Here is a 55149-nt window from a genome sequence, read left to right as displayed (position 1 = left end):
ACCCGCAGCCTTGCTCGCAGATCAGCGGCGACCAACGACCGACGCGCGGGACGCATGCCTCACATGGGCTTTATAGGACACACGTCAACCTTGATCAGATAACGAATCTCCATCCGAGCTGCCATAGAGTGAGTCGATCTGGAAAAATCCTCCCTTACGACCCTAAGAAAGGCATTTCATGATCCCCCCGGTCAGGTCTCTCGCGGCCGCCGCCCTCGGCGCGCTGCTGATGGTGCCTGCCCTGACAGGGATCGCGAACGCCGCGCCGAGCAAGGTGATGACGGTCCCGCTGGCCAAGACCGACGCGGACATGAAGAAGGTCGCGGAGTACTGGCAGCCCGACCGGCTCAAGAAGGCCGACAGCTACTCGCCGGCCACGCCCGCGGGCAACGCCCCCGCCGCCTCCTCGACCGCCGCCGGGTCATCGGCCGGCGCCGCCGTACCGGCTGCTTCCACCACCGCGAAGAAGGCGAAGACGGGCCCGCGCGACGTCGCGCCCGCGCTGCCCAAGAGCGGCTCGGCCGCCAAGACCATGGGCAAGGTCTTCTTCCGGTTCGGCAGCAAGGAGTTCTGGTGCTCGGCCAGCGCGGTGGCGTCCAAGAGCAAGAGCGTCGTCGCCACGGCCGGTCACTGCGCCTACGACCCGCGCCAGCCCGGCGAGGCGCACAACTGGATCTTCGTCCCCAACCCGCAGCCCGACGGCACCACCCCTGACGGCATCTACGTCGGCGCCTCGCTCAGCCTGCACGAGGACTGGGTCAAGGGCGACTACGACTTCGACTACGCCTTCGTCACCGTCCACCGCGGCTTCGTCTGGGAGAAGCAGAAGGACGGCAGCTACTCCATGAAGGACGTCGGCAAGCTGCAGGACAACGTCGGCGGCCAGGGCCTGGCGATCTCCAAGGGGTACGGCAACCGCGTCAACGCCTTCGGTTACCCGGCGGGCGCCCAGCCCGACGGCACCCGCCCCTTCAACGGCAAGACGCTCGAGACCTGCGCCGGCGGCACCAGCAAGACGACCGCGCCGAGCCGGGAACTGCAGTACGGCGTCCTGCTCCAGCCCTGCAACCTCACCGCGGGCGCGAGCGGCGGCCCCTGGCTGTGGAAGTTCCAGAGTTCGACCAAGCTCGGCTACCTCAACGGGGTCAACAGCCTGACCTGGAACCGCGACGCCCGCGGGGCGTACGACGCGGTGTCCGCGCCGCCCTTCATCGCCACCACCGCCGACGTCTACCGGCAGGCCGACGCGCAGGGCAGCAGCGAAAAGTGAGGCAAGTCACATCGGCCCCATAGGTCGGCTCTGTGATCAGGCACTCCTTCTGTCTCGGAACGATCACACCGCGTGTTGGAGCGGTTGACATGATCTACCGAAAATTCACATGACACGAGTCAGCGCTGTAAGTTCCGGGCTGTCCGTTTTTGCTGAGTTCGGCGCGCTTGGAGCGCCCATACCAGCGCAACCTGGAGTTACCTTGAAGCGAATCCTTCTCCCGGCCGGTGGCGCTCTGCTGGCGACCGGTCTCGTGGCAGCCGGCCTGTCCGGCACCGCCCAGGCCGCCGACGACATCGCCAAGGACCCGATGGCCACCAACACCAAGGCGGCCTACTCCGTCGCCGCGTTCTGGATGCGGTCCAACTTCGCAGCCCTGCGCAACGCGACGGCCTACACCTGGGACGCCGCCGACGTGAAGAAGGTCGTCCAGAAGGGCGGCTACAGCCCCGACGGCCGTCCCGGCCAGACCGCGCCGCAGTCCGCCGGCTCCGGCAAGTCCCAGAACGTGAACCTGCCGAAGACCATCGGCAAGGTCTTCTTCGTGGACGCGTCCGGCAAGTACCGCTGGTGCTCGGCCACCTCGATCCAGTCGAACTACCGCAACGTGGTCTCCACCGCCGCGCACTGCGTGTACGACACCGACGGCAACCGCGACGTCATGGACCGCTGGGTCTTCGTCCCCGGCTACTACCAGGGCAAGGCTCCGTGGGGCATCTACGTGGGCAAGCAGGCGTTCACCCACTACGACTTCACGACGTACGAGGACTACGACCGCGACTACGCGTTCGTCACCGTGTACAACGGCATCGGCCACAACGGCAAGAAGTTCGTGGACGCCGGTCGCCTCGGTGACAACGTCGGCGGCCAGGGCATCTCCTGGAACCAGCCGAGCGGCAAGCCGGTGCGCGCCTTCGGTTACCCGTACGCGCCGCACCCGGACGGCAACAAGGTCTACTCGGGCGTGACCCCGAAGACCTGCTACGGCCCGACCACCGGCAAGAAGGTCGGCGCCTCCTGGCTGAAGATCGAGGAGCACGTGGGCCTCAAGTGCGCCGTGACCCCCGGTTACGACGGCGGCCCCTGGCTGAAGAACTACAGCAACGCCAAGCGTCTCGGTTACGTGAACGGTGTCACCAGCACCTTCGCCGACCAGGACGGCAACGACCGCATCGACTGGATCACCTCCCCGTACTTCGACGGCGAGACGGCTGACGTCTACAACGCCGCGAAGAACGTGTGGTCCGGCAAGGTCGTCGGCCCGAACGGCGAGCTCTACAAGTAAGACCACCGTGTGAAGGGGGCCCGGCTCGATGCCGGGCCCCCTTCCGCGTTTCTGGGCATATCTCCCAGCATGACCGGCCACTTTCACGCCTACCGGTGGACCGGGATCGGCGAGGAGCTGAGCCTGGAGGAGGAGCGCCGGACCGGCACACCCGAGTTCCCCAGTTCGCCGCTGCCGCCGCTGCGCACCGCCGACTGGCTCGCGCGCCCACGCCGCCAGGTGGCCGCCACCTTCGAGTCGGCCGCCGGCGCGGTGGACTGGCTGGGCCGGGAGTACACGCCGGCGAGCCGCAAGCTGCTCCTGCCCGCCGGCGAAGAGCGCATCGGGCGTGCCGTACGGCTGGCCAACGCGACCGAATCCCTCACGGGCGGCGCCGACGTCCAGTGGGGTTTCTGGCTCACGGGCGGCCGGTTCGTGTCCCTGGCGGTCGTCTGCTGCCCGAATCGGACCGCCGCGCACCCGTGCCCGCTCATGATCGGAGCGATTTAGACGGGGTGAGAGCCCCATCTGGTTCCTGTGATCTGCGTCACATTCACCGGATCACGGGGAGTGCCGAGGCACTTACCGCTCATTTGCACCATTCGCCACATGCCCCCGATTGGCCAGTGAAAACATGCCCAAACGATCACCGCGGGTAATTGTCTCTGACAGATAACAGCACGGTCACGGCGGTAAGGGTGACTACCAGACCGGGCGAAACGGCTTCCACCTGCAAAGATCACACGGGTATGTTCCTTGCTATCCCTTTACTGACGCATGGGACGCATGTTGCGACCCACGACAGACCAAGGAGCAGTTCCCTTGAAGCGCATCCTCATCCCCGCCGGTGGAGCCGTTCTGGCAACCGGCCTGCTGGCTGCCGGCCTGGCCGGCACCGCCTCGGCCGCCAACGACGTCGACACCGACGCGATGGCGAAGAGCGCAGCCACCGCTAAGGCCATCGCCGCTTTCTGGGCGGACAACAACGGCGCCGCCCTCAAGGGCGCCAAGGAGTCCAACGTCTGGGACGGCAAAGACGTCGAGAAGCTGAAGCAGAAGGGCGGCTACTCCGCCGACAGCCGGCCCGGCACCACGCCCCCGATCGGCGCCGAGAAGAAGACCACCGCCAAGGTTCAGAACGTGAACCTGCCGAAGACCATCGGCAAGGTGTTCTTCGTGAACGGCAAGGGCGAGAAGAAGTGGTGCTCGGCCACCTCGATCCAGTCGCAGTACCGCAACCTGGTCGCCACGGCCGGCCACTGTGTGTACGACGTCAAGAACAACCAGGACGTCATGTCCAAGTGGGTCTTCGTCCCCGGTTACTACCAGGGCAAGACTCCGTGGGGCATCTACGTGGGTAAGCAGGCCTTCACCCACTACGACTTCTCCACCTACGAGGACTACGACCGCGACTACGCGTTCGTCACGGTCTACAACGGCGTCCAGCTCGGCAACGGCACCGCCAAGAAGGTCTCCAAGGCCGAGTTCGACAAGTACCAGGGCGTCAAGGACGCCAAGGACGTCGAGATCACTCGCGCGGAGTTCCGCAAGTGCAAGCTCGACCCCACCTCGATCGAGGCCTGCTGGGTCAAGAAGGGCTCGGACGCTGAGCCGTCCGGTCCCGACTACCCCGGCGCCGAGGTCGCCAAGGTCGAGGTCAACGCGGACAAGTACAAGGCCGCGAAGGTCGGCAAGGGCAACGGCTTCAAGTTCGGCGAGCCGGTCACCGAGATCGTGACCGACCCGGCTGCCAAGGCCTACGTCGAGAACCAGAAGAAGGACCCGGTCAAGTACCCGGCCACGGTCAAGCAGGACGCGCGCGGCAACTGGACCATCACGCACTACTACGTGCAGCAGTGGTACAGGCCGGGCCAGGCGACCAAGTTCTACAAGACCGAGTTCTACATCATCGAGGGCTTCGCCAAGGACGCCGGTCGCCTCGGTGACAACGTCGGTGGCCAGGGCTTCGCCTGGAACCAGCCCACGGGCAAGTACGTCCGCGTGTTCGGCTACCCGGCCGCCCCGCACCCCGACGGCAACAAGAACTACACCGGCATCACCCCGAAGTGGTGCTACGGCAAGACCTCTTCGAAGCTGGCCGCCTCGGCAGCCAAGAAGATCGAGGAGCACGTCGCGCTCAAGTGCGCGATGACCGAGGGCGCCGACGGTGGCCCCTGGCTCCTCAAGTACAGCAACGCCAAGCGCATCGGTTACGTGAACGGTGTCACGAGCACGTTCGCCGACCAGAACGGCAACGACCGCGTCGACACCATCACCTCGCCGTACTTCGACGGCGAGACCGCGGCTGTCTACAAGGCCGCCGCCAAGGTGTGGTCCGGCAAGGCGTTCTAAGTAACGCAACGCGAGCGGCACTAGCTGTTCGTAGATCGTGAATAACCCGTAGGGCCCGGCAACCGCCGGGCCCTACGGCTGTCCCGCCGAAAGTTGAAGCCGTTTTGACGCATGGGGCCCGCAGACGGTGCCATCAACTTGATGTGATCTGCATCACATTGGTGGCGGACCACCCATCAGGGCAACACCCCAACCTCACACATCACACCAGCAACAAGCATCTGTTGATCTGCGAAAACATCACAGGTCTGGCCTCTCGCCCGGTCAGCCCCATCGGCTGCATAAACATCACGAAGCGATCACGGCCGACTTGTCCCATCTTTTCCGCCCGAAGCGGGTTCCTGTTTTCAAGATCGGCGCTGTATGTTCCTGGCTATCCCTTTACTGACGCATGGGACGCAAGAGGCGTTCCACGACAGCGCAAGGAGTTACCTTGAAGCGCATCCTCCTCCCGGCCGGTGGCGCCATCCTGGCCACTGGTCTGCTGGCCGCCGGCCTCGCCGGTGCCGCCCAGGCCGAGCCGAACATTGACGCCGACGCCCTCGCTGCGTCGAACGCCAAGGCGGCCGAGGTTCTCAACTTCTGGACCAAGTCCAACAACGCTGCCCTGCGGCAGGCCACGGCCTACTACTGGGACAACAAGGACGTCAAGAAGATCGTCGAGAAGGGCGGCTACGTCGGCAACACCAAGCCCGGCGAGCTCCCCCCCATCGGTGCCGAGAAGAAGGTCACCGTCAAGTCCCACAACGTGAACCTGCCGAAGTCCATCGGTAAGGTCTTCTTCGAGGGTCGCGACGGCAACCTCTACTGGTGCTCCGGTACCTCGATCCAGGCCAAGTACCGCAACCTGGTCTCGACCGCTGGTCACTGCGCGTACGACTACAAGAACAACGGCGAAGTCGTCTCCAAGTGGGTCTTCGTTCCCGGTTACTACCAGGGCAAGACTCCGTGGGGCATCTACGTGGGTAAGCAGGCCTTCACCCACTACGACTTCTCGAACTACGAGGACTTCGACCGCGACTACGCCTTCGTCACCGTTTACAACGGTATCGGCGGCGTGCAGGCGGACGCGAAGAAGGTCACCAAGAAGGAGTACGACGCCTACCAGGGGTCCAAGGACACCAAGGTCGTCGAGGTGACTGCCGAGGAGTACAAGAAGGGCAAGCTCGACCCCGCCACGACCGACGACTACGACGTCGAAGAGGGCTCCGCTGACGAGGCCTCCGGCCCCGACTACCCCGGTGCCGTCGTCGGCAAGGTCGAGGTTCTTAAGGGTGAGTACGACCTCGCCAAGGTCGGCAAGGGCAACGGCTTCAAGTACGGCGAGCCCGTGGTCGAGCACGTGACCTACGACGAGGCTGTCGCTTACATCAAGAAGCAGAAGCCGAGCTGGAAGCCGGGTCAGGCGCTGCCCGCGCCCACCAAGGACTACCCGGGCGTTGTCGCGGTCGACGGCAACACCAACGCCACCATCACGCACTACTTCGTGCAGCAGTGGTACAAGGCGGGCAAGGCCACCAAGTACACCCGCACCGACTACTACATCTTCAGCTCCGCGCTGAAGGACGTCGGTCGTCTGGGTGACAACGTCGGCGGCCAGGGCTTCTCCTGGAACCAGGGCACCGGCAAGGTCGTTCGTACCTTCGGCTACCCGTACTCGAAGCACCCCGACGGCTCGAAGCCCTACTCCGGCGTCACGCCGAAGTGGTGCTACGGCAAGACCGGCCCCAAGGCCACCAAGGTCGCGAGCCTGAAGATCGAGGAGCACGTGTCGCTGAAGTGCGCCGTCACCGGCGGCTACAACGGCGCCCCGTGGCTGCTCAAGTACAGCAACGCCAAGCGCATGGGCTACGTCAACGGCGTGACCAGCGTTCTGTACGACACGGACGGCAACGACCGTTGGGACTACATGTCCTCGCCGTACTTCGACGAGGAGACGCACTCGGTGTACTCCGCCGCTGCGAACGTGTGGTCCGGCCCGATCACCGCGGTTGCCAAGTAACCTCGTGATCACCTGAGTCGGAGGTCCAAACTCTGACTCGCCCTAGCATCACCCGAAGGGCCCGGCTTCTAGCCGGGCCCTTCGGCATTCTTCAGGAAATTTCCGCGAAGATCCCTTATCAGAGGGGCGCAAGGGTCGATAGGGTCCTGACATCCCCTTTGTTACTCCTGTGGAGCCCCCCTGTGAAGCGCCTGTTCGTCCCCCTCGCCGTCGCCGGTTTGAGTGCTGCCGCCGTCGCCTTCCCCGCCGCCGCCGAGCCCAGCTGGGTCCAGGACCCGCTCGCTCCGAAGCCGGCCGACGCCTACAGCAACGCCTTCTTCTGGCTGGACGGCAACGCCGCCGCGCTGAAGAAGGCCACCCAGTACCACTGGGACGCCAAGGATGTCCCGAAGCTGGTGACCACCCAGGCCAAGAAGTTCGACGGCAAGCCCGGCATGACCGCCCCCATCACCTCGTCCAAGCCCGGCGCCAAGGTGAAGAACGTCAACCTGCCCCGCAGCATCGGCAAGGTCTTCTTCCTCGACCGCAAGGGCAACTACCGCTGGTGCTCGGCCACCTCGATCCAGTCGCGCCACCGCAACCTGGTCGCGACCGCCGGCCACTGCGTGTACGAGGACGGCAAGGACGTCTACCGCAAGTGGGTCTTCGTACCCGGCTACTACCAGGGCAACGCTCCCTGGGGCGTCTACGCGGGCGCGTACGCCTTCACGACGTATGACCTCGACGTGTACGACGACTACGACGGCGACTACGCCTTCGTGGCCGTGCACAACGGCTTCACGCTGACCGAGGAGAAGAAGGTCACCGCCCAGCAGTACAAGGCCTGGGCCGGCGACAAGTGGATCAAGCCCCGCGAGATCACCGCCGAAGAGTTCGCCAAGTGCAAGCTGAACCTCGGCGACTGCTGGTCCGAGGGCGAGGACAAGCCCGCCGACCTGGTCGGTCCCGACTTCCCCGGCGCGGTGCTGGAGAAGGTCGAGGTCAACGAGAAGACCTACACCGACGCCAAGATCGGCAAGGGTCAGGGCTTCAAGTTCGGCGAGCCCGTGGTGGAGCAGGTCACCAAGGCGGCGCACGACGCCTACAAGGGTCCCGGCAAGCCCGGCACCGACAAGTACGGCAACTACACCATCACCCACTTCTACACGCAGAAGTGGGTGAAGCCCGGCACCAGCCGCAAGTACTTCGTGGCCGAGTACATCATCGGTCTCGCCAAGGACACCGGGAAGCTCGGGGACGTCGTGGGCGGGCAGGGGTTCGCGTGGAACCAGCCCAAGGGCCAGCCGGTCTACGCCTTCGGCTACCCCGCTGACCCGCACCCCGACGGCGACAAGCCGTACTCCGGCGTCACCCCCAAGTTCTGCTACGGCAAGACGGGCACCAAGACCTACCAGGTCAACAGCTTCAGGGTGGAAGAGCACCAGGTGCTCAAGTGCTCGCTGACCGGCGGCGCCGACGGCGGTCCCTGGCTGCTCAGGTACAACAACGCCAAGCGCACCGGCTACCTGAACGGCGTGACCAGCATCTTCCACGACCAGGACGGCAACCAGCGGATCGACTTCATCAGCTCCGCCTACTTCGACAGCGAGACCGCCGACGTCTACAACAAGGCGACCTACGCGGAGACGAAGTCCGTCGTGGGCCCGAACGGCGAGATCCTGCACTAAGAACGGCATCACGAAAGCCCGCGGTCCCGCCGCGGGCTTTCGCGCGTTCAGGGGTGGCCGTCCATGCGGCGGCGGGCGTCGGCGACGAGCCGCCGCGTCGCCGCCGGTGAACGGTTCAGAACGGCCGCGACCTCCTGGTACGGCAGGCCGAACAGAACATGCAGCACGAAGGCGAGCCGTTCGGCCGGTGACAGGGTCTTCAGCACGTCCAGCAGGGCCAGCCGCACTACGTCGGCCACCAGCTTGTCCTCGTCATCACTGCTGTTCATACCGCAGTGACGGTTGGCGGGGCGCCGGATGTGACGTCAGACGGAGGCCAGGTCGCGGGTGCGTTCCGCGAGTTCCTGTACGGCACGCTCCTGCTTGTGCGGTTCGAGGCGGCGGCGTAGGTCGGCGGCGTAGGAGCGGGAGCGGGCCGACTGGAGTTCGGCGCCCAGGACCAGCGCGTCGGTCGCGGCGGCGCAGGCTTCCTCCAGTTCGCCGTGCTGCAGGAGCCCGGCCGACAGCAGGGAGAGGTTGAACATGCGGCCGCGCACGAAACGGCCGTCCATCTGCAGCGAGCGGCGCGCGTGGCGGACGGCGCGCTCGCCGTCGCCGAGGTCGCGGAAGCAGTGGGCGAACTTGGCCGCCAGGTACGCCTCGTCGAAGTACCCGAGCCACGCAGGCTCCTCCTCGGTACGGCGGGCGGCGAAGGCCTGCTCGGATTCGTTGAGCGAGACGCCGCAGGCGCGGGCGTCGCCGAGTCCGGCGTGGGCGTGGGCCTCCAGGACGTGGGCGGAGGCCAGGAGCGTCCGTACGCCCGCCCGCCCGGCCGACAACTGCGCGGCACGGGCCAGGTCGAGCGCGTGGCCGTGCTGGCCCATGTAGATCGCCTGATGGGCCATGCCGGCCAGGATCTCGCCGCCCAGGGCGTGGTCGGCGGCGCCGCGGGCCAGGCGCAGCGCCTGGATCAGGTAGCGCTGGGCGAGGCCGTGCTGTTCGAGGTCGTAGGCCATCCAGCCGGCCAGGCGGGTCAGTTCGGCGGCGGCCGAGGCCAGCTGGCGGCCGGTGGCTTCGCCGTACGAGCCGTCCTTGAGGAGCGGCGAGACTGCGGTGTCCAGATATTTCACGACCGAGGAGCGCACGCGGCCGCTGCCGAAACGGTTGTCCAGTTCCCCGAACGAACGGGTCACCTCGTGAATCGCGGCGATGTCCGCGTTGCCGACCCTGCGCCCTCCCCCGCCGGTCGGCCGTCCCTCCGCCGGCGCCGCCAGCCAGCGCAGGGCCCCCACCGAGCCCGCCCCGATCGCGAACGTCGAGTCGAGCAGGAACCTCCGCCTCTCCACATCCGCGCGCCACAGTGCTGTCACGGTAGCGACCCCCTCCTGCCAGGTGTGCGTGAACTCCTGCCCGAGATCGAGGGGTGTGGTCATGGCCGGCATGCCGAGTTCTTCCGCGGTCACCGGCCTGCCGAGCCGGAGCGCGAAGATCTCCGCGAGAAGGCATGGAACCGGTTCCCTCGGCCGCTGACCACCGATCCAGCGCAGAACGGAGCTGTGGTCGTACTTGAGGCCGGGGGTGCCGCGCGCTGCTCCCAGATCGTTCAGCCGCCGGGCAAGGCCCTTGTGTGAGAAGCCCGCCTCCGCGATGACTCGCTGGAGCAGTCGGTTGGGCTCGCGTTCCATAGCTCTCCTCGCCCAGGAGCCGGCGCCCGCCATCCTTACAGAGCGCTCCCTTTATAGCACGAAGAGTAAAGAGGTTTTCTGCAGTTCCTAAAGACGAGGCGGGCTAGGGCAGGTTCAGCTCCCAGACGCGTACGGCCATCGGGCGCTTGGTGTTGTCGAAGACCACGCGCACCGCCATGCGGCCCTTCTTGAGCCGCTGCCAGAGGTGGATCGGGTCGCACTTGGTCTTGCCGTAGGCCTTCTTGGTGGCACTGTCATGGGGGTATCCGGCGGCCCGCTTGCCGCACTTCTTGTTGACCTGGCGGTAGTCCAGCCCTTCCGTGTACGCGATCCGGATCGGCTTTCCTGTCTTCTTGTCCAGTGACCAGCCGAGCAGGCCGCTCTCCCCGATCTCGCCCAGCGACGCCTTGTGCGGGGTCAGGATCAGGTGGGAGTTGCCGGAGATCTTCGCCCAGCCGTACACGGTCTTGAGGCCCGCGGCGGTTTCCGCGGAGGCCGGGGTGGTCGCGACGAGCAGCATCGCGGCGGCCGCCGCGCTGACCAGAACCGCTTTCATGTGTCCTCCAAGATCGACGTTTCCGCGAGCCTCTCAGACGCCGCTTAAGAACGGCTTGCAGAAAGCGCCCGGCCGGATTGCTCCGGCCGGGCGCTGCGATCGTGCGGGTCTAGAGGCGGCTGACCCCGTCGATCTGGGCCTGGGCGGCGACGGCGGCCGTCACCGCGGGCGCCACCCGGGCGTCGAACGGGCTCGGGATGATGTAGTCGGGGGTCAGGTCGTCGGCGACCACGTCGGCCAGGGCGTCGGCGGCGGCCACCTTCATGTTCTCGGTGATCGTGCGGGCGCGCACGTCGAGGGCGCCGCGGAAGACGCCGGGGAAGGCCAGCACGTTGTTGATCTGGTTGGGGTAGTCGGAACGGCCCGTGGCCACGACGCTCGCGTGGCGGCGGGCGACGGCCGGGTCGATCTCGGGGGTCGGGTTCGACAGGGCGAACACGATCGCGTCGGGTGACATGGAGGCGATGGCCTCCTCGGCGACGGTCGAGCCCGACAGTCCGATGAAGACGTCGGCGCCGGCCAGCGCCGACTCGGTCGAGCCGGTGTGACCCCCCTTGTTGGTGTCGCGGGCCAGCGCGGCCTTGACCGGGTTGAGGTCGGTGCGTCCCAGGTGGAGCAGGCCCTTGGAGTCGGCTACGGCGATGTCACCGATGCCGGCCTCCAGCAGGATGCGGCTCACCGCGACGCCGGAGGCGCCCGCTCCGGCCACCACGGCGCGCAACTCGGACAGGGAGCGTCCGGTGACCCGTGCGGCGTTCTTGAGCGCGGCCAGGGCCACGATGGCGGTGCCGTGCTGGTCGTCGTGGAAGACCGGGATGTCGAGCAGGTCGCGCAGCCGGTCCTCGACCTCGAAGCACCGGGGGGCGCTGATGTCCTCCAGGTTGATGCCGCCGAAGGAGGGCGCGAGCCGTACCACCGTCTCGACGAGTGCGTCGACGTCGGTGCAGGCGAGGCAGATGGGGACCGCGTCGACGCCCCCGAACTCCTTGAACAGGAGGGCCTTGCCCTCCATGACGGGCATCGCGGCGGCCGGGCCGATGTCGCCGAGCCCTAGCACAGCGGTGCCGTCGGAGACGACGGCGACCACATTCGAGACCCAGGTGTAATCGTTGACCAGCTCCGGGGAGTCGGCGATGGCCGAGCAGACGCGGGCCACTCCGGGGGTGTAGGCGAGGGAGAGGTCGTCCTTGTCGCGGACGGGGATGGTCGAGCGGACCTCAAGCTTGCCGCCGCGGTGCAGCGCGAAAGCGGGATCCAGGTCGAAGGAATCGAGCGAGGTGGAAGCGGGCGTGACAGCCACAGAGACCCCTGTAGGTTCATCGGACGGAAGGACAGACGCCACAAGGAGGCCTGGCTTCGGTAGCTGCCAGGTTCCCCTCGTCGATGGGTCGTCTCGTGAGGGGTACGGGGGTCACCCGTTTCATGATTGTGCCACATGGTGAGATAGATCAGGTGTCGGAGCTGACGCCGTTCTGTTGACGCATCGTTAAATCAGAACGCACGGACTGCTACTAACCGCCATCTAAACTTCACAAAACCTAACTTTCGTGGCATACCTCATGAGGAGGCCGAACATGGCCCTCTGGTCCTCGCGACGCCGTGGCTACGCCGTAGGCACGCTCGCTATCACCGCCGCCCTGACGCTGTCCGCCTGCGGCGGCCAGCAGGCGGGCACCGACACCGCGCAGCCGACGGGCGGCACCGCCGCGGGCGGCGCCAAGCTGGTGAAACCCGGCAAACTCACGACATGCACGAACATTCCCTATGAACCTTTCCAGTTCAAGGAAGGCGACAAGGTCGTGGGGTTCGACGTCGACATCGTCGACCTGGCCGCCAAGAAGCTCGGCGTGACCCAGGAGATCGTCGACATCGACTTCGCCCAGATCAAGAGCGGCGCGGCCATGGCCTCCGGCAAGTGCGACGTCGCCGCCGCGGGCATGACGATCACGGACGAGCGCAAGAAGAACATCGACTTCTCCGTGCCGTACTTCGACGCCACCCAGGCCCTGCTGGCCAAGAAGGGCACCGGCGCCACGTCCCTGGAAGACGTCAAGGCCAAGGGGCTCAAGCTCGGCGCGCAGGCCAGCACCACCGGCCTGGAGTTCGTGAAGGGCAAGGGCTTCGACCCGGTCGAGTACGCCGACTCGGCCAAGGAACTGCTCGCGCTGCAGTCCGGCCAGGCCGACGTCATCGTCCAGGACCTGCCCGTCGTCCTCACCTGGCTGAAGAAGCCGGACGTGGCCGCCAAGTTCGAGGTGATCGCCAGCCTCGACACCGGCGAGCAGTACGGCATCGGCCTCAAGAAGAACGCCGACCCGGTCCTGCTCAAGGCCATCAACGAGTCCATCGAAGCCGCCCAGAAGGACGGCACGTACGAGCAGATCTTCGTGAAGTGGTTCGACAAGAAGCCTGGTGAGCTGGGCTGATGAAGCCGTCCACGGCGGCTGAACCGGGCCGGGCCCGGTTCAGCCCTCGCCAGAAGCAGCGGGTCACGCGGATCGTCCAGTACGTCGTGCTGGCGCTCGCCGCCATCGCGCTGGTCCTCTATGTGGACTGGCCGAACCTGGCCCAGAACTTCGCCAAGCCCGAGGTCGCCCAGGAGACACTGCCCGAGCTGTTTACGATCGCGTTGAAGAACACGGTCATCTACACCGTGGGCGGTTTCATCCTCGCGTTCTTCTTCGGGCTCCTGTTCGCGCTCATGCGCATGTCCCAGGTGGCCGTCTACCGGTGGATCGCGACGATCTACATCGAGATCTTCCGCGGCCTGCCCGCGGTCCTGATCTTCATCATGATCACCTTCCTCCCGGTGGCGCTGCCCGGCTTCGTGGTGCCCGGCGACATCTACGGCCAGGTCTTCCTCGGCCTCGGCGTGATCGGCGCGGCCTACCAGGCCGAGGTCTTCCGCGCGGGACTGCAGGCGGTGCCCAAGGGCCAGACCGAGGCGGCCAGGTCCCTCGGCATGTCGGCGTCCAGGGCGCTGTTCACCGTGGTCGTCCCGCAGGCCGTCAGGATCGTCATCCCGCCGACGACCAACCAGTTCGTGATGCTGCTGAAGGACTCCTCGCTGGTGTTGTTCCTGGGGGTGTCCAGCCAGTACGTGGAGCTGGCCAAGTTCGGCAACGACCTGGCATCGGAACACTCCAACGCCACTCCGATCATGGTGGCGGGCATCACCTACCTCCTGGTCACGATCCCGCTCGGCTACCTCGCGCGCAGGCTGGAGAAGCGATGACGACGCCACACGCCATCGACGTCAGAGACCTGCACAAGAGCTTCGGCGACAACCACGTGCTCAAGGGCATCGACTTCACCGTCGATCCCGGCCAGGTCGTCTGCGTCATCGGGCCGTCGGGTTCCGGCAAGTCCACGCTGCTCCGCTGCGTGAACCTGCTGGAGCAGCCGTCCAAGGGCACGGTGTACGTGGAGGGCGTCGAGCTGACCGACCCCGACGTGGACATCGACGCCGTACGCCGCCGCATCGGCATGGTCTTCCAGCAGTTCAACCTGTTCCCGCACATGACGGCCCTGCAGAACGTCATGATCTCCCAGCAGCGGGTGCTCAAGCGCAGCAAGAAGGAAGCGGAGATCATCGCCAGGGAGAACCTGGACAAGGTCGGCGTGGGCGCCAAGTGCGCCGCCTACCCGGCCCAGCTCTCCGGCGGCCAGCAGCAGCGCGTGGCCATCGCCAGGGCGCTGGCGATGAACCCCGACCTGATGCTGTTCGACGAGCCCACCAGCGCCCTCGACCCCGAACTCGTCGGCGACGTGCTCACGGTCATGCGCAAGCTGGCCGAGGAGGGCATGACGATGATGGTGGTCACCCACGAGATGGGCTTCGCCCGCGAGGTGGCCGACCGGGTCGTGTTCATGGACGGCGGCGTGATCGTCGAGGAGGGCACCCCCGCCCAGCTCATCGGCGACCCGCAGCACGAGCGGACCAGGGCGTTCCTGCGGCGCGTCCTGCACCCCGAGGGCTGATGAGCACCGCACGCGGCAGGACGTCTCACGCGGGCTCCCCGGCCCGCGTGAGGCGTCGCGCGGTGATCTCGGCCGGGCTCGCGCTGCTCGCGCTCGCCGCCTGCGGAACCGAGCGCGTACGGCACGGCGATCCCTCCGGCGCCCTCACCATGTGCACCAACACGCCCTACGAGCCGTTCGAGTTCGAGCAGGAGGGCGTCATCGTCGGCTTCGACGTGGACCTGGTCTCCCTGGTGGCCCAGGAACTGCGCCGGCCGCTCAAGGTCGTCAGCGTCGAGTTCGACAGCATCCAGAACGGCAGCGCGCTCAACGACGGCACCTGCGCCCTGGCCGCCGCCGGAATCACGATCACCGCGGAACGCAAGAGGAACCTCGACTTCTCCACGCCCTACTTCGAGGCCTCGCAGGCCGTCCTGGTGCGCAGGGACAGCAAGCTGAAGAAGCTGACCGGCGCCAAGATCAAGGTCGGCGTCCAGACCGGCACCACGGGCGCCGACTACGCGCGGGAGAAGGGCCTGACCGTCGTCGAGTACGACGACTCGCTGCAGCAGCTGATCGGGCTGCAGGCCGGGCACGTGGACGCGCTGATCCAGGACCGGCCGGTGATCGCGCTCTGGCTGACCAAGCTCAAGCTCGGCAAGGAGCTGAAGCTGCTGGAGAGCCTGGAGACCGGTGAGGAGTACGGCATCGCCGTACGCAAGGGAAACACCGAGCTGCTCCGCACGGTGGACACGGTCCTGGAACGTGCCAGAAAAGACGGAACCTACGCGCGGTTGCGTGACAAATGGCTGGGCAACCTGAGCAACGGCCAGTAGCGCAGCACGACACGGCCCACGATGTCGTCGACCGGGCCGAAGTCCCAGCTGTCGCGCCTGCCTGAGGCGCGCTGGTTGTCGCTCTCCAGCCACCATCCCTCCTCGCCGTGCCACTGGGCCCGCTTGACGATGAGGCGCGCGGGATCGCCGGGCAGGCGGGCGACGACCAGGTCTCCCGGGTGGACCGTGGCGCCCCGCCGTACCAGCAGCCAGTCGCCCGGACGGAGCGCGGGCCGCATGGAGTCCCCTTCGACACGCACTCTCATGTGCTGTGACCCCCTCATCCATGGGCGTTTGCAGCCGAGTAAGGTCGGTAACCGGACCAAGCTGACTCAGCATCAAGGAAGGACTTTCTGATGCTCGCACGACTGCTACGACCCAAGCATGTCGCTTCCGCTCACTGCGACCTGCCCTGCGGCGTCTACGACCCCGCTCAGGCCCGGATCGAGGCGGAGTCGGTCAAGGCGATCATGGAGAAGTACGCCGGCAACGAGGACCCGGTCTTCCGCTCGCGCGCCCTCACGATCAAGGAGGAGCGCAGCGAGCTCGTCAAGCACCACCTGTGGGTGCTCTGGACCGACTACTTCAAGCCCCCGCACCTGGAGCAGTACCCGCAACTGCACCAGCTGTTCTGGGAGGCCACGAAGCTGGCCGGCGCGGCGGGCGGCAAGGGCACGGTAGACGTGGCCAAGGCGGACGACCTTCTCGGCAAGATCGACGAAATCTCCAAGATCTTCTGGGCGACTAAGGCCGCATAAATCGGGAGATAAGGCTCTGTGTGGTACCAGCCACGCAGAGCCTTTTCGTTCGTTGGCGAGTCTGAATCCGCCAAGCACCTCTCCGGGGCGGTAAGTTGCAGTCAGCGTCGAAACCGTACGGGGTCGCTGACCCGAGGGAGGAACGTGACCGAGGAAACCGAGACGCGCGCCGAGGGCGTGGCGGGCATCCGCGACGTGGTGAGCATCAGGCTCCCCGCAGCGAGCGCCTACCTGTCCGTGCTGCGTACGGCAACCGCCGGGCTGGCCGCGCGGCTGGACTTCACGCTCGACGAGATCGAAGATCTGCGGATCGCCGTCGACGAGGCGTGCGCCATGCTGCTGACCGAGGCGGTGCCAGGCACCGACCTGACGGCCGAGTTCGAGCTGACCGGGCAGGAGATGCAGGTCAGCGTGGAGGTCGCGACCGTCGGCAACTCCGCGCCCAAACGCGATGACTTCGCGTGGATGGTGCTGACGGCCCTTGCGGATGACGTGGACGCCGTGACCGACTCCCCCGACCGCATGGCGATCGTCCTGCGTAAGCGCCGAGGCGCGGCGAGGCCGGCGTGACGGAAAGGACTGGAGCCATGGCCACCAGCGAACACGCCGTCCCCGACCGGGTGCGCGCCCGCATGCTCTTCGCCGAGCTGGCCGAGCTGGGTCCCGACGAGCCGCGCCGTCAGCGCATCCGGGACGAGCTGGTCGAGCTTCACCTTCCCCTTGTCGAGTACCTGGCCCGCCGCTTCCGCAACCGCGGCGAATGGCTGGACGACCTCACCCAGGTCGCCACCATCGGCCTGATCAAGTCCATCGACCGCTTCGACCTCGCCCGCGGCGTGGAGTTCTCCACATACGCCACGCCGACGATCGTCGGCGAGATCAAGCGTCACTTCCGCGACAAGGGCTGGGCGGTCCGCGTACCACGCCGCCTGCAGGAGCTGAAGCTGTCGCTGACGAAGGCGATAAGCGAACTGTCGCAGCGCGAGGGCCGCGCGCCGACCGTGGCCGAACTGGCCGCCTTCCTCAAGATGACCGAGGAAGAGGTCCTGGAGGGCCTGGAGTCGGCCAATGCCTACTCGACCGTCTCGCTCGACGCGCCCGACTCCGGCGACGACGACGCGCCCGCCGTGTCCGACTCGCTCGGCATCGTGGACGAGTCACTCGAAGGCGTCGAGTACCGCGAATCGCTCAAACCGCTGCTCGAACGGCTGCCGCCGCGCGAGAAGCGCATCCTGCTGCTGCGGTTCTTCGGGAACATGACGCAGTCGCAGATCGCCACCGAGCTCGGGATCTCGCAGATGCACGTATCGCGCCTGCTGGCCCGCACGCTCGCGCAGCTACGCGAGGGACTGACCGCCGAGGACTAGCCGTCCTCCCCGTAGAGCGCCTTCGTGGTGGGGGGCGCCAGCAGTACGCCGAGGCCGACCAGGGCGACCGCCATCAGCGGAAACCCCAGGGCCGGCCGGTCCGCCTGGATCAGCGTGACAGCCACCGGGATCATGAAGATCTGGGTGAGCACGCTCGGCGCCCTCCCCCACCGCTCCACCTTGAACAACCCGCCCCACGCGACCCACAGCAGCCCGGCCCCGACCAGTAGCCCGAACCCGGCCTCCGCGACGGCGCTCGTCATGCTCTCCGGCCTGCCCACGATGGCCTCGACGGCGACGTAAACCCCCAGGCCCAGAGCCACCAGCCCCTCCAGAGCCACCAGCACCGCCGCCACCAACAAAGTCCCAGGACGCGTCACCCCCTCACCCTAATGGGCGCCCTCTGCTGCTGCCGCTCTCAACCCCCGTTGCTCTGTTGCTGCTGCCCTCAACCCCCGTTGCTCTGTTGCTGCTGCCCTCAACCCCCATTGCTCTGTTGCCGCCGCTCTCAAGCCCATTGCTCTGTTACGGCAAGCCCACCCACCCCCACCCGCCGTCGTGGGCGGGCGCCGATCGGGGGGATCGCTTCTCACGTCGGACGTGGTCCCCGCCGCAACGGCCCACGTTGACCAGCCACCATGCCCCAGGTCGGCCGCCTGCCGAGAGCGCCGAGCCCCACCGTCCAACGCCCCGCCGTCTCGGCGCTGGGAAGAGCGCGGGCTGACGCCGCGCCAGCCCCGAGCTCCCGCCACCACCCCGAGCTCGCCCCGGCGCACGCCGCCACCCCCGGTCAAACCACCACCCCCGGCCACACCGCCACCCCAAGCCTGCCTCCCGGCTCACGCCGCCACCCCAAGCTCGCCTCGCCGCTCCCGGGTCCCGGCAGTCCGGGGGTCGAGTCCAGGTGGCTGGTCTCGGTGGTCGAGTCCTGCCCTATCGGTGTGGGCGGGTTGTTCTGGTTTGGGGTGGGGATTTGGGTGGGTGTGGGAGGAGTGGGGCGATCGGGTAGCGGTTACGGTGGAGGCATGCGTGCGATGTTGCTGGTCAACCCCAAGGCGACCACCACGAACTCGCGGACCCGCGACGTCCTCATCCGCGCCCTGGGCGCCGCCGTTGATCTGACCGTCGAGGAGACCGGCTACCGCGGGCACGCGGCGGCGCTGGCCGGGAAGGCGACGGCGAAGGGGTTCGACGCGGTAGCCGTACTCGGTGGGGACGGGACCGTCAACGAAACGGTGAACGGCCTGCTCAACACGCCCGCCACCAGCGCGACCGAGCGGCCCGCGCTCATCGTCATCCCCGGCGGCAGCGCGAACGTCTTCGCCCGTGCGCTCGGCCTGCCCAACGACCCCGTCGAGGCCACGGGGGCGGTGCTGGAGGCGTTGCGGGAGGACCGGCGGCGGGTCGTGAGTTTGGGACATGCCCAATGGGAGGATGAGGGCAGGTACTTCACCTTCTGCTCGGGCATGGGCTATGACGCCGAGGTGATCAGGGCCGTCGAGGGGCTGCGCGGGAGCGGCAGAAAGGCCACTCCGGCACGTTATGTGAACACCGCGCTACGCCACTATGTCGCCACCGACAAGCGGACTCCGGCCATGACGCTCACCGGGCCCGGCATCCCGAGCGCGCACGGGATCTTCATGGCGATCATCTCGAACACCTCGCCCTGGACCTACGTGGGCACGCATCCGGTCACCCCGACTCCGTGGGCGAGTTTCGAGACCGGACTGGACCTGCTGGGGCTCCAGCGCCTGGGGCTCCCGACCATGTTGCCGCTGATCCGGAAGATCCTCACGGAGAGTGATCGCCTTCCGTCCGGACGCCACCTGGTTCAGCTGCACGACGAGGCCGAGTTCACGCTGACCGCCGAACGCCCCGTCGCCTTCCAGCTCGACGGTGACTACCTCGGCGAGCGAGAATCCATCACATTCCGGGCTACACCGAACGCGTTACAAGTTCTGGTCTAGATGGTTACATTCGGTCATTGTGTGACGCATCCGACATCCATCTCCGCCAAAACTTCCCACCAACCCTCTTGCGTGCACTCTGCGTGGCTGAAAAGCTCGTGAATGACATCGGAACGTAGGACCTTTAATCAGCCCCTTAGAGGTCTGCCGATGTTCAGCGGGCATCCCCGGGTCCACAGGATTCGGGAAAGGTTCGCGCGAGTTAGTGAATCTCTTCACAAAGTACTAGCCGCACGGAGTCAACCACCGGCTCCATCCACTAAGGAGTGACGCATGGACTGGCGCCACCGAGCTGCCTGCCGTGACGTGGACCCCGAGCTGTTCTTCCCGATCGGCAACACCGGCCCCGCGCTCATGCAGATCGAGGAGGCCAAGCAGGTCTGTCGTTCCTGCTCGGCCGTCGAGAAGTGCCTGAAGTGGGCGCTGGAGTCCGGTCAGGACGCCGGCGTGTGGGGTGGCCTGAGCGAAGACGAGCGCCGCGCACTCAAGCGCCGCCGCGCCCGCACTCGCGCCGCCGCCCTCTGAATCATCATAAGGTCCTTGAAGATCATCATAAGGTACGGCACAGCCGACCTGACACCACCCGCCGCCTTTGGCGGGCGCCGATCGTGGGGATCGCTTCTCACGTCGGACGTGGTACCCGCCGTCACGGCGCATCCTTGGCCGCCCAAGTGGTCCGACCCCTTGGACGACCAAGAGCGCGCCGTGGCGGCTTCCGCGTGCCACTCCCACAACACCTGACCGGCCCAGCCCAAGCCCTCGGCACCAGGTCCCGCCCGTCAGGACACCGGAAACCCGGGCCAACACCACTCGCCTGAACACCGGAACCGCAGGCCAACGCTGGCCGCCGCCCGCCTGTCCCGGCGCTGGAAGCCGGGGCCGTCGCCGCGTGTCTCCGCGCCGCGAGCGGGACCGACGTCCCGCCGCCCTGATGCTGGAAGCACGGGCCAACGCCACGCGTCTCGGCTCGGGAGACGCATGGTGACGCCGCGACATCCAAGCTCAAGCAGCCAACCGGGCTCGCGCCGTCAGCCCTGCCTCCGGCTCAGGAACACGCTCGCCGTACCCTCGAAACGCTCTTTTGCGGCGCGCGGCCTAGGGGCGGGACGCGTCGGGAGGGGCGGTGGGGAGGGGGATCGAGAGGGAGGCCTCTGTGCCGCCGCCGTCGCGTGGGGCCAGGGCGAGTTTGCCGGAGAGTTCCCCGACCACCAGGGTGCGGACGATCTGGAGGCCGAGGCTGGTGGAGTTCTCCAGGTCGAAGTCCTCGGGCAGGCCCAGGCCGTCGTCCCAGACGAGGATGTTCAGGCGCTCGGGCTCGGCCTTCACCACCACCTGGAGGCGCTTGGGGCGGCCGTGCTGGAGGGCGTTCTGGAGGAGTTCGGTCAGGGCCATGGCCAGCGGGGTGGCGATCAGCGACGGGAGGATGCCGAACGCGCCCACCCGGCGGGGGGTTACCGCGGCCTCGGGGGCCGACACCTCTCCCGCCATGGCGATCACACGGTCGGCGATGTCGTCGAAGTCCACGAACTCCTCGGGGGCGTGCGAGAGCGTCTCGTGCACGATCGCGATCGAACCCACGCGGCGCACCGCCTCTTCCAACGCCTCCCTGCCTTCGGGGACGCGTAGGCGCCTGGCCTGGAGGCGGAGGAGGGCCGCCACGGTCTGGAGGTTGTTCTTGACGCGGTGGTGGATCTCCCGGATGGTGGCGTCCTTGGTCATCAGCTCGCGTTCGCGGCGGCGCAGCTCGGTGACGTCGCGGATGAGGACCAGCGCTCCGATACGGCCGCCGCCCACGATCAGCGGGATCGCCCGGAGCTGAACGATCGTGCCGCCCGACTCCACCTCGGTCTCCTTGGCCGCGCGCCCGCTGGCCACGATCATGAGGTCCTCGTTGATGGGCTCGTCGGAGTAGCAGAGCTGCGCGGTGACCCGGCCCAGCTCAGCGCCCACGAGGTCGGCGTGCAGGCCCAGGCGGCGGTAGGCGGACAGGGCGTTCGGGGAGGCGTAGGTGACGCGTCCGGCACGGTCCAGCCTGAGCAGGCCGTCGCCCACCCGCGGCGAACGCACCAGGATCGGCTCCTCGCCCGAGAACGGGAACCGGCCCTCCGCCACCATCTGGGCCAGGTCGGAGGCGCTCTGGAGGTAGGTGAGTTCGAGGCGGGAGGGGGTGCGGGCCGACGACAGGTTCGTGGAGCGCTGGATGACGCCGATGAAGCGGCCGGAGCCGTCGGGCAGCGTACGGCGTACCGGAATCGTCTCCTCGCGGACCGGAACGCCCGTCGACCAGTCGGGGTCGCCCTCGCGGCAGATGCGGCGCTCGTTCCAGGCGGTGTCGATCAGATGGCGCTCGCCGCGGCCGACGACGCTGCCGACGATGTCGTCGTGGTAGACGGTAGGGCCGGTGGTGGGGCGCATCTGCGCGATCGCGATCCAGCCACGCTCCTCCAGCAGGGGCGTCCACAGGATGAGATCGGCGAACGAGAGGTCGGCCAGCAGCTGCCAGTCGGAGACCAGCGAGTGCAGCCAGTCGAGATCAGCCTCGTCAAGGGCGGTGTGGCGGACGACGAGGTCGCTGAGAGTCGGCACGAGTGCATCATGCGTGCTTAACACCGCAACAACCAAACCGACCACCCGCCACATGAACCGGTTCGCGTCCTACGGGACCCAATCCCGGGCACAACTACCCGGTTGCCCATGGGCTGTGCGGGCGGGGATGCGAGACGCCGGAAGACCGGACACCAGAGGGCGCACAGACACGGACGACGCCGACCCGAGCACGTAGGGCACCGGCATCCGGAGGCCCGAGGCCGCAGGTGTGGTGGCGGGCGGAGACACGAGGCGTGGGGTGCGTTGCCGGAACGGAGGTCGGAGGCTCCGGGGCGCGGGGCCGGAGGCGCGCGGCGCTGGGCTGAGGCCGAGGTGCGGTGGGCGGGCCCAGGCACGAGGCGCGGGCCGAGCGGTGGTGGGGGCGGGGGTCGTGGGGGCGTTGGGGCGGGGAAGGGTGGGGGATTGTGCACTCAAATGGGTTTTTTCGGGAATCTCACATTGTGAGAACCGTCACACTGTCCCAATCGCTCAGTTCCCCAGCCGGAACTGTGCAAGCGACCCCGGAGGTGACCAGCACGTTGATCGACTCAACGAGGTCGTTCACCTCGGACACGCCCCCGGCCCAGGCCCGCGTGAGCGCCGCAGGCCTCGTGGTGGATATCCTTCTCAGTCAGCCTGAGCTGCCAGTACGCGCGCGTGTCCAGGCGGGCGAGCCGGCCGCTGTGGCCCGCGAGTCCGGCCTGGAGACCGGCGTCCCGGCAGGAGCTGTCGTGCCGGTCGTCCGAGGGGCGCCGGGGACCGCACTGGAGGCCGCCGCCACCTGTGCGGAGCACGGCGTACGCGTCGGATGCCGCCGGCAGCCGCCAGTGCCCACACGACACTCTTGCCTGTGGTTGACCGCTCGGGCCAATCTGAGTTCCGATGATCTCGCGGTGATCAGACACGCCCTCACCGCCGTGGCAGAAGTGAAGGTGAGAGCGTGACTGAGGACCCCCCTCGCGTACCTAAGTACTACGACGTCAAACGCAGCCTGCTCGAACTGACCAAGAGCCTGCCGCCGGGTACCGCGCTGCCGCCCGAGCGGACGCTGGCCGTACGCTTCGAGACGTCGCGCACGACGGTGCGTCAGGCGCTCACCGAGCTCGTGGTGGAGGGCAGGCTGCTGCGCATCCAGGGCAAGGGCACGTTCGTCGCCCAGCCCAAGGTGGCGCAGGTGCTGCAGCTGACCTCCTACATCGGCGACCTGCGCACCGCCGGGCTCGAACCGGACACCAAGATCCTCGAGATCGGCTACATCACCGCCGACGAGCCGCTGGCCCGCCGCCTGGCCATCAACCCGGGCGGACGCGTGCTGCGCATCCACCGCCTGCGCCTGGCCAACGGCGAACCCGTCTCCATCGACACCACCCACCTCTCGGCCCGCCGCTTCCCCAGGCTGCGCCGCGAGCTGGAGGTCCACTCCTCGCTCTACGAGACGCTGCACAACGCCTACAACGTGCGCCTCACGGACGCCGAGGAGATCATCGAGACGGTCCTCGCCACGCCGTACGACGCGAAGGCCCTCGGCGTGGACGTCGGCCTCCCGATGCTCCTGCTGACCCGCCACGCCTTCGACGCCGACGGCAATCCGGTCGAGTGGGCACAATCGCTCTACCGCGGCGACCGCTACAAGTTCGTCACCCGCCTGCGCCGCCCTTAACCCGTCAAACCCCCATTCCCCTTTACGGCAAGCCGCACCACCCGCCCCCCGCCGTCACCCGCGCACCCCAAGTCGCTTCCACGCCCCTCGGGCGCGCCGTCACCTCACCGTGACGGCCGCGCCCTGGGCCGGCGAGGTGGTCGCTATCGTGGGCCACATGAGTGTCGTGGTAGTCACGGGGACCGACACCGGAGTGGGCATGACGGTCGTCACCGCCGCGGTCGCCGCCCTGGCCAGGCGGCGGGGCGCGAACGTGGCCGTGGTCAAGCCCGCCCAGACCGGCGCGAGGCCCGGCGAACCTGCTGATCTCGACGAGGTGATCAGGCTGTCCGGGGTCACCACCACGTTCGAGTTCGCCCGCTACCCGGACCCGCTCTCGCCCGCGGCCGCGGCCCGCGCGAGCGGCCTGCCGCCGGTGTCGCTGCCCGAGGTGGCGGTGCGGGTGCGGGAGCTGGCGGAGTCGAACCAGCTTGTCCTGGTCGAAGGCGTGGGCGGCCTGCTGGTGCGCTTCGACGAGGACGGCACCACGCTCGCCGACCTGGCCCGCTTGCTGACCGCGCAGGTGCTGGTCGTGGCCGGCCCCGGGCTCGGCACGCTCAACCACACCGCGCTGACACTGGAGGCGCTCGCGCACCGGGGCCTCGACCTGGCCGGGCTGGTGATCGGGTCGTGGCCGGACGAGCCGGACCTGGCCGAGCGCCTGAACGTGGCCGACCTGGAGATGCTGGCCGCCCGTCCGCTGGCCGGCGCGCTTCCCGCGAACGCCGCCGGCCACCCCGACTTCGCCGCGCTGGCCCACGCCGCCCTCGGTCCCACGCTGGGAGGCGGTTTCGACCCCGCGAGGTTCCGCCAGACGTTCAAACCCGCTCGGTGACCGTCAGGCGTTCCGGCAGCGAGCCTCGGGCAGTCCGCACACCCGTGCCGCCATCGTCCTGGCCTGCTTCACCAGCGTCCTGAAGTCCTTGACCGGCAGCCCGCGCCCGGAGTCGCCGACCTCGAAGTAGATGAGCACGGCCGCGCCCCTCCTGACCGCGGCGAAGCGCATGGACCCCTCGTAGTCCCTGTGGACCACCCTGATGCCCTCGTCGCCGACCTTGAGCGGACGGCTGGTGTAGGTGGACTTCAGGAAGTCGTCGCCGCCGACGGCACAGCGCTTCAGGTCGGCACGCAGGCCGTTCATGACCGTCCTGGCCGCCTTCACGTCGCGGTAGAGGGCCACCTGCTCACCCCAGGACTCGACCTCGACCGTCTTGACGATCGTCCTGGAGGCGATCCGGCCCCGGTCGGTCGCCTTCTTGCCGGACCAGTAGCGGTGCTCGCACGGGTCGAGCAGCAGGCCCGCCGTACGCGCGTCGCTGATCTTCCATCGCTCGACGTCCTTGTGCGGCCCGCGCGCCGCGGCCTCCGTCAGCAGGAAGCCCTTCGGCAGCGCCGGCGAGGCGGCCTGCGCGGGCACGCCCCACGCCAGCGTCGCGGTCGCCGCCGCGAGCGCGATCCCTGTCTTCATCATCGTTCCTCCCCTGTCCCGGTCCCCCTTCGTGAGATGCGGATCGTGGCCCGGTGGTTCGGGCGTAAGGCATGCTCGTGGGGTGGGGCTAGCACCACCCCCACTTCGCCCAGCAGGCCCCTGTCGAGGATCGGCGGCCAGTCCATAGGTTGGAGAGCATGAAAGTCCCCCGCCCCTGGTCGGCGCGTACCTGGCTGGACACGGCGCATGTCGTGACCGGTGTGCCGATCGCCGTGGTGCTCGCCGTGCTGACGGTCGTGCTGGCCGTGCTGCCGCCGGTGCTGCGGCGCAGCGTGCGCGGGCTGACCGCGGTGCAGCGTTCGCGCCTGGCCGCCTTCCTGGGGTTCGTGCTGCCGCCGGTGCCGCGCAGCACGGCCTGGCGCGACCGGCGGCTGTGGCGGCAGATCGGCTTCCACCTGCTGGCGCCGGTGCTGAGCGCGTTCGCCGTGGTGCTGGTCTGCGGGTTGTGGGGCGGCGGGCTGGTGGGGCTGACCGCGTTCCTGCAGCCGGTACTGCAGCCGCCGCCGGGGGTGTTCAAGTTCGATCTGCGCAACCCGGTCGTGGCGTCGTTGTTCACGGCCGTGGGGCTGGCCATGCTGATGCTGGCTCCGATCGCGGCGCGGGCGATGGCCGTACTGGAGATCTCGATCGCGCGGGCGCTGCTGGGCCCGAGCCACGCGGAGCTCGGCGAGCGCATCGAGAACCTCCAGGAGAGCCGGGCGGGCGTGATCGACGCGGCCGACGCCGAGCGCCGCCGCATCGAGAGGGACCTGCACGACGGCGCCCAGCAACGGCTGGTGTCGCTGGCCATGAACCTGGGCCTGGCCCGCGCCACGCTCACCGACCTGCCGGCGCCCGCCAAGGAAGCCATCGAGCAGGCGCACGAGGAGGCCAAGCAGGCCCTGCGCGAGCTACGCGACTTCGTGCGCGGTCTGCACCCCGCTGTGCTCAACGACCAGGGCCTGGACGCGGCCCTGTCCGGCGTCGCCGCCCGCTCCCTGGTGCCGGTACGGCTGCGCGTCGACATCGCCCAGCGGGTCTCGCCCACCATCGAGGCGGTGGCGTTCTTCGTGGTCTCCGAGGCGCTCACCAACATCGCCAAGCACGCCCAGGCGCGCTCCGCCGAGATCTCGGTGCGCCGGCGCGACCAATGGCTGACGCTGACGATCGTGGACGACGGGCGGGGCGGGGCCAGCATGGAGGGCGGAACCGGACTGCGCGGGCTGGCGCAACGCGTCCGCTCGGTGGATGGATCGCTGCACCTGGAAAGCCCGCTCGGCGGGCCGACGATGATCGAAGTGGAGCTACCGTGCGAGTAGTGCTGGCCGAGGATTCCGTCCTGCTCAGGGAGGGGCTCATCCGGCTGCTCGAAGCCTCCGGCATGCAGGTGGTGGCGACCTCGGGCGACGCGGAGGGGCTGCTGCGGGCCGCCGACGAACACCGGCCCGACCTCGTGCTGACCGACGTCCGGATGCCGCCCACGCACACCGACGAGGGCCTGCGCGCCGCGCTCGTGCTGCGCCGCCAGCAGCCGGAGCTGGCCGTGCTGGTGCTCTCGCAGTATGTCGAGGAACGCTACGCCGCCCAGCTGCTCTCCTCGGCGACCGGCAGCGTCGGTTACCTGTTGAAGGACCGGGTGGCCGACGTGACCGAGTTCATCGACGCGCTGCGCAGGGTGGCGGCCGGCGGCACGGTCCTGGACCCCGAGGTGGTCTCCCAGCTTCTCCTGCGCGGGCACAGCGACCCGCTCGACCGGCTCACCCCGCGCGAGCAGGAGGTGCTGAAGCTGATGGCCGAGGGCCGCTCGAACGCCGGCATCGGGCAGGAGCTCGTGCTCAGCGAAGGGGCGGTCGGCAAGCACATCGGCAACATCTTCACCAAACTCGACCTTTCGCCCGCCGAAGGCGACCACCGCCGGGTGCTGGCGGTCCTGCACTTCCTCAAGATCAGGAGCGTGCCGTGAGGGCGGTCTGGCTGACGTTCGGCGCCGTGCTGACGGTGCTCGCGCTGTTCCTGGCCAGCGGCGGGATGTGGGCGGGCTTCGCCCGCGCCCGCCCGCCGACGCACCAGAGCACGCGCACCATCCCCTTCGTCGGCAAGAAGCTCCAGATCGAGGCGCGCGGCGACGTGAGCGTGTCGATCGTGCCGGGCGCCGCCGGCGAGATCCAGCTCGACCAGCGGCTGCGCTGGTCGGAGACGCGGCCGAACGTCTCCGAGGACTGGAACGGCACCACCCTGCGCCTGGCCGCGGACTGCCCCAACATCAACAACGACCGCGGCCTCACGTGCGACACCGACTACACGGTCTTCGTGCCCTCGGAGACCAACCTGGACGCGACGGTGGAGGCCGGCACCCTCCGGGTCGACAGCCTGTACGGCGACGTCCGCATGACCACGGTCTCCGGGGACATCGGCGTCACCCAGACCGTGGGCAAGTTGTGGGCCCGCAGCGGTTCCGGCAACATCCGCGCCTTCGACCTGCGCGGCGAGGAGGCCGACACCGAGACCGGCGAGGGGCAGGTCGAGCTCAACTTCCGTGAGCGGCCCATGAACGTGAAGGCGCTGGTCCGCACGCAGGGCGACATCAGGATCAACGTGGAGGACGGCGCCTACGACGTCACCGTCCAGGCGGAGACCCCCGACGTCGACGTGGTCCACGACCCGTCCTCGGTCCGCAAGATCGACGCCCGTGCCCAGTACGGCCGGGTCGACATCTGCTGTGGATGACCTCTGTTTGAGGAGGTGACTGGTTGGTAGGTTCCCGGCATGGAGTCCGCGAAGCATGCCGGTGACGCAGCCGTCGCCGTGTCCAAGGCCTATGGCATCGAGACCATGTTCACCCTCTCCGGAGGCCACGTCTTTCCGTTGTACGACGGCGCGGTGCACGAGGACATGCGGATCCTCGACGTACGCCACGAGCAGAGCGCCGTCTTCGCCGCCGAGGCCACGGCGAGGCTCACCCGCAAGCCCGGCCTGGCGGTGCTGACCGCCGGCCCCGGCATCACCAACGGTGTCAGCGGCGTCGCCACCGCGCATTTCAACGGCTCGCCCCTGGTCGTGATGGGCGGCCGGGCCCCGCAGTCGCGCTGGGGCAGCGGCGCGCTCCAGGAGCTGAACCATCCTCCGCTGCTCGAACCGATCACCAAGCTGGCCTTCACCGCCACCGGCCCCGACTCGATCGGCCAGGACGTCGAGATGGCCTTCCGCACGGCGATCGCCCCGCACCGCGGCCCGGTGTTCATCGACTTCGCCATGGACCACCTGTTCTCCCCCTCGCCGGCGCACGCCGCCGACACCCAGACCCCGTCGCCGCTGGAGCCGGATCCGGATGCCGTCGCGGCGATCGCCCGGCTGATCGGCGAGGCGGAGCGGCCGGTGCTGGTGCTCGGCTCCGACGTGTGGATGGACCGCGCCGAGGAGGCGGCCCGCGACTTCGCCGAGTCGTGGAAGCTGCCGGTGATCCTCAACGGCCAGGGTCGCGGCATTCTGCCCGCCGGCCACGAACTGCTGGTCACGCGCGCCCGCGGACAGGCGTTCGGCGAGGCCGACCTGGTCATCGTGGTCGGCACCCCGCTCGACTTCCGCCTGGGCTACGGCTGGTTCGGCGGCAAGAACGGCACCTCGCTGGCGCGCGTGGTGCACATCGTGGACGCGCCGTCGCAACTCGCCACACACATGCAACCGGCCGCGTCGGCCGCGGGCGACCTGTCGGTGGTCTTCTGGAGCCTGGGTACGGCCTGCGGCGAAGCCGACATCAAGCCCGCCCGCTACGCCCCCTGGACCGCCAGGCTGGCCGAGACCGCGGCCGCGGCCGTGGCCGCCGACGCCGACCTCCTGACCGCCGGCTCCGACCCGATCCACCCCATGCGCATCTACGGCGAACTGGCCAAGATCCTGGCCGACGACGCCGTGGTGATCGGCGACGGCGGCGACTTCGTCTCCTACGCGGGCAAGTACGTGGAGCCGAAGCAGCCGGGCAACTGGCTCGACCCCGGCCCGTACGGCTGCCTGGGCACCGGCCTCGGCTACTCGATCGCCGCCCGCCTGGCCCGCCCGTCCTCGCAGGTCGTGCTGCTGCTCGGCGACGGCGCCGCCGGCTTCTCCCTCATGGACGTCGACTCCCTGGTACGGCACGGCCTGCCCGTCGTCATGATCTGCGGCAACAACGGCATCTGGGGCCTGGAGAAGCACCCGATGCAGATGCTCTACGGCTACGACGTGGCCGCAGAACTGCGTCCGCAGACCCGCTACGACCAGGTGGTGACGGCGCTGGGCGGCGGCGGCGAGCTGGTGACCAGGCCGTCGGAGATCGGTCCCGCGCTGCGGCGGGCCTTCGACTCCGGCGTGCCGTACATGGTGAACATCGCGACGGACCCGCAGATCGCCTACCCCCGCAACACCACGGGGGTCTGAGGCGGCTACTGCTTGAGGCTCGGCGTCGGCGTCGCGGAAGGCGTCGGCGTCGGGGAGCAGAGCTCGGTGTTGACCAGCGTCAGCAGGACGGCCTTCTTCAGCTCCAGCTTGGCGCCGGCGCCCGGATTCTGCTCGACGACGGTCAGGCAGCGCTCGGGGAACTGGCCGCGTTCCTGATCGTCCACGCGGACGGTGAACCCGGCGGCGAGGATGATCCGGCGGGCATCGGGGTACTTCATGTTGACGACGCCCGGCACCGGCTTCTTGATCGCCGGAGTGGGCGACGGCGTCTTGGTGCCCTTCGTGGCCGACGGCGTGGTCGTGGGCGTCTTCGTCGTCGTGGGCGTCTTGGTCGGCTCCGGCTCCTCAGTGGGTTCTTGCCGGACCGGCGGGCGCGTGGACTCCTCGACGGTTGGCGTCGGCCGTGGCCGTATCCTCGTGTTCTTGGGCGGCGGGGGCTTGGTGGTGCTCACCTCGGCGCCGATCGGGCTGGTGGTCGCCTCGGGGTCGCCGTCCGTGGTCATCCCGGTGATCGCGACCGCGCCCGCGCCCACGCCGAGCACCAGGGCGACGGCTATCGCGGCGACCAGGCCGCCCCTGCGGCGGGCCTTGGACGCGCGCCGGTTGCCCCGGCGCGGCTGGGCGACGGTGGTGTTGTCGTCGGACGGCGCGGCGGGCGGCCCCTGGACCGCTCCCGTCTGGTACGCCTCGACCGGTGGCGCCATCGTGGCGCCGGTGACCACGTCGGGCACCTCGCCGGCGGCGACCTGGCGGGAGGCGCGGCTCATCTCGGCGGCGCTGGCGAAACGCCTGGCCGGGTCCTTGGACAGCGCCTTCTCCACCAGCGCGCGCACGGCCGGCGGGATCTCGGCGGGCAGTGGTGGCGGAGCTTCCCTGATGTGCTTGAGCGCGATCGTGACCGCGCTGTCGCCGTCGAAGGGGCGCTGGCCGACGAGGCATTCGTAGGCGACCACGCCGAGCGCGTAGATGTCGACCGCGGGGGTCACGGGGGCGCCTTCGGCCTGCTCGGGCGCGCAGTAGGCGGCGGTGCCGAGCACCATGCCGGCGTCGGTGAGCCGGTTGGCCAGGTCGGAGCGGGCGATGCCGAAGTCGGTGAGCACGAGCGTGCCGTCGCGCTGGACCATCAGGTTGCCCGGCTTCACGTCCCGGTGCACGATGCCCTGGTCGTGTACGGCCTGCAGCGCGGAGGCCGCCTGCGCGATGAGCTCCATCGCCGGTTCTGGCGCGATCCGGCCGAGGCGGATCAACAGGCGGTCGAGCGGTTCGCCGTCGACGAACTTCATCACCAGGTAGACGGTGTCGCCGCTGACTCCGTAGTCGTAGACGTCCACGACGCCCGGGTGGTTGATCGTGGCCATGGCTCGTGCCTCGCCCTGGAAGCGGGCCACGAAGCCGGGGTCGTCCATCCGACCTGGGAGCAGCACTTTGACAGCGACGGTCCGCGCGAGGACGATGTCCTCCCCACGCCAGACCTCGCCCATGCCACCGGCGCCGATGCGGGTGTCGAGGCGATACCTCCCCGCCAGCGTCGTCCCTTGCGCGACCATGTCTCCCCCGGTACCCCCTGCCTCTCCAACCCCAGACACCAACAAAGCGAACTTGTGTCGCAGCGGGGTAACACAGAGGTCACGGAACTTCGAGAGTGTATGACCCTGGCGTCCCACACGCCACTCATATGCCACAAGCCGTACAAACCCTATCCTGCGGCCTTCTGATGGACCTTGTCCGCGTTTCCCGGAGATCTGGGCCCCATCAGCACCACCAGTAGGCTGAGGCCATGACGCTCGCTCCCGGTCTCCGTTCCCAGCTGCTCATCATGGTCGAGCGTGAGGACACGGCCGCCAAGATCGGCAGCGGTGACGTGCCGGTGCTGGCCACGCCGCGGCTGCTCGCGCTGGCCGAGATGGCCACCTTGCAGGCCGTACGCCCGCATCTGGGCGCGGGCGAGACGTCGGTCGGGACCCGCGTCCAGCTCGACCACCTGGCGGCCAGCCCGGTCGGCACCCACGTCGAGATCAGCACCGAGCTCACCGAGGTCGACGGCCGGCGACTGGTCTTCAGCTTCGTCGCCCGCGACCGCACCACGCTGGTCGGGCAGGGCACCATCGAGCGAGTCGTCGTCGACCGCGAACGGTTCATGGAGCGCGCTACTCGATGACGGCGATCAGGTCGCCTTCCTGGATCACGTCACCCTCGGCGACCTTGAGCTGCGCCACCACGCCGGAGTCCTCGGCGAGGACGGGGATCTCCATCTTCATCGACTCGAGAATGACCAGCGTGTCGCCGTCCTCGACGGTGTCGCCCTCCTTGACGACGACCTTCCAGACGTTCGCCACCATCTCCGCGTATACCTCGGCCACGGGTGCTCCCCTCTTCCTGACGATCCAACCATGTCACGTGCGCTATGCGCGCATACGCCCGACCAGACCCGTGTCGTAGTCCCCGCTGACGAACTCCGCGTTGTCCAGCAGTTCCGCGCAGAACGGCAGGTTGTTCTTGGGGCCCTCGACGGCGAACCCGGCGACCGCGTCCTTGGCCCGCTCGATGGCCTGCGCGCGGCTGTCGCCGTACACGCACAGCTTGGCCATGAGGGGATCGTAGAACGGGGTGACCGTGTTGCCTTCCACGTAGCCGGAGTCGACCCGGGCGTCGGCCGGCTCCCGCCAGACCGTGATCTTGCCAGGTCCGGGGAAAAAGCGCTTGGGATCCTCGGCATAGACGCGGAACTCGATCGCGTGGCCGCGCGGCTCTGGGCGCACCTCGGGGTTCTCGCCCGCGGCCACCCGTAGCTGGAGCTCCACCAGGTCGAGGCCGGTGACGAGCTCGGTGACCGGATGCTCCACCTGGAGCCTGGTGTTCATCTCCAGGAAGACGAAGTCCTGCTTGTCGGCGTCGACCAGGCACTCCACGGTGCCCGCGCCCAGATATCCCACCGCCTCGCCGGCCCGCACCGCGGCGGCCAGCATGCGCTCACGCAACTCGGGCGTGACGCCCGGCGACGGGGACTCCTCCACGACCTTCTGGTGGCGGCGCTGCACCGAGCAGTCGCGCTCGCCCAGCGCCACGACGCGGCCGTCGGGCAGGCCGAGGATCTGCACCTCGACGTGGCGGGCCCGCTCGATGTAGCGCTCCAGCAGGATCGCCGGACCGGCCAGAACGTCGCCCTCGCCACCGGCCGTGGCCGCGCCGGCGAAGCGCGCCGCCGCCCTGGACGCCTGCTCGAACGCCTTGGCCAGTCCCTTCTCGTCGTGCGCGACGCTCATCCCGATGCCGCCACCGCCACCGGCCGTCTTCACCATGACCGGATAGCCGATCTCGGCCGCCGCCAGCACCGCCAGCTCAAGATCGGTGGCCGGCTCGCGGGTGCCCGCCGCCACCGGCACACCGGCCGCCTCCATCAGGTTGCGCGCGTTGATCTTGTCGCCCATCCGCTCGATCGCCTCGGGCGCGGGTCCGATCCACACCAGCCCGGCCTCGGTCACCGCGCGGGCGAACGCCGCGTTCTCCGCGAGAAAGCCATATCCCGGATGTACGGCACGCGCCCCCGTCCGCTGGGCCGCCGCGAGCACCTTGTCCACGTCGAGATAGGACTGCGCGGGATTGGCGGGGCCGAGCAGCACCGCCTCGTCGGCCTCGGTGACGAACGGCAGATCGGCGTCGGCCTCGGAGTAGACCGCGACAGCGCGCAGGCCCAGGCGCTGGACCGTGCGGATGACGCGCCGCGCGATCTCGCCTCTGTTGGCGATCAGAACGGGTCCCAGGGTCCCCAGGGTCGCTGTAAGCACGCGCCCACCCTACGACCGCGCCCTCAGCCACCCCTTCTCCGCAAAACCACCGATCCCGGGAGGGTGTTCTGTAGAAACCGCACAAAGGCGAGGGGCAAGAGAGGCGCTATATCCCCCCGAACGGCCCGCCACTTTGTACGAGGTCAGAAACCCTCCTGATTCCGCCCCGACCCCCCTAAATCCGGTGGGCAGGCGCCCGGTCGACCACGCGGGCCAGCCCGCCGATGCAGGCGGCGTCGTACTCCGAGCCGCCCGCCAGGCGCAGCCGTTCGAGTGCGGCACCGGCACGGTCGCGGTCGGTCGAGCCGCCGACGAGGTCGTCGTAGGCGTTGGCCACCTTGATGATGCGGCTCGACAGCGGCGGGTCCTCGTCGATCGGGTCGCACTGGCGGCGCACCACGTCGGCCACGCGGTCCAGCACGCCGGTCTGCCTGATGACCTCCGCGCCCAGCTCGGCGATCCGCCTGGCCTGCTCGGGGTCGGTCAGCACGGTCGCGCCGCCCGGGATCGGGTCGCGCAGGGACAGCTGGCCGATGTCGTGCATCAGCGCCGCGTACTCCAGCTCCAGGAGTTCCGGCTCGGACATGCCCAGCTCGCGGCCGATCGCCACCGACAGGCGGCTCACCCTGCGGGAGTGGCCGGGCTCGACGTAGCCGCCCACCTCGGTCACCCGCGACAGCGCGCGTACCGTCTGCAGGTAGGTGGCGCGGATGCCGGCGTACTTGCGGAAGGCGACCTGCGTGACCAGCAGGGGCGCGGCGAAGACGACCAGCGCCACCAGGTCCATGCTGTGGGAGGCCAGCGCGAGCAGCACGCCGGAGGCGGCGACCGCCGCGCCCAGCGGGAACGCGGTGCGGACCTCGTCGCTGACCGCCACCTTGAACGCGGTGCGCACCTGCTCGGCGCGGAGCATCGCGGCGATCAGCACGTCGATGCCGAGGGTGAGCGCGATCAGCGTGACCATCACCGTCAGCGCGGGCCACCAGGTGCCGCGGTCGCCCAGCGTCAGCTCGTGCAGGGTGCCGGCCAGCGGGCGGAAGGCGAAGGCCAGCAACGCGCCGGTCAGCAGCCGCCTGGCCATCGCGTCGAGGCGCGGCGGGCGGCCCACCGCCAGATGCGGTAGCGCGCCGGCCATCATGCCGACCGCGATCACCGCGACCACCTGCAGCGCCGAGTGACGCAGCGGGTTGGTGGCCAGGTCGAGCAGGAGCGTGTAGCCGAGAGCGGCGGCGGCGCCGATCGGGGCCACCTCCCTGTTGCCCGGCATGGTCAGCCGGGCCAGCTCGCCGACCGCGATCAGCGCGCCGAAGCCGATGGCCACCTCCGGGCGGTCGAGCCCGACCGCCGCGGTGTGCGCCACCCCCGCCACGGCCACCAGCCCGGCGGCGCAGATCAGCAGCAACTGCCCGGAGTCCAAGCCCTGAAATGCGCGCTTCATTGGGTCGCGTTTCATTGGCCCGTCACAACTTGGATCGGCATGGTCGGGTCGTCGTGGTCCTTGATCGTGGCGGCGTCCTCGGGCGGCGGATCCACACGGCGCTGCGGCTGCCACGGGTTGCGTTCCAGCGCCTTGATGAACGCCGCCACCATGACCGGATCGAACTGGGTGCCCGCGCCCCGCTCCAGCTCGTCCACCGCCACCTCGACCGGGCGCGCGCCCCGGTAGGAGCGGTCGGAGGTCATCGAGTCGAACGCGTCGGCCACCGCGATGACCCGGGCGAACTCCGGGATCTCCGGCCCGGCCAGCCCCATCGGGTAACCCTTGCCGTCATGGCGCTCGTGGTGGTGCATGATCCCGGCGAAGGCCTCGTCGAGGAAGTCGATGCCGCGCACGATCTCCAGGCCCCGCATCGGGTGAAGCTGGATCGCGGCGAACTCCTCCTCGGTCAGCGGGCCCTCCTTCTGCAGCACCTTCGTGGGCACGCCCAGCTTGCCGACGTCGTGGAGCATGCCGGCGTAGCGGATGGCCCGCAGCCGGTCCATGCCCATGCCGATCTCCTGCGCGATCATGGTGGAGGCGAGCGAGACGCGGGTGCAGTGGCCGCGGGTGTAGTAGTCCTTCGTCTCGACGGCCTGGCACAGCGCGGCCATCGTGGCGTCGTAGGAGCGCTGCTGCGCGTGGTACTGGCCGAAGGCCCACCTGGCCACGAACAGCGGCAGCAGCACCAGCACCGCGGAGATCGACTGGATCGTCGCCCACAACCCCGCCACCAGCAGGCCGAACGTGCCGTAGCCGAGATAGGTCAGCAGGAACTGCACCATGCCCCGCATCGGCACCTCGCCCGCGCTCACCTGCGTGGCCAGCGAGATCATGGTGAGCGTCAGCACGATGTTGAGCGGCACGAAGACGGCCGTGGCCGCCGCGTAGGGGCCGATCAGGTCGTCGAACGCGTTGACCTGCGGGACCCCGGAGACTCCGCCTAACTGCTGGTAGACCCATCCGGCCGCATAACCGCACAGGGCGAACTGGGCGCCGTTGAACAGCCGCTTGATCAACGGCAGGCCGGGCCGTACGCTCAGGACCGCCGTGAGGCCGACCAGCGCGGCCCCTTCCATCCCGATGAGCACCACCGCGGCCAGCGCGGCCGAGAAGCTCACCGACACGGCGAACTGCTCCACGTTGAGCAGCGTCGGCATCGACTCGCACACCAGGAACAGCAGCGCGAGCACGAGCAGGATGCCGAGGCTCTCCGAGGCGACCAGCTGCCCCTTGGTGATCAGGCTGTGGGCGAACAGCGCGGTCGCCGCGCCGATCACGGCGAACAGATAGACCTTCGCAGGCCACGAGAGATCACGCATTGTGGCTCCCCTTTGGAGCTCAGGTCCAGGAGACTCCGGGCGGGAGGGCGCCACCGCCCCCGCCGGTCGCCAAGAGGAGAACGACCGGTGTGATCAGCACGAGCGCCGTGATCAGCCGGGCGGTCGAAACCTTCAACATCCACTTCCTCCACGTCGAATTCTGTGATTCACGCTACAGAAGTTGACGTGCTGAAACGGGTGGAGTCGAGAATCGCAAGCAAAGCGTAATCAAGCCACTACCTGCGGCAACTCCGCCTCCAATCGACTGTGGCGCGCAGGCCACTGGCCAGGTCACTCGCGGGCTGCCAGGAGAGCCCGTCGTAGGCGGGCACCGGGTCCACGGCCATGGCCGGCAGGTCGCCCGGCCTCGGCTGCGCGAAGCCCGGCTTGTCCTGGGCGCCCACCGCGTCGGCGATGAGCGAGTGCAGACGGCGGTCGGTGGTCTGGATTCCGGTGCCCAGGTTGAAGCGGCACGCGTTGCCGTCGGCGCCGCACGCGCGCACGAAGCCGTCGACCACGTCGTCCACGAAGACGTAGTCGCGGGTCTGGGTGCCGTCGCCGTAGAGGACCGTGGGCACGCCGTTGAGCAGGGCGTCGGTGAAGATGGCGACCACGCCGGCCTCGCCGTCGGGGGACTGGCGCGGGCCGTAGACGTTGGAGAGGACGAGCGTGGTGTACTCCAGGCCGTACAGGGCGTGGAAGGTCGACAGATACGTCTCGGCGCTGAGCTTCGATGCCGCGTACGGCGAGCGGGGGTCGGCCGGGGCGTCGGCGGGAACCGGGATCGCGGGCGGCCGGCCGTACACCGCGACGGAGGAGGCGAACACCACCTTGCGGCTGCCACCCTCGCGCGCGGCGGCCAGCACCGACGCGGTGCCCTCGACGTTGACCCGCGCGTCGTGCACCGGGTCGGCCACGCTCCTGCGGACGCTGATCTGCGCGGCCAGGTGACAGATCACCTCGGGCTTCCACTCCGCGCCGAGCGCGATCATCGCGGGGTCGCGGATGTCCAGCTCGCACAGCCGGAAGCGCTCGTGCGTCAGGGCGCCGGCCAGGTTCGCGCGGCTGCCGGAGGAGAAGTCGTCCACGGCGACCACGTCGTGGCCGTCGCCCAGCAGGCGGTCGACGAGATTCGACCCGATGAAACCGGCTCCTCCGGTGACCACCACGCGCATGGGGAAGATCTTAGTCGGACAGCTCCGCCCGGACCTGCTCGATACGGCCGAGCACCTTCGACCTCAGATCGGCCGGCACCGGATCGCAACCGCAGTGCTTGGCCACGAGCTGCTTCACGACCTTGTCGAGGTCGTACTCCTTGAGGCACGGGTCGCACTCGTCGAGGTGCACCCGGATGTCGACGCAGTCGCCCTCGCCGAGCTCCCCGTCGATGTAGGCGTAGACCTTGTCCAGCACTTCACGACAGTCGGTGTCATGCGGGTTTCCACAGCTCATTTCGACCCCTCCGCAGGGACAAGGCCACGGTCGCGAGCATAGTCCTCGAGCAGGTTCCGCAACTGCCTGCGGCCGCGGTGCAGCCGGGACATGACGGTGCCGATCGGGGTGCCCATGATGTCGGCGATCTCCTTGTAGGGGAACCCCTCGACGTCGGCGAGGTAGACCGCGATCCTGAACTCCTCGGGCAGCGCCGCGAGCGCCTGCTTGATGTCCCCGTCGGGGAGGTGCTCAAGCGCCTCCACCTCGGCGGACTTCAGGCCGGACGAGGTGTGGGACTCGGCGCGCGCGAGCTGCCAGTCCTCGATCTCCTCGGTGCCCGACTGCTTCGGCTCCCGCTGCTTCTTGCGGTAGCTGTTGATGAACGTGTTGGTCAGGATCCGGTAGAGCCACGCCTTGAGGTTCGTGCCCTCCTGGAACTGATGGAACGAGGCGAACGCCTTGGCGAAGGTCTCCTGAAGCAGGTCCTCCGCATCCGCCGGGTTCCGGGTCATCCGGAGCGCGGCGGAGTAGAGCTGCTCGAGGTACGGCATGACGTCGCGCTCGAACCGCTCACTGCGCTGCTCCAGAGTCTCCGCGCCTGTCGCGGGCACCGGACCCACCCCCCTAAGATCACCGGTGGCCGGCTGTGGCGGTACACCGTACTCAGGGGAGAATACCTGCTTGGCACCGAGTCGCCGGTCACTGGGGCCGGGTGACGGTGGCTGTGGACGACCTGCAACTGCGAGCATGCTCGACTCAACCCACCCGCGCCCGCGTCTGTTCCCGCAAGATAGAAGGTGACGAACAACCCGGTGCGGGGAAAATGAATACGTACCGGTTGGTAGCCATTGTCCCGGAACCCAGGAGTCGCGTGTGCTGCCCATTCCGGCCGAGGAACTGAACGGCTCGGGGACCCTCGGGCCGTACTGGACGTTCTATCGCGCGGTCGTCGCGGAACAGCTGAGCAGGTGGCTTCCCGGCCAGCCCTCGGTGATCCTCGACCTGTCCGGCGGGCGCGGACGCTGGTCCGGCCAGGCCGCGCGCGCCGGCCACAAGGTGATCGAGGTCGTCGACTTCCGCAGAACCGCCGACCAGGCCAGGTTGCGCGACGTCAGAGTCCGCCAGGTGCGCTCGGACGACCTGTCCTTCCTGCCCGACGAGAGCGTGGACGCGGTGCTCGCCGAGGAGCGCGCCATGTCGGTGGAGCTCATGGCCGAGTCGGCGATGTCCGACGTGGCCCGCGTGCTGCGCCCCGGCGGGCGCGCGCTGCTGTGCGTCGACTCGCTGGTCCTGGGCATGGCGATCCTGGCCGAGCAGGGCCAGTGGCAGCACCTGCGCCAGACGGGCGAGGTCATGCTCGTACCCTGGCCCGACGGCGGCATCACCCGCTGCTTCAGCAGCGGTCAGCTGCGCGAGCTGCTGATGGGCGCGGGCCTGGAGGTCGAGTGGGTACGGCCGCGCACCGTCCTGTCCCCCTCGACCGTCGACCACGTGCTCGGCTCCGACTCCCGGTCGCTGGCCTGGCTGGTGCGCACCGAACTGGAGGCGCACCCCGACGACGACGACACCGTGGGCATCCACCTGGTGGCCAGCGCCCGCAAGTCCTAGCGGCGCCGCTCCTGCTTCGACTGGCACTGCACGCAGCGCGCGGCCTCTGGGCGGGCCTCCAGGCGTCCTTCCGGGACCGGTTTGCCGCAGTCGACGCATTCGCCGTAAACGCCGTCGTCGATGCGCCTGAGCGCGTTCACGACGGCGCGGCGCTGCGCGACGGCCGCGTCGAGCATGGCCTGGGCGCGGTCGGCCTCGGTGAGATCGGACCCGGCGTCGGCCGCCGAACGCTCACGCACGGCGACGGGCTCGCCGGTCAGGACCCTGATGGAGCGGTCGAGCTCGGCGAGCATGCTGTCCAGGCGTTCACGAGCGGTCGTGTGGTCCACGAATCCGCACCTCCGGGCAGGTGAGGGGAGCCTGGCGAGACTCCCCGGTGGTCCCGCCCTGCGCAAATAGGGGGTGAATGTGGCGGTGACACCGAGTGAACGGTCGCATCGCTTTTCCACCGGATGCCCACTTGGCGTGGTTCTTACACCTTCTAGAAAAGTCCGCTTTCTCCGGGGTCAGGCAGGGGTTTGATGAGGTCCGGCCCGTTGTTCCGGACATTGTTCACATATGTGGACACCGGGTACGCAACCAGCCGGCCCGACTGCGCCGGGATCAACAGTCCCTGGGCCGTCGAGGTGTCGGCGAGCTTCGGGTCGAGCCACTCCGCCCACCGCTCGCGCTCGATCATCATCGGCATCCTGTCGTGGATGTGGCCGAGGTCGTCCTCGGCGTCCGTCGTGATGACCGTGCAGGTGACCAGCCACTTCAGCGGGTCGTCATCCGCGCGCGTCTTGTCCTTCCAGAACTCGTACAGCCCGGCCATCGCCAGCACCCCGCCGTCCTCGGGATGGATGAAGTAGGGCTGCTTCTTCTTTTTGTCGCCCTCTACCGGCATCCACTCGAAGTACCCGTCGGCCGGGATCAGGCAGCGCCGCTTGGCGAAGGCCTGCTTGTAGGCCGGCTTCTCGGCCAGCGTCTCGGCCCGCGCGTTGATCATCCGGGAACCCACCGAGGGGTCCTTCGCCCATACGGGCACCAGACCCCACTTGACCACCCGCAACTGCCTGACCGCCCGCTCGGCCTCCTCGGGCACGCGGCTCAGGACGGCGTAGACCTGCTTTGTGGGGGCCACGTTGTAGTCGGGGCTCAGCTCCTTGTCGGGCTCGGCGTCGAGCTCGACCTGGAACTCCTCCAGCAGCTCGTGCTTCTTCCGCGCCGAGGCGTATCTACCGCACATAGCACCACCCTGCCATGTTCGGGGTTGGGTGCTCGGCGGACGCATCGCCCTTTTTGCGGAATGCCAGGCCCACAACACACCGCCGCCCTCCCCAACGCCACCCCCACGCCAACCTCCCTCACGCCTCGCCTCCTCGCCGCCGCTGTCCCTCCTCCCTCGCCTCCTCCCTCGCCTCCTCCCCCGCTGCCCCTCCTCCCTCGCCTCCTCCCTCGCCTCCTCCCCCGCTGCCCCTCCTCCCCCCCGCTGTCCCTCCTCCCCCCGCTGTCCCTCCTCCCCCCGCTGTCCCGCCTCCCCCCGCTGTCCCGCCTCCCGCCCACGTCCCTCCCCCGACGCCTTCCTCCCGCCTCGCCCACCCCAGCGCCCCGCCCCTTGCCCGGAGGTGTTGTCTCCACAGGCTCTCCCGGCGTTCGCGCCTCCATCCACAGGCTGCGGCCTGCCGTACCGGCTGCCAGTAGTCTTTGACCATGCCCGCTCAGCACTGGCCAGCCCCGGTCGCGACCGCCCCCGTCGCGGCCACCGTCGCCCTGCCCGGCTCCAAGTCGGTGACCAACCGCGCGCTCCTGCTGGCCGCGCTCGCCGACGGGCCAGGCCTGGTCCGCCAGGCACTGCGCAGCCGCGACGCCGACCTCATGGTGGCGGCCCTGCGCGCGCTCGGAGCGGGCTTCGAGGCGGTGGCCGAAACCCCGGCGGGCGTCGACTGGCGTGTCACCCCCGGCCCCGTCACCGGCGGCGCGAGCATCGACGTCGGCCTGGCCGGCACGGTGATGCGGTTCGTACCCCCGATGGCGGCGCTGGCCGACGGCGAGGTGCGCTTCGACGGCGACGCCCACGCCCGTAAGCGCCCGATGGGCCCCATCCTCGACGCGCTGCGCGCCCTGGGGGCGACGATCGACAACGACGCGCTGCCGTTCACCATCCGAGGCCCGCTGAGCGGCGGCGAGGTGACGATAGACGCGTCGGGTTCATCCCAGTTCGTCTCAGGGCTGCTGCTGGCGGCAGCCCGCTTCGAAAAGGGCGTCACGATCAGGCACGCCGGCCCGCCGGTCCCCTCGCAGCCCCACATCCTCATGACGGTCCAGATGCTCAGGGCAGCAGGCGTGAGCGTCGACGACACGGAACCCGACGTGTGGCGAGTCGCCCCCGGCCCGATCGCGGCACGGGAGACGACGGTCGAGCCCGACCTGTCCAACGCGGCGCCGTTCCTGGCCGCCGCCATGGTCGCGGGCGGCTCGGTCACCATCCCCGACTGGCCGCTGAACACCACCCAGCCGGGCGACGTCCTGCGTGACCTGCTCACCCGGATGGGCGCCACCATCGACCTGACACCAACCGGCGAAGGCGTGGCCGGCCTCACCCTCACCAGCACGGGCGGCGGGCAGATCATCGGGATTGACGCCGACCTGCGTGATGTGTCCGAGCTGACGCCCACGATCGCCGCGCTGGCCGCCCTGGCCACCACGCCGAGCAGGCTGCGCGGTATCGCCCACATCCGCGGCCACGAGACCGATCGCATCGAGGCGCTCGTCACCGAGATCAACCGCCTGGGCGGCGACGCGGAGGAAACCGACGACGGCCTGATCGTACGGCCGCGCCCGCTCCACGGCGGCGTCTTCCACAGCTACGCCGACCACCGCATGGCCACCGCCGGAGCGGTCATCGGGCTGGCGGTGCCCGGTGTCGAAGTGGAGAACATCGCGACAACGGGTAAGACCCTGCCGGAGTTCACCCGCATGTGGGGGGAGATGCTGGGGGGAGTAGACCGCTGAAACGGCGGGAATACGACGAGGACGACGTCAGGGTCAGGCCGGGTAAGGGTTCGCGGCCGAGGACCCGGATCCGTCCTGCCCACGAGGACGCCGTCGAGGGCTTCGTGGTCGCCGTCGACCGGGGCCGCTACACGACGCTGGTGGAGGCGGCGCCCGCCGCGTCCGGGGGCCGGGGCCGTAAGAAGGCCAAGCCCGTTCGCCGTCTGGTGGTCGCGATGAAAGCGCGCGAACTCGGGCGTAAGGGCATCGTCGTGGGTGACCGGGTGGCGATCGTAGGCGATGTATCCGGTGAACCCGACACCCTTGCCCGCATCGTCCGCGTCGAACCCCGCACCTCGATGCTGCGCCGTTCCGCCGACGACACCGATGACACCGACGGCATCGAGCGCCCGGTCGTGGCCAACGCCGACCAGCTGGTCATCGTGACCGCCCTGGCCGAGCCGCCGCCCCGGCCACGCATGATCGACCGCATCCTGGTGGCCGCCTTCGACGCCGACATCGAGCCCCTGCTGTGCCTGACCAAGTCGGATCTGGCGCCGCCGGACGAACTGCTCTCCCTGTACGAACCGCTCGGCGTCCCCCACGTGGTCGTCCACAAGGGCGGCTCACTGGAGGAACTGCGCGACCACCTGACCGGTCGCGTCAGCGTGCTGGTGGGCCATTCAGGCGTGGGCAAGTCCACTCTGGTCAACGTCCTGGTACCGGACGCGAACCGGGCCGTCTCCCACGTGAACGCGGTGACCGGCCGCGGCCGCCACACCTCCACCTCCGCCGTGGCGCTGGAACTGCCCGAGGGCGGCTGGATCATCGACACGCCCGGCGTACGCAGCTTCGGCCTGGCCCACATCTCGGTGGAAACCGTGCTGGCCGCCTTCCCCGACCTCATCGAGGTCACCGTCAACTGCCCCAAGGGCTGCACCCACCGCGGCCCCGACTGCGCACTCGACGCCTGGGTCGCCGACGGCCACGCCGACCCGGCCCGCCTCGACAGCCTCCGCCGCCTCCTCGCCACCCGCGACCCCGAACCCTCCACCGACTAACTCCCCCTCGCCGAGCCGAGAACGGGCGGTCCAGAGCGTGAGCCGTGGCAGCCGAGTGGAGTGGGGCCAGAGCTGGGACACCCAGAGAGCCCGGGGCTGCCAAGGGCCCGGTGTGAGGTGTCTGCCGGCCGACAAGGTGCGCACTCGGGCGGCCAACGGTGTGGGCCGGGGCTTGGGCGGTCACAAGCCGCAGGGATCGTGAGGTCGTGCGTGGGGTGTGCGTGGGTCGTGAGGGGTGGGTGGCAGGGTTCTCGGCATGATGAAAGCGCTGATGTTCAATCCGGAACTGTCCATCGCCACCGTGTCCGAGCCCGTGCCCACCGCATCTCAGGTGCTCATCCGGGTGTCGGCGGTGTCGCTCAACTTCGGTGAGGTGGCCTATCACGATCCTCGGTCGCGGCGGGTGCCGGGGTGGGACGCCGCTGGTGTGGTCGTACAGGCGGCCGCTGACGGGTCGGGGCCGTCCGTCGGCATGCGGGTGGTGAGTTTCGGGTGGTCGGGGGCCTGGGCGGAGTTGCGGGCCGTGGACACCGCCGAGCTCGCGGTGGTTCCCGACTCCGTGGATCTGGGGGTGGCCGCGGCGTTGCCGGTGGCGGGGGTGACGGCCGTGCAGGCGGTGCGGCGGCTCGGCCCGATCGCCGGGCGGCGGGTGCTGGTTACCGGGGCGGCGGGCGGGGTGGGGCGCTTCGCCGTACAACTCGCTGCTCGTGAGGGGGCGCGGGTGATCGCGTCGGTGAGCAGCCCGGCCCGTGCGGAGGGCCTGCGCGCGCTGGGCGCCGCCGAGATCGTCAGCGGCCCCACAGACCTGACCGAGCGCGTGTACGGCGTGCTGGACACCGTCGGCGGCCAGCAGCTGGCCGAGGCGTTCTACCGGCTGGAGGACGACGGCGTCGTCCAGGCCATCGGCCGGGCCGCGAAACAGCCGACGCTGATCGACTTCGAACGGGCGGGCTCCGCCTCGGCACGCGGCCGGATCGAGAACTTCAACGTAAGCGCGCCCTTCGGCCCGGACCTCGCCCACCTCCTCACGCTCCTGGAGCGGGGCGAGCTGGAGGTCGAGATCGGCTGGCGCGGCCCGTGGGACCAGGCCACCGTCGCGGCCAAGGCCCTGCTGTCCCGCGAAGTCCGGGGCAAGGCCATCCTCACCCTCCCGTGATCACCCACACCGGGGCAAACCGCCGTTCGGCCCGCACCACCCATCAAACGAGCCCCGCGACGAGAGCCCACCACGTGGGTGGCGCCCCGGGAGCAGCTCGCCTGACTGCGGCAGGAGCCCACCAGCTGGGTCGAGTGGAACTCAAGGCATGGCCGCGGTTGAGGTTGGCGGGGGGAGCTCAACGGGTGGCGGCGGTTGGACCTGGTGGAGGGTGGGGTCAGCGGTTGGGGCGGAGGGTCCAGGAGACGGTCATCTCGCTGACCAGGACGCCCTCGGCGTTCTTGAGTTCCACCGCCACCTCGAACTCCGGCCGCTCCCCCGCGTCCAACCGCCCCACCACCTCGTCCCGCTCGACCTGAAGCCGCGCCTCGGCCGTCACCTCGCCCATGGCCAGCTTCCGGTATCGAATGGTCGCCCCGGTGGCCAGCGGCACCGCGCGCGACAGCTGGTCGCCCAGCGCCGACAGCATGGCCGCCCCGGACGCCGACTCCGCCAGCGTGAACAGGGCCCCGGCATGCGGTCCCGCCACATGGTTGTGCAGGTCGGCACGGTCGGGCAGGCGGCACAGGGCGTACCCGTCGCTCACCTTGTCGAAGACGACCCCGAGGGTGTTCGCGAACGGCACGGTCTGCAGCATGAAGGCGCCCACATCAAAAGACATACCGCAATGCTACTCACCAGTAACACCTGACACCACGTCCAGAGTTGCGGCAAATGGTGGGGAATGTCAGCAAGAAAGGGGGAATCGGCCTCTGATGCGGCGTGTGCCCGGCACGGTAGCGTGGCTCATCGTGACGGGTTACAACGACGATCTACGCCTCGCGCACGTCATGGCGGACGCCGCCGATGACATGACCCTGCGGCGGTTCAAGGCGGTCGATCTCAAGGTCGACACCAAGCCGGACCTCACGCCGGTCAGCGACGCCGACCGGGCGGTCGAGGAGGCCATCCGCGGCACGCTGCGGCGGGCCCGTCCGCGCGACGCCGTGGTGGGCGAGGAGTTCGGGCGGACCGGCTGGGGCGCCCGATCGTGGATCATCGATCCGATCGACGGGACCAAGAACTACGTGCGCGGCGTGCCCGTCTGGGCCACGCTCATCGCGCTCATGGACCACGGCGAGGTCGTCGTCGGGCTCGTCTCGGCGCCCGCGCTCGGCCGGCGCTGGTGGGCGGCCAGGGACGGCGGCGCGTGGACCGGCAAGAGCCTCACCAAGGCCAGCCGCATGCGGGTCTCGGCGGTGACCGATCTGGGTGACGCCTCGTTCTCCTACTCCAGCTTCGGCGGCTGGGAGAAGCAGGGCAAGCTCAACAACTTCCTCGACCTGAACCGCGCCTGCTGGCGTACCAGGGCGTATGGCGATTTCTGGTCACACATGATGGTCGCCGAGGGCGCCGTCGACCTGTCGGCCGAGCCGGAGCTGTCGCCGTGGGACATGGCGGCGCTCACGGTGATCGTCGAGGAGGCGGGCGGGCGGTGGAGCGACGTCGCCGGCGCGCCCAGCCTCGAAGGCGGCAGCCTCGTGTGCACGAATGGCGCGCTCCACGACGCGGTCCTGAACCACCTCAACGCCTGATCAGCCCAGAAGCCGGTCCACGGCGCGCATCAGCTGCCCCCGGTAGCTCTCGCCAAAAAGCACGACATGCACCAGCAGCGGATGCAACTGGTGCAGGGGCACCCGTTCCCGCCATCCGTCCGCGAGCGGGTGCTCCTCCTGATAAGCCCCAAGAATCCGGTCCAGGTACGGCACGCCGAACAAATCCAGCATGGCCAGATCGCTCTCCCGATGCCCGCCATGCGCCGCCGGGTCGATGAGCACCCCGGTCCCGCCGGACCACAGCAGGTTCCCGCTCCACAGGTCGCCGTGGATCCGCGCCGGCGGCTCCGCAGGCCCGGAAATTTCCGGAAACATCGCCACGGCCCGCTCCACCCGGTCTCTGTCCCCGGCGGTCAACGCGGCGGCCTGCCGTACAAAGGGAAGAACGCGGCGCGCGGCATAGAAGGCGGGCCAGTCGGGCGCGGGCGAGTTGTCCATCAGGTGCTCGGCGATGAACCCCGGCCACGGCGCGCCGAAAGCGTCGGCCCCCGCGCGGTGCATCCGCGCGAGCCCCCGCCCGAAACGCTCGGCCGCGACCGGAGTGGGCGGCTCGGTCGGCACCCAGGACAGTACGAGCCGGTCCGCGCCCGCCTCGATCACCTCGGGCACGTCCATCACCTCGCCCAGCCACCGCAGTCCGGCCGCCTCGGAAGTGAACAAAGGGGAAACAATCCCGGACTTGGCGAAGACCTCGCGCCCGTCAGCCAGGAAACCCCGCTCCAGCCGCCATCCGTGCGAGGAGCCGAGCCGCTCGACCACTCTCACCGGAGCTCGTCGGCCAAGTGCTTGGCAAGACCCTCCGAAGCCGCCTTGACCTGCCGCAACACCTCGTCGAAGCCATCCTGACCGCCGTAATAGGGGTCGGGCACCTCCGCCTCCGCCGGCGCGGACGGGTCGAACGAGCGGAACAACCTGACCTCCTGCCCGGCGGGCGCGAGCCGCCTGAGCGCCCGCAGGTTGGCCGTGTCCATGGCCAGCACCAGGTCGTAACGGCTGAACCAATCCCCGGTGAACTGCCTGGCCCGATGGGCGGAGCCGTCGTAGCCGCGCTCGGCCAGCGTCTGCGCGGCCCGCTGGTCCATGGGCCCGCCGACGTGCCAGTCACCGGTTCCGGCGCTGTCCACCACCACTTCGTCCAGTCCGTGCTCGGCCAGCGTGGCCCGCAGGACCACCTCGGCCATGGGCGAGCGACAGATGTTTCCCATGCACACCAGGCATACGCGGTAGGTCATGGGGTCAAGCATGCCGCTTGAGGAGCTATTCACACGAGGCGAGGCACGACTTCCGTCGCCGGTCACGACTCGTTTCATTTCCGTTCACTTTCCCCAAGTTTTATCGGTCACGTAGCAAGCAAGGATCTCCATACGAGAAGGACACAAACCGTGACCAGTGGACAGCGCCGCCTCAGCGCGGTGGCGACGGCCGCCTTCGTCGTTTCCCTCGCGGCGGCCTGTGGCGGCGGCGGTAACACAGCGGCCACCAGCCCCGAGGCCTCCGCCCCCTCTTCGGCCGGCGCCTCCGAGCCCCCCGCGGGCCTGAGCGGCGAGATCAAGATCGACGGTTCCAGCACCGTCGCCCCGCTCATCTCGGTTGCGAGCGAGGCGTTCGGCGAGGAGCAGCCGCAGGTCAAGGTTCCGGTCGGTACCTCGGGCACCGGTGGTGGCTTCGAGAAGTTCTGCGCCGGCGAGACCGACATCTCCAACGCCTCCCGCCCGATCAAGGACGAGGAGAAGACCCTCTGCGAGGGCAAGGGCATCAAGTTCACCGAACTGACGGTGGCCACCGACGCCCTGACCGTCGTGGTGCCCAAGGAGAACACCTGGGCCAAGTGCCTGACCACGGCGCAGCTCAAGAAGATGTGGGAGCCCGCCGCCGAGGGCAAGGTCAAGACCTGGAAGGACGTCGACGCCAAGTTCCCCACCGAGGCCCTGAAGCTCTACGGCCCGGGCGCCGACTCCGGCACGTTCGACTACTTCACCGACGAGATCAACGGTGAGGAGGGCGCGAGCCGCAAGGACTACAGCCCCTCCGAGAACGACAACGACATCGTCAACGGCGTCGCCGGCGCCAAGGGTGGCCTGGGCTACTTCGGGTTCACCTACTACGAAGAGAACATGGACAAGCTGACCGCCGTGGAGATCGACTCCGGCAGCGGCTGTGTCGCCCCCAGCGTGGAGGCCGCCCAGGGTGGCAAGTACACCCCGCTGGCTCGCTCGCTGTTCGTCTACCCGTCGGCCACGGCCGTGAAGCGGCCCGAGGTCGGCGCCTTCCTCGACTACCTGAGCGCCAACATCGGCTCGCTGGCCAAGGAGGCGAAGTTCATCCCGCTCAACGCCGAGCAGGAGGCCAAGCTCAAGAGTGACATCACGGCGCTGAAGGCGGGCTGATGGCTGCTCAGCACCAGGCGACCGCACCGGGGACCGGAAGGTCCCTGGCGCGGTCGCGCCCGCGTTACGGAGAGGCGATCGTCAAGGCGCTGCTTCTGGCGGCGGCGCTGGTCTCCATCGCGACCACCGTCGGCATCATCTACTCGCTCGTCGAGCCCACGATCGAGTTCTTCGGAGAGGTCAGCCTCGCCCAGTTCTTCGGCTCGACCAACTGGGGCCCGCTGATCAAGCCGGCCACGTTCGGCGTCTGGCCGATCGTCGTGGCCACGCTGGAGATCACGCTGATCGCCGTCATCGTGGCGGTGCCGCTGGGCCTGGCCGCGGCGATCTACCTCTCGGAGTACGCCAAGCCGGGCGTCCGCAAGTTCTTCAAGCCGGTCCTCGAGATCCTGGCCGGTGTGCCGACCGTCGTCTTCGGCTACTTCGCGCTGTCCTTCCTCACTCCGCTGCTGAAGGACATCTTCCCCTTCCTGAACCTTGAGGCGAAGAACGCGCTCTCGGCCGGCCTGCTCGTCGGCATCATGATCATCCCGATCGTCGCCTCCCTCGCTGAGGACTCGATGGCGGCGGTGCCGAACGGCCTGCGCGAGGGTTCCTTCGCGCTGGGCGCCTCGAAGATGCTGACCTCGGTCCGCGTCGTGGTGCCCGCGGCGTTCTCCGGCATCGTGGCCGCGATCATCTTGGCGATCTCCCGCGCCGCGGGCGAGACGATGATCGTGGCGGTCGCGGGCGGCTTCAAGTCGATCTTCACCTTCGACCCGACGAACGAGATGGCCACCATGGCGGCCTTCATCGCCCAGGCCGGCGCCGGTGACCTCTCGACCGGCTCGATCCCCTACAAGACGATCTTCGCCGTGGGTTCGCTGCTGTTCATCATCACCTTCGCGATGAACTGGTTCAGCGCCCGGATGGTGCAGAAGTACCGCGAGGTGTACGACTGATGGCAATCCTGTCCACACCTGCCTCCACCGTACGGCTGGCCAGCCAGGGCAGGCCGCTCAAGGAGCACCTGTTCCGGATCGCCCTGCTCGCCAGCCTGGCCATCGCCATGATCTTCCTGGTGGTCCTGCTCGTCTACGTGGTGACGCAGGGCTGGCAGCGTCTCGACCTGAACCTCATCCAGAACTTCCCGTCGCTGCGGTCGGTCAACGCCGCGACGGCCGGTGTGCTGTCGGGCATCATGGGCACGCTGTGGGTGGTCGCGCTGACCGCGATCATGGCACTGCCCACCGGCGTGCTCGCCGCGGTCTACCTGGAGGAGTACGCCGACAAGACCAAGTGGTACAACCGGCTGATCGAGCTGAACATCGCCAACCTGGCGGCGGTCCCCTCGATCGTCTACGGCATCCTCGGTCTCGGCGTCATCTCCCGCGGCTTCGGCCTCGGCCCGAGCGTGATCACCGGTGCGATCACCCTGTCGCTCCTGGTGCTGCCCATCGTGATCATCGCCGCCCGCGAAGCGATCAAGGCGGTGCCGCCGTCCATCCGCGAGGGCTCGCTGGCCCTCGGCGCCACGCAGTGGCAGACGATCTGGCGGCAGGTGCTGCCGGCTTCGGTGCCCGGCATCGCGACCGGTTCCATCCTGGCGCTGTCTCGCGCGATCGGCGAGGCGGCGCCGTTCCTGCTGCTCGGTGCGGCCACGCTGGTCCGCTTCAACCCTGACGGGCTGAGCAGCAGCTTCTCCGTTCTGCCGGTCCAGATCTACAACCTGATCACCAACTCTCGTCCCGAGGTCCAGGTCGTGGGCGCGGCGGCCATCGTGGTCCTGCTCGCGATCCTGCTGCTGATGAACTCAGCGGCCATCTGGCTCCGTAACCGCTACCAGAAGCGGTGGTAAGGAAGAAATGACCGAGATCATGCCGAACATCACCGTTCGCGGGCCGGAGGCCCCCCGGAACATCGAGGCCCTGGACCCGGTGTTCACCGTCTCGAATCTCAGCGTCTTCTACGGCGACTACGAGGCCGTCCGCGGAGTCGACCTGACCATCGGCAACCGCGAGATCACCGCCATGATCGGTCCGTCCGGCTGCGGCAAGTCCACGGTGCTGCGCTGCTTCAACCGGATGAACGACCTCATCCCGGGCGCCCGTGCCGCCGGTTCGATCATGTACCACGGCGAGGACCTCTACGGCGACCACGTCGACCCCATCGAGGTACGCCGCCGGATCGGCATGGTCTTCCAGAAGCCGAATCCCTTCCCCAAGTCGATCTACGACAACATCGCCTACGGCCCCCGCGTCAACGGCATGAAGGGCAAGATGGACGACCTGGTCGAGCAGGCGCTCACCCAGGCGGCCCTCTGGGACGAGGTCAAGGACAAGCTCAAGCAGAACGCCCTGTCCCTGTCCGGTGGCCAGCAGCAGCGACTGTGCATCGCCCGCGCGATCGCGGTCCGGCCCGAGGTCATCCTCATGGACGAGCCCTGCTCCGCCCTCGACCCGATCGCCACCACCAAGATCGAGGATCTGATGCAGGAGCTGTCGCGCGACTACACGATCGTGATCGTGACGCACAACATGCAGCAGGCCGCACGCGTGTCCGACCGCACGGCGTTCTTCACCGCCGAAGTGGACGAGCAGAGCGTACGGCACGGCCGCCTGGTGGAGTTCGACGAGACCAGCCGCATCTTCACCAACCCCTCTGACAAGCGCACCGAGGACTACATCACCGGACGATTCGGCTGATGGCCCACCAGCAGACGGCATCCGAGGTGCACGGGGACACTCGTACGGCGCCCGTGCTGCTGGTGGCCGATCCCGACGAGAGCATCGTCCAGGAGCTGGCCACCGCGCTCGAACGCGAGGGCGTGACCGTCGCCGGAGTCAGCGACGGCGCGCAGGCGTTGCTCCAAGCTGGAGCTCTCAGGCCAGATGTGGTGCTGGTCTCGGCGACCCTGCCGGTCATCAGCGCTGTGGAGTTCGTGCGAGCAGTACGGCTGACGCGAGCCGTTCCCGTACTGCTCGGCGTCGGCGAAGGGCATGCCGAGCAGGCGGTACAGGCTTTGGCGGCGGGAGCGGCGGCCTGCGTGGCCCGGCCGTACCGGGTGCTGGAGTTGCTCCCGTTCGTGCAGGCCGCCTCTCCCGAGTCGCGCACGCTGCTGCGGGTGGGTGAGGTGGAGCTCGACGTACGCGCCTACCAGGTGCGGGTGGGCGGGCGAGCCGTACACCTGCCGCTGCGTGAGTTCGAGCTGCTGCACTACCTGATGCGCAACGCCGACCGCACGGTGACGCGCGAGCAGATCATGCGGCACGTGTGGAACGCCACCGACGCCACGTCCACCAACACCATCGCCGTCCACGTCAAACGGCTGCGCGCGCGGCTCGGCGACGAGGACGATCAGCTCATCCAGACGGTCAGGGGTGTGGGCTATCGCCTGGTGACGCCCTAGCACTTTCTGAATGAGCGCAGGATCCGGGTGACCACGCCTTCTACCGTGGCGATGCCGTCGCCCACCTGCGGGCTGCCCTCGGTCAGGACCGCCACCGCGTACCTTCTGCCGATCAGGCCCACGCTGACCACGGCCCAGCGTTTGGTGGAGACCCGCTTGAGCCAGCCGTTCTTCAGCGCTGTCCCCTGGCCCTTGCACGCGCCCGCGCTCACGCCCCAGTTCTGGCCGTCGATCACCGCGCCCATCAGCTTGAGCACTCGCTCGCGCTCCTTCTCCGGGAGTGGGCTCTTCTTCGACACCAGCGCGTTCATGAGCTTGACCTGGTCATCGGCCGAGGTCCTGGTGATGCCCCAGCAGTACAGGTCGAGGCAGTCGCCGGCCACGCCGCTCGTGTGCCGCAGCCCGAACTTCCTGGCCGCCTTCGTGAAGCCGGCGGCGCCGCCGATGCGTGTCCAGAGCCGGTCGGCCGCGTGGTTGTCGCTGTAGCGGATCATGATGTCGGCGTCGTGGCGGGTGGCTTTGTCCAGCTTGCGCCACGGGGTCTTGCGGAGCAGGGCCATCAGGATGAGCGCCTTGGCGGTGCTGGCGGTGATGAGGCGCTCGCCCTTGTGGTAGCGGTAGACGCGGCCGGTGGCCAGGTCCTTGACGGTGGCGGTTACCGGACCTGGGCGGCCGGCCAGGTAGCGGTTCAGCCGCTTGGTGATCGTCTTGGGGTTGAGCGGGGGCGGCTTGGGCTCCTGCGCGTCCGTGCCTTCCTTGGGCGGCGGTGTGGCCTGTATTGCCCGGGTTCCGTCCGGCTGGGGCGCTTGGGTTCCGTCCGGCGGCGTACCGCGATCCTCTTGGGTGGATGGGCGGGTGGGGCCGATCAACGGGGCTGCTCGGGTCGTGTGTGGTTGCCGGGCCGGGGGTCTTTGGTGGATGGGCGGCAGGCCGTACAGGCTGGTGGGCAGGACGAGTGCGGAGGCCGCGAACACTCGCCACCACACGTATCCCACTCTCCCCCGTGATTTGTCACGCATTATCGTGATAAATCACGGGGACTGCTAGACGTGGGTAAGTTTCGCGATCGAGTCGTCGTCGCAGGTGGCCCAGAACTCCCCGACCACGTCCTCCAGATGCCGCATGGACTCCGCCCGGAACAGGACATCCTGGTACTTCGTGATGTCGTACTCCGTCTGCCCCATGTCACGCAGATCGAGCGGCCGGATCTGCATCCCGCGGAACTCCTCGATCTCCCCATAGGACGACAGAATCCCCGCCCCGTAGGCGCGCAGCTCGTCCCGCTCCGCCATCACGCCGAACTCCATCGTGAACCAGAAGACCTTGGACACGAACTCCAGCGCCTCGTCCCCCTCGACCCTACGAGCCGCCTCCCCGGCCAGCCGGTAAAGCGCCGCGAACCGATCGTGCGCGAGTGCGTTGGCATGCCCGATCACCTCATGGATGACATCAGGCTCAGGCGTGTAGAACGGCACGGAATGATGGCGAATGTACTGAGTGGAGTGGAACAGCCCATCAGCCAGCACCCCATAGAACTCCCGCAGCAGCACCAGCCCCGCCGCCGGCAGATACCGGAACCCGGTGAGCGGCTCCAGCAGCTCACTCACTTCCTCCAACTGCGGAATCCGCTCGTACGGCAGGCCGAGCCGAGCAGTTCCCTCCAGGTACTCCTCGGTGGCGTAGCGCTTGTGCTTGCTGGCCAGTTCCCCCGCGACCAGCGCCCAGATGCCGTGCTCTTCCTCGGTGTACTCGGCGGCCGGAATCGGCATCCCCCGCCGATGGTTCACGGCCAGTCCCGCGATCGCGTTACGCCGCGCCCGGTAGACCGGATCGGCGAACCCCGGATGCGACTGCGAAAGCTCGACCACGACCGAGCCATCCCCCTGCGTCTCGACCGGGGCGAAGTACTGTGCTTCCTCGAACATGTTCACATGACAGCAATTTCCTGATTCGCTGGCAAGAGCGAGCAGTTGGACTGCACGATCCGCCTCACATCGCCCGCCTGCTTCCACAAAAGCTAGTCATTCCGCACAGACCACGAGACATGTCCTTCGTAACCGAAACGCACAGCCGAACGCCAGATAGGCTCCGCTTCATACAGGGACAGCCTCGATCCCTGGTCGAATCGCACAGGGGTAGACGCATGGACGAACTGGACGCCCGCCTACTGACGACCATGCGGGCACACCCCCGCATCGGCCTCACCGAACTGGCCCGCCTCCTGGGGGTGGCCAGAGGAACCGTCCAGGCCCGCGTGGAAAAGCTGACAACCCGCGGCGTGATCACCGACTTCGGCCCCACGGTCGAACCCGCCAGGGTCGGCTACCCGATCCTGGCGTTCGTGTGGCTCCAGATAGCCCAGGGCCGGCTGACCGAGTCCGTGGCGGCGCTACACACGATCCCGGAGATCCTGGAGGTCCACGGCACCAGCGGCCAGCACGACCTGCTGTGCCGAGTGGTGGCGAAAAGCACCGAACACCTCCAGGAGATCATCGCCACAGTCCTGGCCTCCCCCGCCGTCCAACGCACCGACTCCACCATCGCCCTCTCCACCCAGATCCCGTTCCGCATAGAACCCCTCCTCAACACAGCAGTCACCCCATAGCCCACCAAGACAACGGGAACGCGTGGCGCCACATCGGGTTCACCACACCCGCCGCCCGAGCTTCTCCCCAAGCCGACGCCAGACAAGCGGCGGGACAGAGCTGAGCGCCGTGCGCGTTGCGCCGTTCACGTCAGCGGAGGGTGCTCGCCGCACCGGCGCTTGACAAGCGTGAGGGAGGGCGACGCGGATAGGAGGCGGGTGGGAGGCGAGGCGTGCGGGGAGGGGCTGCGAGCCCTTCCCGGTGCAGGGTGGGAGGCGGTAAGCCCCCGCCGGTGCAGGGTGGGGGCGGTGAGCCGTCGCCAGCGCCTCCGGGGGAACCCAGCGCCTCCGGGGGAACGCAGAAAAGGGACCACCCCGCGACGGCGGGACAGCCCCTTCGGAACGCGAAAAAGGGGCCCGACCCTAAGGCCAGACCCCTTCTCCTCTTGCATGTTTTTGTGCGGCGGTGACCTACTCTCCCACACCCTCCCGAGTGCAGTACCATCGGCGCTGGGAAGCTTAACTTCCG

Annotated in this window: 56 protein-coding genes; 33 read left to right on the top strand and 23 right to left on the bottom strand. The window is 68.8% G+C overall.

Annotation, left to right across the window (positions count from 1 at the left end; translation table 11 throughout):
* Positions 1–178: 178 nt before the first annotated feature.
* The 6 genes from ACFWY5_RS48455 to ACFWY5_RS48430 all read left to right on the top strand — a co-directional run bounded on the left by ACFWY5_RS48455 (position 179) and on the right by ACFWY5_RS48430 (position 8555).
* On the top strand, positions 179–1270 hold the full coding sequence (locus ACFWY5_RS48455; RefSeq protein ID WP_379612196.1) for a trypsin-like serine peptidase: 1092 nt from the start codon (positions 179–181) through the stop codon (positions 1268–1270).
* Between the two features lie 202 nt (positions 1271–1472).
* Positions 1473–2555: a trypsin-like serine peptidase gene (locus tag ACFWY5_RS48450; protein ID WP_379612197.1), complete on the top strand. Its 1083-nt coding sequence runs from the start codon at positions 1473–1475 to the stop codon at positions 2553–2555.
* Between the two features lie 69 nt (positions 2556–2624).
* Positions 2625–3044 carry a hypothetical protein gene (locus ACFWY5_RS48445; RefSeq protein WP_379638947.1) on the top strand — a complete coding sequence of 140 codons (420 nt, stop codon included), beginning with the start codon at positions 2625–2627 and terminating at the stop codon, positions 3042–3044.
* Positions 3045–3356: 312 nt separating this feature from the next.
* A complete protein-coding gene (locus ACFWY5_RS48440) occupies positions 3357–4886 on the top strand; it encodes a trypsin-like serine peptidase (protein WP_379612199.1) in 1530 nt (509 codons plus the stop codon).
* Between the two features lie 433 nt (positions 4887–5319).
* Positions 5320–6888: a trypsin-like serine peptidase gene (locus ACFWY5_RS48435; protein ID WP_379638946.1), complete on the top strand. Its 1569-nt coding sequence runs from the start codon at positions 5320–5322 to the stop codon at positions 6886–6888.
* Between the two features lie 182 nt (positions 6889–7070).
* Entirely contained in the window at positions 7071–8555 is a 1485-nt protein-coding gene (locus ACFWY5_RS48430) for a trypsin-like serine peptidase (RefSeq protein WP_379612202.1), read from the top strand.
* 47 nt (positions 8556–8602) lie between these two features.
* Here ACFWY5_RS48430 and ACFWY5_RS48425 read toward each other — a convergent pair whose 3' ends face one another.
* From ACFWY5_RS48425 to ACFWY5_RS48410, 4 genes are all read right to left on the bottom strand, one after another.
* Positions 8603–8824, bottom strand: coding sequence for a sigma factor-like helix-turn-helix DNA-binding protein (locus ACFWY5_RS48425; protein ID WP_379638945.1), 222 nt, complete (start codon positions 8822–8824; stop codon positions 8603–8605).
* Between the two features lie 36 nt (positions 8825–8860).
* Positions 8861–10219, bottom strand: a complete 1359-nt coding sequence (locus tag ACFWY5_RS48420; RefSeq protein ID WP_379638944.1) for a hypothetical protein — start codon at positions 10217–10219, stop codon at positions 8861–8863.
* A gap of 103 nt (positions 10220–10322) precedes the next feature.
* Entirely contained in the window at positions 10323–10775 is a 453-nt protein-coding gene (locus ACFWY5_RS48415; RefSeq protein WP_379612205.1) for a hypothetical protein, read from the bottom strand.
* Positions 10776–10884: 109 nt separating this feature from the next.
* Entirely contained in the window at positions 10885–12075 is a 1191-nt protein-coding gene (locus ACFWY5_RS48410) for an NADP-dependent malic enzyme (RefSeq protein ID WP_379612206.1), read from the bottom strand.
* 274 nt (positions 12076–12349) lie between these two features.
* Here ACFWY5_RS48410 and ACFWY5_RS48405 point away from each other — a divergent pair, with 274 nt between their 5' ends.
* From ACFWY5_RS48405 to ACFWY5_RS48390, 4 genes are read left to right on the top strand one after another with little or no spacing between them, the layout of a single operon-like run.
* On the top strand, positions 12350–13201 hold the full coding sequence (locus tag ACFWY5_RS48405; protein ID WP_379612207.1) for an ABC transporter substrate-binding protein: 852 nt from the start codon (positions 12350–12352) through the stop codon (positions 13199–13201).
* Positions 13201–14010 (top strand): amino acid ABC transporter permease, encoded by an 810-nt coding sequence (locus ACFWY5_RS48400; RefSeq protein ID WP_379612208.1) that lies wholly within the window; start codon positions 13201–13203, stop codon positions 14008–14010. Before ACFWY5_RS48405 ends, ACFWY5_RS48400 begins: the two co-directional genes overlap by 1 nt.
* The gene (locus tag ACFWY5_RS48395; protein ID WP_379612209.1) at positions 14007–14756 is read left to right on the top strand and encodes an amino acid ABC transporter ATP-binding protein; all 750 of its coding nucleotides are present in this window, start codon (positions 14007–14009) and stop codon (positions 14754–14756) included. Before ACFWY5_RS48400 ends, ACFWY5_RS48395 begins: the two co-directional genes overlap by 4 nt.
* Positions 14757–14803: 47 nt before the next feature.
* The gene (locus tag ACFWY5_RS48390) at positions 14804–15571 is read left to right on the top strand and encodes an ABC transporter substrate-binding protein (protein WP_379638943.1); all 768 of its coding nucleotides are present in this window, start codon (positions 14804–14806) and stop codon (positions 15569–15571) included.
* On the opposite strand, the gene ACFWY5_RS48385 is transcribed toward ACFWY5_RS48390, so the two are convergent.
* On the bottom strand, positions 15520–15855 hold the full coding sequence (locus ACFWY5_RS48385; protein ID WP_379612212.1) for a S24 family peptidase: 336 nt from the start codon (positions 15853–15855) through the stop codon (positions 15520–15522). The two genes, ACFWY5_RS48390 and ACFWY5_RS48385, sit on opposite strands and share 52 nt — an antisense overlap.
* 72 nt (positions 15856–15927) lie before the next feature.
* Between ACFWY5_RS48385 and sodN the strand changes: the two genes are divergently transcribed.
* The 3 genes from sodN to ACFWY5_RS48370 all read left to right on the top strand — a co-directional run bounded on the left by sodN (position 15928) and on the right by ACFWY5_RS48370 (position 17696).
* A complete protein-coding gene (sodN, locus tag ACFWY5_RS48380; protein WP_221341572.1) occupies positions 15928–16329 on the top strand; it encodes a superoxide dismutase, Ni in 402 nt (133 codons plus the stop codon).
* A gap of 144 nt (positions 16330–16473) precedes the next feature.
* Positions 16474–16899: an anti-sigma factor gene (locus ACFWY5_RS48375; RefSeq protein ID WP_184972484.1), complete on the top strand. Its 426-nt coding sequence runs from the start codon at positions 16474–16476 to the stop codon at positions 16897–16899.
* A 17-nt stretch (positions 16900–16916) separates the two neighbouring features.
* Positions 16917–17696, top strand: coding sequence for an RNA polymerase sigma factor SigF (locus tag ACFWY5_RS48370; RefSeq protein WP_379612213.1), 780 nt, complete (start codon positions 16917–16919; stop codon positions 17694–17696).
* Here ACFWY5_RS48370 and ACFWY5_RS48365 read toward each other — a convergent pair.
* The gene (locus ACFWY5_RS48365; protein WP_379612214.1) at positions 17693–18076 is read right to left on the bottom strand and encodes a hypothetical protein; all 384 of its coding nucleotides are present in this window, start codon (positions 18074–18076) and stop codon (positions 17693–17695) included. The genes ACFWY5_RS48370 and ACFWY5_RS48365 overlap by 4 nt on opposite strands.
* 645 nt (positions 18077–18721) lie before the next feature.
* Between ACFWY5_RS48365 and ACFWY5_RS48360 the strand changes: the two genes are divergently transcribed.
* Both ACFWY5_RS48360 and ACFWY5_RS48355 read left to right on the top strand, forming a co-directional pair.
* Positions 18722–19663 (top strand): diacylglycerol/lipid kinase family protein, encoded by a 942-nt coding sequence (locus ACFWY5_RS48360; protein ID WP_379612215.1) that lies wholly within the window; start codon positions 18722–18724, stop codon positions 19661–19663.
* A 273-nt stretch (positions 19664–19936) separates the two neighbouring features.
* Positions 19937–20188, top strand: coding sequence for a WhiB family transcriptional regulator (locus ACFWY5_RS48355; RefSeq protein WP_184972476.1), 252 nt, complete (start codon positions 19937–19939; stop codon positions 20186–20188).
* Between the two features lie 570 nt (positions 20189–20758).
* On the opposite strand, the gene ACFWY5_RS48350 is transcribed toward ACFWY5_RS48355, so the two are convergent.
* Positions 20759–22249, bottom strand: a complete 1491-nt coding sequence (locus tag ACFWY5_RS48350; RefSeq protein ID WP_379612216.1) for a histidine kinase N-terminal domain-containing protein — start codon at positions 22247–22249, stop codon at positions 20759–20761.
* A 940-nt stretch (positions 22250–23189) separates the two neighbouring features.
* On the opposite strand from ACFWY5_RS48350, the gene ACFWY5_RS48345 reads away from it, so the two are divergent.
* Entirely contained in the window at positions 23190–23909 is a 720-nt protein-coding gene (locus ACFWY5_RS48345; protein ID WP_184972473.1) for a GntR family transcriptional regulator, read from the top strand.
* Between the two features lie 157 nt (positions 23910–24066).
* Positions 24067–24783, top strand: coding sequence for a dethiobiotin synthase (bioD, locus tag ACFWY5_RS48340; protein WP_379612217.1), 717 nt, complete (start codon positions 24067–24069; stop codon positions 24781–24783).
* A gap of 3 nt (positions 24784–24786) precedes the next feature.
* On the opposite strand, the gene ACFWY5_RS48335 is transcribed toward bioD, so the two are convergent.
* Positions 24787–25419 (bottom strand): hypothetical protein, encoded by a 633-nt coding sequence (locus ACFWY5_RS48335; RefSeq protein ID WP_379638942.1) that lies wholly within the window; start codon positions 25417–25419, stop codon positions 24787–24789.
* A 155-nt stretch (positions 25420–25574) separates the two neighbouring features.
* Here ACFWY5_RS48335 and ACFWY5_RS48330 point away from each other — a divergent pair, with 155 nt between their 5' ends.
* Genes ACFWY5_RS48330 through ACFWY5_RS48315 form a run of 4 tightly spaced genes read left to right on the top strand, consistent with a single transcriptional unit; the run spans position 25575 to position 29829 of the window.
* Positions 25575–26735 carry a histidine kinase gene (locus tag ACFWY5_RS48330; protein ID WP_379612219.1) on the top strand — a complete coding sequence of 387 codons (1161 nt, stop codon included), beginning with the start codon at positions 25575–25577 and terminating at the stop codon, positions 26733–26735.
* Positions 26726–27379: a response regulator gene (locus tag ACFWY5_RS48325; RefSeq protein WP_379612220.1), complete on the top strand. Its 654-nt coding sequence runs from the start codon at positions 26726–26728 to the stop codon at positions 27377–27379. The genes ACFWY5_RS48330 and ACFWY5_RS48325 overlap by 10 nt, the downstream gene beginning before the upstream one ends.
* A complete protein-coding gene (locus ACFWY5_RS48320; RefSeq protein WP_379612221.1) occupies positions 27376–28143 on the top strand; it encodes a DUF4097 family beta strand repeat-containing protein in 768 nt (255 codons plus the stop codon). The genes ACFWY5_RS48325 and ACFWY5_RS48320 overlap by 4 nt, the downstream gene beginning before the upstream one ends.
* A 39-nt stretch (positions 28144–28182) precedes the next feature.
* Positions 28183–29829, top strand: a complete 1647-nt coding sequence (locus ACFWY5_RS48315; RefSeq protein WP_379612222.1) for an acetolactate synthase — start codon at positions 28183–28185, stop codon at positions 29827–29829.
* 5 nt (positions 29830–29834) lie between these two features.
* Here ACFWY5_RS48315 and ACFWY5_RS48310 read toward each other — a convergent pair whose 3' ends face one another.
* The gene (locus ACFWY5_RS48310; RefSeq protein ID WP_379638941.1) at positions 29835–31397 is read right to left on the bottom strand and encodes a protein kinase; all 1563 of its coding nucleotides are present in this window, start codon (positions 31395–31397) and stop codon (positions 29835–29837) included.
* A gap of 230 nt (positions 31398–31627) precedes the next feature.
* On the opposite strand from ACFWY5_RS48310, the gene ACFWY5_RS48305 reads away from it, so the two are divergent.
* Positions 31628–32008: a thioesterase family protein gene (locus ACFWY5_RS48305; protein ID WP_379638940.1), complete on the top strand. Its 381-nt coding sequence runs from the start codon at positions 31628–31630 to the stop codon at positions 32006–32008.
* On the opposite strand, the gene ACFWY5_RS48300 is transcribed toward ACFWY5_RS48305, so the two are convergent.
* The 7 genes from ACFWY5_RS48300 to ACFWY5_RS48270 form a co-directional block, all read right to left on the bottom strand.
* Complete coding sequence (locus ACFWY5_RS48300; protein ID WP_379612226.1) at positions 31998–32210, bottom strand: biotin/lipoyl-binding carrier protein; 213 nt, start codon at positions 32208–32210, stop codon at positions 31998–32000. The genes ACFWY5_RS48305 and ACFWY5_RS48300 overlap by 11 nt on opposite strands.
* A gap of 42 nt (positions 32211–32252) precedes the next feature.
* On the bottom strand, positions 32253–33635 hold the full coding sequence (locus ACFWY5_RS48295; RefSeq protein ID WP_379638939.1) for an acetyl/propionyl/methylcrotonyl-CoA carboxylase subunit alpha: 1383 nt from the start codon (positions 33633–33635) through the stop codon (positions 32253–32255).
* A gap of 175 nt (positions 33636–33810) precedes the next feature.
* The gene (locus ACFWY5_RS48290) at positions 33811–35073 is read right to left on the bottom strand and encodes an HD-GYP domain-containing protein (protein ID WP_184972453.1); all 1263 of its coding nucleotides are present in this window, start codon (positions 35071–35073) and stop codon (positions 33811–33813) included.
* Positions 35074–35084: 11 nt separating this feature from the next.
* Positions 35085–36434, bottom strand: coding sequence for an HD-GYP domain-containing protein (locus tag ACFWY5_RS48285; protein WP_379612228.1), 1350 nt, complete (start codon positions 36432–36434; stop codon positions 35085–35087).
* Between the two features lie 236 nt (positions 36435–36670).
* A complete protein-coding gene (locus ACFWY5_RS48280) occupies positions 36671–37609 on the bottom strand; it encodes an NAD-dependent epimerase/dehydratase family protein (RefSeq protein ID WP_379612229.1) in 939 nt (312 codons plus the stop codon).
* 10 nt (positions 37610–37619) lie between these two features.
* On the bottom strand, positions 37620–37847 hold the full coding sequence (rsrA, locus tag ACFWY5_RS48275) for a mycothiol system anti-sigma-R factor (protein ID WP_379612231.1): 228 nt from the start codon (positions 37845–37847) through the stop codon (positions 37620–37622).
* Between the two features lie 35 nt (positions 37848–37882).
* Positions 37883–38488: a sigma-70 family RNA polymerase sigma factor gene (locus tag ACFWY5_RS48270; RefSeq protein ID WP_379612232.1), complete on the bottom strand. Its 606-nt coding sequence runs from the start codon at positions 38486–38488 to the stop codon at positions 37883–37885.
* A 253-nt stretch (positions 38489–38741) separates the two neighbouring features.
* On the opposite strand from ACFWY5_RS48270, the gene ACFWY5_RS48265 reads away from it, so the two are divergent.
* On the top strand, positions 38742–39476 hold the full coding sequence (locus tag ACFWY5_RS48265) for a class I SAM-dependent methyltransferase (protein ID WP_379638938.1): 735 nt from the start codon (positions 38742–38744) through the stop codon (positions 39474–39476).
* Here the strand turns inward: ACFWY5_RS48265 and ACFWY5_RS48260 are convergent.
* Together ACFWY5_RS48260 and ACFWY5_RS48255 are read right to left on the bottom strand one after the other, a co-directional pair.
* Positions 39473–39805, bottom strand: a complete 333-nt coding sequence (locus tag ACFWY5_RS48260; RefSeq protein WP_379612235.1) for a TraR/DksA family transcriptional regulator — start codon at positions 39803–39805, stop codon at positions 39473–39475. The two genes, ACFWY5_RS48265 and ACFWY5_RS48260, sit on opposite strands and share 4 nt — an antisense overlap.
* A gap of 152 nt (positions 39806–39957) precedes the next feature.
* Complete coding sequence (locus tag ACFWY5_RS48255; protein ID WP_379638937.1) at positions 39958–40704, bottom strand: SOS response-associated peptidase; 747 nt, start codon at positions 40702–40704, stop codon at positions 39958–39960.
* 464 nt (positions 40705–41168) lie between these two features.
* On the opposite strand from ACFWY5_RS48255, the gene aroA reads away from it, so the two are divergent.
* From aroA to ACFWY5_RS48240, 3 genes are all read left to right on the top strand, one after another.
* The gene (gene aroA, locus ACFWY5_RS48250) at positions 41169–42470 is read left to right on the top strand and encodes a 3-phosphoshikimate 1-carboxyvinyltransferase (RefSeq protein WP_379638936.1); all 1302 of its coding nucleotides are present in this window, start codon (positions 41169–41171) and stop codon (positions 42468–42470) included.
* Entirely contained in the window at positions 42467–43510 is a 1044-nt protein-coding gene (rsgA, locus tag ACFWY5_RS48245) for a ribosome small subunit-dependent GTPase A (protein WP_379612259.1), read from the top strand. The genes aroA and rsgA overlap by 4 nt, the downstream gene beginning before the upstream one ends.
* Before the next feature lie 256 nt (positions 43511–43766).
* The gene (locus ACFWY5_RS48240; RefSeq protein ID WP_379612238.1) at positions 43767–44666 is read left to right on the top strand and encodes a zinc-binding dehydrogenase; all 900 of its coding nucleotides are present in this window, start codon (positions 43767–43769) and stop codon (positions 44664–44666) included.
* Positions 44667–44883: 217 nt separating this feature from the next.
* On the opposite strand, the gene ACFWY5_RS48235 is transcribed toward ACFWY5_RS48240, so the two are convergent.
* Positions 44884–45327 (bottom strand): DUF4442 domain-containing protein, encoded by a 444-nt coding sequence (locus ACFWY5_RS48235; RefSeq protein ID WP_379638935.1) that lies wholly within the window; start codon positions 45325–45327, stop codon positions 44884–44886.
* Between the two features lie 94 nt (positions 45328–45421).
* On the opposite strand from ACFWY5_RS48235, the gene hisN reads away from it, so the two are divergent.
* On the top strand, positions 45422–46240 hold the full coding sequence (gene hisN, locus ACFWY5_RS48230) for a histidinol-phosphatase (protein WP_379612240.1): 819 nt from the start codon (positions 45422–45424) through the stop codon (positions 46238–46240).
* Here the strand turns inward: hisN and ACFWY5_RS48225 are convergent, their stop codons facing one another.
* Both ACFWY5_RS48225 and ACFWY5_RS48220 read right to left on the bottom strand, forming a co-directional pair.
* Entirely contained in the window at positions 46241–47026 is a 786-nt protein-coding gene (locus ACFWY5_RS48225) for a fructosamine kinase family protein (RefSeq protein ID WP_379638933.1), read from the bottom strand.
* Complete coding sequence (locus ACFWY5_RS48220) at positions 47023–47493, bottom strand: low molecular weight protein-tyrosine-phosphatase (protein ID WP_379612242.1); 471 nt, start codon at positions 47491–47493, stop codon at positions 47023–47025. Before ACFWY5_RS48220 ends, ACFWY5_RS48225 begins: the two co-directional genes overlap by 4 nt.
* Before the next feature lie 150 nt (positions 47494–47643).
* On the opposite strand from ACFWY5_RS48220, the gene ACFWY5_RS48215 reads away from it, so the two are divergent.
* From ACFWY5_RS48215 to ACFWY5_RS48195, 5 genes are read left to right on the top strand one after another with little or no spacing between them, the layout of a single operon-like run.
* Positions 47644–48648, top strand: a complete 1005-nt coding sequence (locus tag ACFWY5_RS48215; protein ID WP_379638932.1) for a PstS family phosphate ABC transporter substrate-binding protein — start codon at positions 47644–47646, stop codon at positions 48646–48648.
* Complete coding sequence (gene pstC / locus ACFWY5_RS48210; RefSeq protein WP_379612244.1) at positions 48648–49589, top strand: phosphate ABC transporter permease subunit PstC; 942 nt, start codon at positions 48648–48650, stop codon at positions 49587–49589. Before ACFWY5_RS48215 ends, pstC begins: the two co-directional genes overlap by 1 nt.
* Complete coding sequence (gene pstA / locus ACFWY5_RS48205) at positions 49589–50485, top strand: phosphate ABC transporter permease PstA (RefSeq protein WP_379612245.1); 897 nt, start codon at positions 49589–49591, stop codon at positions 50483–50485. The genes pstC and pstA overlap by 1 nt, the downstream gene beginning before the upstream one ends.
* A 19-nt stretch (positions 50486–50504) precedes the next feature.
* On the top strand, positions 50505–51332 hold the full coding sequence (gene pstB / locus ACFWY5_RS48200; RefSeq protein ID WP_221341587.1) for a phosphate ABC transporter ATP-binding protein PstB: 828 nt from the start codon (positions 50505–50507) through the stop codon (positions 51330–51332).
* Positions 51332–52036 (top strand): response regulator transcription factor, encoded by a 705-nt coding sequence (locus tag ACFWY5_RS48195; protein WP_379612246.1) that lies wholly within the window; start codon positions 51332–51334, stop codon positions 52034–52036. Before pstB ends, ACFWY5_RS48195 begins: the two co-directional genes overlap by 1 nt.
* On the opposite strand, the gene ACFWY5_RS48190 is transcribed toward ACFWY5_RS48195, so the two are convergent.
* Positions 52033–53022, bottom strand: a complete 990-nt coding sequence (locus ACFWY5_RS48190; protein WP_379638931.1) for a serine hydrolase — start codon at positions 53020–53022, stop codon at positions 52033–52035. The genes ACFWY5_RS48195 and ACFWY5_RS48190 overlap by 4 nt on opposite strands.
* Positions 53023–53079: 57 nt before the next feature.
* Positions 53080–53961, bottom strand: a complete 882-nt coding sequence (locus ACFWY5_RS48185; protein WP_379638930.1) for a phenylalanine 4-monooxygenase — start codon at positions 53959–53961, stop codon at positions 53080–53082.
* A gap of 218 nt (positions 53962–54179) precedes the next feature.
* On the opposite strand from ACFWY5_RS48185, the gene ACFWY5_RS48180 reads away from it, so the two are divergent.
* Positions 54180–54641 carry an Lrp/AsnC family transcriptional regulator gene (locus tag ACFWY5_RS48180; protein WP_379638929.1) on the top strand — a complete coding sequence of 154 codons (462 nt, stop codon included), beginning with the start codon at positions 54180–54182 and terminating at the stop codon, positions 54639–54641.
* Positions 54642–55149 lie beyond the last annotated feature (508 nt).

It is taken from the genome of Nonomuraea sp. NPDC059007 (assembly GCF_042740555.1).
GTDB lineage: Bacteria > Actinomycetota > Actinomycetes > Streptosporangiales > Streptosporangiaceae > Nonomuraea.
This window is presented reverse-complemented; position numbering and strand designations above follow the sequence as displayed.

What these genes read in the sequence shown, in the direction of transcription:
- ACFWY5_RS48455 (WP_379612196.1), top strand. Translation starts at nt 179, where the DNA reads ATGATCCCCCCGGTCAGGTCTCTCGCGGCCGCCGCCCTCGGCGCGCTG.
- ACFWY5_RS48445 (WP_379638947.1), top strand. Translation starts at nt 2,625, where the DNA reads ATGACCGGCCACTTTCACGCCTACCGGTGGACCGGGATCGGCGAGGAG.
- ACFWY5_RS48425 (WP_379638945.1), bottom strand. Translation starts at nt 8,824, where the DNA reads ATGAACAGCAGTGATGACGAGGACAAGCTGGTGGCCGACGTAGTGCGG.
- ACFWY5_RS48420 (WP_379638944.1), bottom strand. Translation starts at nt 10,219, where the DNA reads ATGGAACGCGAGCCCAACCGACTGCTCCAGCGAGTCATCGCGGAGGCG.
- ACFWY5_RS48415 (WP_379612205.1), bottom strand. Translation starts at nt 10,775, where the DNA reads ATGAAAGCGGTTCTGGTCAGCGCGGCGGCCGCCGCGATGCTGCTCGTC.
- ACFWY5_RS48405 (WP_379612207.1), top strand. Translation starts at nt 12,350, where the DNA reads ATGGCCCTCTGGTCCTCGCGACGCCGTGGCTACGCCGTAGGCACGCTC.
- ACFWY5_RS48400 (WP_379612208.1), top strand. Translation starts at nt 13,201, where the DNA reads ATGAAGCCGTCCACGGCGGCTGAACCGGGCCGGGCCCGGTTCAGCCCT.
- ACFWY5_RS48395 (WP_379612209.1), top strand. Translation starts at nt 14,007, where the DNA reads ATGACGACGCCACACGCCATCGACGTCAGAGACCTGCACAAGAGCTTC.
- ACFWY5_RS48385 (WP_379612212.1), bottom strand. Translation starts at nt 15,855, where the DNA reads ATGAGGGGGTCACAGCACATGAGAGTGCGTGTCGAAGGGGACTCCATG.
- sodN (WP_221341572.1), top strand. Translation starts at nt 15,928, where the DNA reads ATGCTCGCACGACTGCTACGACCCAAGCATGTCGCTTCCGCTCACTGC.
- ACFWY5_RS48370 (WP_379612213.1), top strand. Translation starts at nt 16,917, where the DNA reads ATGGCCACCAGCGAACACGCCGTCCCCGACCGGGTGCGCGCCCGCATG.
- ACFWY5_RS48360 (WP_379612215.1), top strand. Translation starts at nt 18,722, where the DNA reads ATGCGTGCGATGTTGCTGGTCAACCCCAAGGCGACCACCACGAACTCG.
- ACFWY5_RS48355 (WP_184972476.1), top strand. Translation starts at nt 19,937, where the DNA reads ATGGACTGGCGCCACCGAGCTGCCTGCCGTGACGTGGACCCCGAGCTG.
- bioD (WP_379612217.1), top strand. Translation starts at nt 24,067, where the DNA reads ATGAGTGTCGTGGTAGTCACGGGGACCGACACCGGAGTGGGCATGACG.
- ACFWY5_RS48335 (WP_379638942.1), bottom strand. Translation starts at nt 25,419, where the DNA reads ATGATGAAGACAGGGATCGCGCTCGCGGCGGCGACCGCGACGCTGGCG.
- ACFWY5_RS48330 (WP_379612219.1), top strand. Translation starts at nt 25,575, where the DNA reads ATGAAAGTCCCCCGCCCCTGGTCGGCGCGTACCTGGCTGGACACGGCG.
- ACFWY5_RS48315 (WP_379612222.1), top strand. Translation starts at nt 28,183, where the DNA reads ATGGAGTCCGCGAAGCATGCCGGTGACGCAGCCGTCGCCGTGTCCAAG.
- ACFWY5_RS48310 (WP_379638941.1), bottom strand. Translation starts at nt 31,397, where the DNA reads ATGGTCGCGCAAGGGACGACGCTGGCGGGGAGGTATCGCCTCGACACC.
- ACFWY5_RS48305 (WP_379638940.1), top strand. Translation starts at nt 31,628, where the DNA reads ATGACGCTCGCTCCCGGTCTCCGTTCCCAGCTGCTCATCATGGTCGAG.
- ACFWY5_RS48290 (WP_184972453.1), bottom strand. Translation starts at nt 35,073, where the DNA reads ATGAAGCGCGCATTTCAGGGCTTGGACTCCGGGCAGTTGCTGCTGATC.
- ACFWY5_RS48285 (WP_379612228.1), bottom strand. Translation starts at nt 36,434, where the DNA reads ATGCGTGATCTCTCGTGGCCTGCGAAGGTCTATCTGTTCGCCGTGATC.
- ACFWY5_RS48280 (WP_379612229.1), bottom strand. Translation starts at nt 37,609, where the DNA reads ATGCGCGTGGTGGTCACCGGAGGAGCCGGTTTCATCGGGTCGAATCTC.
- ACFWY5_RS48255 (WP_379638937.1), bottom strand. Translation starts at nt 40,704, where the DNA reads ATGTGCGGTAGATACGCCTCGGCGCGGAAGAAGCACGAGCTGCTGGAG.
- aroA (WP_379638936.1), top strand. Translation starts at nt 41,169, where the DNA reads ATGCCCGCTCAGCACTGGCCAGCCCCGGTCGCGACCGCCCCCGTCGCG.
- ACFWY5_RS48240 (WP_379612238.1), top strand. Translation starts at nt 43,767, where the DNA reads ATGATGAAAGCGCTGATGTTCAATCCGGAACTGTCCATCGCCACCGTG.
- ACFWY5_RS48235 (WP_379638935.1), bottom strand. Translation starts at nt 45,327, where the DNA reads ATGTCTTTTGATGTGGGCGCCTTCATGCTGCAGACCGTGCCGTTCGCG.
- hisN (WP_379612240.1), top strand. Translation starts at nt 45,422, where the DNA reads ATGCGGCGTGTGCCCGGCACGGTAGCGTGGCTCATCGTGACGGGTTAC.
- ACFWY5_RS48220 (WP_379612242.1), bottom strand. Translation starts at nt 47,493, where the DNA reads ATGACCTACCGCGTATGCCTGGTGTGCATGGGAAACATCTGTCGCTCG.
- pstC (WP_379612244.1), top strand. Translation starts at nt 48,648, where the DNA reads ATGGCTGCTCAGCACCAGGCGACCGCACCGGGGACCGGAAGGTCCCTG.
- pstA (WP_379612245.1), top strand. Translation starts at nt 49,589, where the DNA reads ATGGCAATCCTGTCCACACCTGCCTCCACCGTACGGCTGGCCAGCCAG.
- pstB (WP_221341587.1), top strand. Translation starts at nt 50,505, where the DNA reads ATGCCGAACATCACCGTTCGCGGGCCGGAGGCCCCCCGGAACATCGAG.
- ACFWY5_RS48195 (WP_379612246.1), top strand. Translation starts at nt 51,332, where the DNA reads ATGGCCCACCAGCAGACGGCATCCGAGGTGCACGGGGACACTCGTACG.
- ACFWY5_RS48185 (WP_379638930.1), bottom strand. Translation starts at nt 53,961, where the DNA reads ATGTTCGAGGAAGCACAGTACTTCGCCCCGGTCGAGACGCAGGGGGAT.
- ACFWY5_RS48180 (WP_379638929.1), top strand. Translation starts at nt 54,180, where the DNA reads ATGGACGAACTGGACGCCCGCCTACTGACGACCATGCGGGCACACCCC.